General features: G+C 72.5%; 46 protein-coding genes. 24 read left to right on the plus strand and 22 right to left on the minus strand.

Annotation, left to right across the window (positions count from 1 at the left end):
* From BM430_RS34520 to BM430_RS03545, 3 genes are all read left to right on the plus strand, one after another.
* On the plus strand, nucleotides 1-751 hold a 751-nt coding region (locus tag BM430_RS34520), incomplete at its 5' end, for an MBG-2 domain-containing protein (RefSeq protein ID WP_177302920.1).
* A 70-nt stretch (nucleotides 752-821) separates the two neighbouring features.
* Nucleotides 822-1,589: a SapC family protein gene (locus BM430_RS03540; RefSeq protein ID WP_093565487.1), complete on the plus strand. Its 768-nt coding sequence runs from the start codon at nucleotides 822-824 to the stop codon at nucleotides 1,587-1,589.
* Nucleotides 1,589-2,203 (plus strand): invasion associated locus B family protein, encoded by a 615-nt coding sequence (locus BM430_RS03545; RefSeq protein ID WP_244539301.1) that lies wholly within the window; start codon nucleotides 1,589-1,591, stop codon nucleotides 2,201-2,203. Before BM430_RS03540 ends, BM430_RS03545 begins: the two co-directional genes overlap by 1 nt.
* A 173-nt stretch (nucleotides 2,204-2,376) precedes the next feature.
* Here the strand turns inward: BM430_RS03545 and BM430_RS03550 are convergent, their stop codons facing one another.
* On the minus strand, nucleotides 2,377-3,177 hold the full coding sequence (locus tag BM430_RS03550) for an IclR family transcriptional regulator domain-containing protein (RefSeq protein WP_093565489.1): 801 nt from the start codon (nucleotides 3,175-3,177) through the stop codon (nucleotides 2,377-2,379).
* 263 nt (nucleotides 3,178-3,440) lie between these two features.
* Here BM430_RS03550 and BM430_RS03555 point away from each other — a divergent pair, with 263 nt between their 5' ends.
* From BM430_RS03555 to BM430_RS03590, 8 genes are all read left to right on the plus strand, one after another.
* On the plus strand, nucleotides 3,441-4,823 hold the full coding sequence (locus BM430_RS03555) for an aromatic ring-hydroxylating dioxygenase subunit alpha (RefSeq protein ID WP_093565493.1): 1,383 nt from the start codon (nucleotides 3,441-3,443) through the stop codon (nucleotides 4,821-4,823).
* 43 nt (nucleotides 4,824-4,866) lie between these two features.
* Nucleotides 4,867-6,303, plus strand: coding sequence for a glutamine synthetase family protein (locus BM430_RS03560; RefSeq protein ID WP_093565496.1), 1,437 nt, complete (start codon nucleotides 4,867-4,869; stop codon nucleotides 6,301-6,303).
* 27 nt (nucleotides 6,304-6,330) lie between these two features.
* Nucleotides 6,331-7,542 carry an ABC transporter substrate-binding protein gene (locus BM430_RS03565; RefSeq protein ID WP_093565499.1) on the plus strand — a complete coding sequence of 404 codons (1,212 nt, stop codon included), beginning with the start codon at nucleotides 6,331-6,333 and terminating at the stop codon, nucleotides 7,540-7,542.
* A 382-nt stretch (nucleotides 7,543-7,924) separates the two neighbouring features.
* Complete coding sequence (locus BM430_RS03570) at nucleotides 7,925-8,860, plus strand: acetamidase/formamidase family protein (protein WP_093565501.1); 936 nt, start codon at nucleotides 7,925-7,927, stop codon at nucleotides 8,858-8,860.
* Nucleotides 8,861-9,416: 556 nt separating this feature from the next.
* A complete protein-coding gene (locus BM430_RS03575; RefSeq protein ID WP_143131949.1) occupies nucleotides 9,417-10,256 on the plus strand; it encodes an HTD2 family dehydratase in 840 nt (279 codons plus the stop codon).
* Complete coding sequence (locus BM430_RS03580; protein ID WP_093565504.1) at nucleotides 10,253-11,476, plus strand: CaiB/BaiF CoA transferase family protein; 1,224 nt, start codon at nucleotides 10,253-10,255, stop codon at nucleotides 11,474-11,476. Before BM430_RS03575 ends, BM430_RS03580 begins: the two co-directional genes overlap by 4 nt.
* Before the next feature lie 62 nt (nucleotides 11,477-11,538).
* Nucleotides 11,539-12,774, plus strand: a complete 1,236-nt coding sequence (locus tag BM430_RS03585; protein ID WP_093565506.1) for an ABC transporter substrate-binding protein — start codon at nucleotides 11,539-11,541, stop codon at nucleotides 12,772-12,774.
* On the plus strand, nucleotides 12,771-13,826 hold the full coding sequence (locus BM430_RS03590) for an alcohol dehydrogenase (RefSeq protein WP_093565509.1): 1,056 nt from the start codon (nucleotides 12,771-12,773) through the stop codon (nucleotides 13,824-13,826). Before BM430_RS03585 ends, BM430_RS03590 begins: the two co-directional genes overlap by 4 nt.
* Nucleotides 13,827-14,137: 311 nt before the next feature.
* Here the strand turns inward: BM430_RS03590 and BM430_RS03595 are convergent, their stop codons facing one another.
* The 3 genes from BM430_RS03595 to BM430_RS03605 are packed head-to-tail and all read right to left on the minus strand — an operon-like array spanning nucleotide 14,138 to nucleotide 17,397.
* Nucleotides 14,138-14,488, minus strand: coding sequence for a cupin domain-containing protein (locus tag BM430_RS03595; protein ID WP_093565512.1), 351 nt, complete (start codon nucleotides 14,486-14,488; stop codon nucleotides 14,138-14,140).
* Nucleotides 14,489-14,497: 9 nt separating this feature from the next.
* On the minus strand, nucleotides 14,498-16,375 hold the full coding sequence (locus BM430_RS03600; protein WP_093565515.1) for a TRAP transporter large permease: 1,878 nt from the start codon (nucleotides 16,373-16,375) through the stop codon (nucleotides 14,498-14,500).
* A gap of 11 nt (nucleotides 16,376-16,386) precedes the next feature.
* Nucleotides 16,387-17,397, minus strand: a complete 1,011-nt coding sequence (locus BM430_RS03605) for a TRAP transporter substrate-binding protein (protein ID WP_093565518.1) — start codon at nucleotides 17,395-17,397, stop codon at nucleotides 16,387-16,389.
* Nucleotides 17,398-17,486: 89 nt separating this feature from the next.
* Between BM430_RS03605 and BM430_RS03610 the strand changes: the two genes are divergently transcribed.
* A complete protein-coding gene (locus BM430_RS03610) occupies nucleotides 17,487-18,155 on the plus strand; it encodes a GntR family transcriptional regulator (RefSeq protein WP_093565520.1) in 669 nt (222 codons plus the stop codon).
* Here BM430_RS03610 and BM430_RS03615 read toward each other — a convergent pair.
* The 8 genes from BM430_RS03615 to BM430_RS03650 all read right to left on the minus strand — a co-directional run bounded on the left by BM430_RS03615 (nucleotide 18,134) and on the right by BM430_RS03650 (nucleotide 24,535).
* Nucleotides 18,134-18,400, minus strand: coding sequence for a hypothetical protein (locus BM430_RS03615; RefSeq protein WP_093565524.1), 267 nt, complete (start codon nucleotides 18,398-18,400; stop codon nucleotides 18,134-18,136). The genes BM430_RS03610 and BM430_RS03615 overlap by 22 nt on opposite strands.
* A 116-nt stretch (nucleotides 18,401-18,516) precedes the next feature.
* Nucleotides 18,517-19,521, minus strand: a complete 1,005-nt coding sequence (locus tag BM430_RS03620; RefSeq protein WP_093565526.1) for an inorganic phosphate transporter — start codon at nucleotides 19,519-19,521, stop codon at nucleotides 18,517-18,519.
* 11 nt (nucleotides 19,522-19,532) lie between these two features.
* Nucleotides 19,533-20,177, minus strand: a complete 645-nt coding sequence (locus tag BM430_RS03625; RefSeq protein ID WP_093565528.1) for a DUF47 domain-containing protein — start codon at nucleotides 20,175-20,177, stop codon at nucleotides 19,533-19,535.
* Nucleotides 20,178-20,329: 152 nt separating this feature from the next.
* Nucleotides 20,330-20,878 carry a cytochrome b gene (locus BM430_RS03630; RefSeq protein WP_093565531.1) on the minus strand — a complete coding sequence of 183 codons (549 nt, stop codon included), beginning with the start codon at nucleotides 20,876-20,878 and terminating at the stop codon, nucleotides 20,330-20,332.
* Nucleotides 20,875-21,987 (minus strand): catalase family peroxidase, encoded by a 1,113-nt coding sequence (locus BM430_RS03635; protein WP_093565533.1) that lies wholly within the window; start codon nucleotides 21,985-21,987, stop codon nucleotides 20,875-20,877. The genes BM430_RS03630 and BM430_RS03635 overlap by 4 nt, the downstream gene beginning before the upstream one ends.
* Nucleotides 21,988-21,994: 7 nt before the next feature.
* Nucleotides 21,995-22,798 (minus strand): anti-sigma factor family protein, encoded by an 804-nt coding sequence (locus tag BM430_RS03640; RefSeq protein ID WP_093565534.1) that lies wholly within the window; start codon nucleotides 22,796-22,798, stop codon nucleotides 21,995-21,997.
* Nucleotides 22,795-23,325 carry an RNA polymerase sigma factor gene (locus BM430_RS03645; protein ID WP_093565537.1) on the minus strand — a complete coding sequence of 177 codons (531 nt, stop codon included), beginning with the start codon at nucleotides 23,323-23,325 and terminating at the stop codon, nucleotides 22,795-22,797. Before BM430_RS03645 ends, BM430_RS03640 begins: the two co-directional genes overlap by 4 nt.
* 199 nt (nucleotides 23,326-23,524) lie before the next feature.
* A complete protein-coding gene (locus BM430_RS03650) occupies nucleotides 23,525-24,535 on the minus strand; it encodes an NAD(P)H-binding protein (RefSeq protein ID WP_093565540.1) in 1,011 nt (336 codons plus the stop codon).
* Between the two features lie 334 nt (nucleotides 24,536-24,869).
* Here BM430_RS03650 and BM430_RS03655 point away from each other — a divergent pair, with 334 nt between their 5' ends.
* Nucleotides 24,870-25,070, plus strand: a complete 201-nt coding sequence (locus BM430_RS03655) for a hypothetical protein (protein WP_244539302.1) — start codon at nucleotides 24,870-24,872, stop codon at nucleotides 25,068-25,070.
* A gap of 278 nt (nucleotides 25,071-25,348) precedes the next feature.
* Here the strand turns inward: BM430_RS03655 and BM430_RS33780 are convergent, their stop codons facing one another.
* Nucleotides 25,349-26,062 (minus strand): cupin domain-containing protein, encoded by a 714-nt coding sequence (locus BM430_RS33780; RefSeq protein ID WP_177302921.1) that lies wholly within the window; start codon nucleotides 26,060-26,062, stop codon nucleotides 25,349-25,351.
* Nucleotides 26,063-26,103: 41 nt separating this feature from the next.
* Here BM430_RS33780 and BM430_RS03665 point away from each other — a divergent pair, with 41 nt between their 5' ends.
* Nucleotides 26,104-26,913, plus strand: coding sequence for an alpha/beta fold hydrolase (locus tag BM430_RS03665; RefSeq protein WP_093565544.1), 810 nt, complete (start codon nucleotides 26,104-26,106; stop codon nucleotides 26,911-26,913).
* Nucleotides 26,914-27,307: 394 nt separating this feature from the next.
* Here BM430_RS03665 and BM430_RS03670 read toward each other — a convergent pair whose 3' ends face one another.
* Genes BM430_RS03670 through BM430_RS03685 form a run of 4 tightly spaced genes read right to left on the minus strand, consistent with a single transcriptional unit; the run spans nucleotide 27,308 to nucleotide 38,170 of the window.
* Nucleotides 27,308-28,537 (minus strand): hypothetical protein, encoded by a 1,230-nt coding sequence (locus BM430_RS03670; protein WP_093565546.1) that lies wholly within the window; start codon nucleotides 28,535-28,537, stop codon nucleotides 27,308-27,310.
* Entirely contained in the window at nucleotides 28,534-29,124 is a 591-nt protein-coding gene (locus BM430_RS03675) for an SCO family protein (RefSeq protein ID WP_093565548.1), read from the minus strand. The genes BM430_RS03670 and BM430_RS03675 overlap by 4 nt, the downstream gene beginning before the upstream one ends.
* Nucleotides 29,121-30,959, minus strand: coding sequence for a hypothetical protein (locus BM430_RS03680; RefSeq protein WP_143131951.1), 1,839 nt, complete (start codon nucleotides 30,957-30,959; stop codon nucleotides 29,121-29,123). Before BM430_RS03680 ends, BM430_RS03675 begins: the two co-directional genes overlap by 4 nt.
* Nucleotides 30,956-38,170: a cupredoxin domain-containing protein gene (locus tag BM430_RS03685; protein WP_093565552.1), complete on the minus strand. Its 7,215-nt coding sequence runs from the start codon at nucleotides 38,168-38,170 to the stop codon at nucleotides 30,956-30,958. The genes BM430_RS03680 and BM430_RS03685 overlap by 4 nt, the downstream gene beginning before the upstream one ends.
* A 1,005-nt stretch (nucleotides 38,171-39,175) precedes the next feature.
* Between BM430_RS03685 and BM430_RS03690 the strand changes: the two genes are divergently transcribed.
* The 9 genes from BM430_RS03690 (at nucleotide 39,176) to BM430_RS03730 (ending at nucleotide 51,479) form a co-directional block, all read left to right on the plus strand.
* Nucleotides 39,176-40,663: an amidohydrolase family protein gene (locus BM430_RS03690; protein WP_093565554.1), complete on the plus strand. Its 1,488-nt coding sequence runs from the start codon at nucleotides 39,176-39,178 to the stop codon at nucleotides 40,661-40,663.
* Nucleotides 40,660-41,619, plus strand: a complete 960-nt coding sequence (locus tag BM430_RS03695) for a CobW family GTP-binding protein (protein ID WP_093565556.1) — start codon at nucleotides 40,660-40,662, stop codon at nucleotides 41,617-41,619. Before BM430_RS03690 ends, BM430_RS03695 begins: the two co-directional genes overlap by 4 nt.
* A 473-nt stretch (nucleotides 41,620-42,092) precedes the next feature.
* Nucleotides 42,093-44,243: a helicase-related protein gene (locus BM430_RS03700; RefSeq protein WP_093565557.1), complete on the plus strand. Its 2,151-nt coding sequence runs from the start codon at nucleotides 42,093-42,095 to the stop codon at nucleotides 44,241-44,243.
* Between the two features lie 227 nt (nucleotides 44,244-44,470).
* Nucleotides 44,471-45,376, plus strand: a complete 906-nt coding sequence (locus tag BM430_RS03705) for a dihydrodipicolinate synthase family protein (RefSeq protein ID WP_093565559.1) — start codon at nucleotides 44,471-44,473, stop codon at nucleotides 45,374-45,376.
* 160 nt (nucleotides 45,377-45,536) lie between these two features.
* Nucleotides 45,537-46,562, plus strand: a complete 1,026-nt coding sequence (locus tag BM430_RS03710) for a BMP family protein (protein ID WP_244539303.1) — start codon at nucleotides 45,537-45,539, stop codon at nucleotides 46,560-46,562.
* Between the two features lies 1 nt (nucleotide 46,563).
* A complete protein-coding gene (locus BM430_RS03715; protein WP_244539304.1) occupies nucleotides 46,564-48,159 on the plus strand; it encodes an ABC transporter ATP-binding protein in 1,596 nt (531 codons plus the stop codon).
* A complete protein-coding gene (locus tag BM430_RS03720; RefSeq protein WP_093565563.1) occupies nucleotides 48,156-49,229 on the plus strand; it encodes an ABC transporter permease in 1,074 nt (357 codons plus the stop codon). The genes BM430_RS03715 and BM430_RS03720 overlap by 4 nt, the downstream gene beginning before the upstream one ends.
* A gap of 4 nt (nucleotides 49,230-49,233) precedes the next feature.
* Complete coding sequence (locus BM430_RS03725; protein WP_093565565.1) at nucleotides 49,234-50,178, plus strand: ABC transporter permease; 945 nt, start codon at nucleotides 49,234-49,236, stop codon at nucleotides 50,176-50,178.
* A 14-nt stretch (nucleotides 50,179-50,192) separates the two neighbouring features.
* Nucleotides 50,193-51,479, plus strand: a complete 1,287-nt coding sequence (locus BM430_RS03730; protein WP_093565567.1) for an amidohydrolase family protein — start codon at nucleotides 50,193-50,195, stop codon at nucleotides 51,477-51,479.
* Between the two features lie 19 nt (nucleotides 51,480-51,498).
* Here BM430_RS03730 and BM430_RS03735 read toward each other — a convergent pair whose 3' ends face one another.
* The 5 genes from BM430_RS03735 to BM430_RS03755 all read right to left on the minus strand — a co-directional run bounded on the left by BM430_RS03735 (nucleotide 51,499) and on the right by BM430_RS03755 (nucleotide 56,554).
* The gene (locus BM430_RS03735) at nucleotides 51,499-52,416 is read right to left on the minus strand and encodes a polysaccharide deacetylase family protein (RefSeq protein ID WP_093565977.1); all 918 of its coding nucleotides are present in this window, start codon (nucleotides 52,414-52,416) and stop codon (nucleotides 51,499-51,501) included.
* A 274-nt stretch (nucleotides 52,417-52,690) separates the two neighbouring features.
* Nucleotides 52,691-53,491, minus strand: coding sequence for an ABC transporter permease (locus BM430_RS03740; RefSeq protein WP_093565569.1), 801 nt, complete (start codon nucleotides 53,489-53,491; stop codon nucleotides 52,691-52,693).
* Nucleotides 53,488-54,384, minus strand: a complete 897-nt coding sequence (locus BM430_RS03745) for an ABC transporter permease (RefSeq protein ID WP_210188402.1) — start codon at nucleotides 54,382-54,384, stop codon at nucleotides 53,488-53,490. The genes BM430_RS03740 and BM430_RS03745 overlap by 4 nt, the downstream gene beginning before the upstream one ends.
* Nucleotides 54,381-55,487, minus strand: coding sequence for an ABC transporter ATP-binding protein (locus BM430_RS03750; RefSeq protein WP_348273070.1), 1,107 nt, complete (start codon nucleotides 55,485-55,487; stop codon nucleotides 54,381-54,383). Before BM430_RS03750 ends, BM430_RS03745 begins: the two co-directional genes overlap by 4 nt.
* A 23-nt stretch (nucleotides 55,488-55,510) precedes the next feature.
* The gene (locus BM430_RS03755; RefSeq protein WP_093565572.1) at nucleotides 55,511-56,554 is read right to left on the minus strand and encodes an extracellular solute-binding protein; all 1,044 of its coding nucleotides are present in this window, start codon (nucleotides 56,552-56,554) and stop codon (nucleotides 55,511-55,513) included.
* Between the two features lie 184 nt (nucleotides 56,555-56,738).
* Here BM430_RS03755 and BM430_RS03760 point away from each other — a divergent pair, with 184 nt between their 5' ends.
* Entirely contained in the window at nucleotides 56,739-57,605 is an 867-nt protein-coding gene (locus tag BM430_RS03760) for a GntR family transcriptional regulator (RefSeq protein WP_093565573.1), read from the plus strand.
* The last annotated feature ends 66 nt before the right edge of the window (nucleotides 57,606-57,671 follow it).

The following is a 57,671-nucleotide window of genomic DNA, read 5'->3' on the forward strand; positions in this document are numbered from 1 at the left end:
CCTCACGGCCGACGCGCAGTCCCGCGTCTACGGCGACGCCAACCCGGCCCTGACCTATCAGATCGGTGGGCGCGGGCTGGCCAATGGCGATGTGCTGACCGGTGGGCTCGCCACCGCCGCCGACACGCGCAGCTCGGTTGGCGCCTACGGCATCGGCCAGGGCAGCTTGGCGGCTAGCCGCAACTATGCGGTGAGCTACGTCGGGTCGGATCTGGCAGTCACAGCCCGGCCGCTGACCCTCACGGCCGACGCCCAGTCCCGCGTCCACGGCGAGGCCAACCCGACCCTGACCTACCAGGTCGGCGGGCGCGGGCTCGTCAACGGCGACAGCCTCACCGGTGCGCTCGCCACGACGGCCGCGACGGGCAGCAGCGCCGGCACCTACACCATCAACCAGGGTTCGCTGACGGTCACGCCCAACTACACGCTCACGTATATTCCGGCCGACCTGACGGTCACGCCCGCCCCCGCGGCGGCGCAGCCCTCGACCGCCGCCATCACCCCGACCGTCGCCAGCACCGTCGAGCGGTCGGCCTTCACACCCGACGGATCCTCAACCGCGATGGCCCGGATCGTCGGCACTCCCATCCAGTCCGGAACGGCTTCCGTCGCCGATCCCCGGTTCGACAAGACCGTTGTCTGCCTGACGGGCGCGGGCGGCTGCTTCGTCGTCGCGCCGGCCGGCCTCCTCACCCAGCCGCCCGGCGCGACCAACGGCCCTCGCGCCGAAGCCGCCCTGCCCACCCCCTGATAGGAACACGGACCCGGCGAGCCATCCCGCCGGCGCCCGTCCATGACGTGATCGAAATGAGTCCCAGTGCATGACGTCCCTGCCGCTGTTCTACCGCTCGGTCGTCCCCCTCGACCGTGACGCCCACCGCGCCTGGCACCTCGCCCAGCCGCAGCGTTTCGCCTTCGCCCGGGCGAGCCACCTCGTCCCGGCGCTGGCCGAGGAGATCGGCGCCGCCTGCCGGCACCTGCCCGTGGTCTTCCTGCCCGAGAGCCTCGGCCCGGTGCCCGTCTTCCTCGTCGGGGCCGCGCCGGGACAAGGCGCGCTGATCGACGATGCCGGCACCTGGACCGGCCGGTACCTGCCCGCCTACCTGCGCCGCTACCCCTTCATCATGGGCGAGAGCGCGGGCAACGAACCGCTGGTCTGCATCGACGCCGAGGCCGACCTCCTCCGTCGCGACGCCGCCGAGCCGGCGGAGTCGAGCCTTCCGCTGTTCACCAAGGACGGCCGGGAGACGCCGCTGCTGCAGGAACGGATCCGCCTCGTCGCCGACTACGCCGAATCCGCCCGGCGCACCGCCGCGTTCGGGCGCCTGCTGCAGGATCTCAAGCTGCTGCGGGCTCTCACCATCCAGGTGCATCATCCGGTGACCGGCGAGAGCCACGTCCTGCACGGCGCGCTCGGCGTCGACGAGGCCGCCCTCGCCGCGCTGCCGGAGGAGGCCTTCGCCCGGCTGCGCCGCGAGGGCTGGCTGGCGACAATCTACGCGCACCTGATCAGCCTCCAGGCCGTCGCCGATTTCCTCGTGCCTGCCACGCCCGCCTCGGCGCCTGCCGCTCCCGTGGATGCCGCCTGATGTCCCTGTCCCTCCTGCCCTCCTCGTGTGACATGCGCCTCGTTCTCCGCTCCGCCCTCGTCGCCTCCAGCGTGCTCGCCGCCTCCGCGTCGATGCCGGCGCACGCCCAGTCGCCGCGCCCCAAGCCGGCCGCCGAGGCCGCGCCGACGGTCCCGGCCGAGCCCGGGCTGACGACCGCCACCTACGGCGACTGGGTCCTGCGCTGCCAGCGGCTCGCCGGCGACAATGCAGGCCGCATCTGCGAGGTGTCGCAGACGATCCAGGCGCAGGGCCAGCCGGCGCCGGTGGCGCAGATCGCGATCGGCCGCCTGCCGGGGCAGGACGGCCTGCGCATGACGGTGCTGCTGCCCGCCAATGTCAGCTTCCCCTCGAGCGTGCGGGTGGCGGAGGTGAAGGACGCGAAGAACGGCCTCGACCTAGCCTGGCGGCGGTGCAACCCCGGCGCGTGCGTGGCGGACGGGGCGGCGACGGAGGCGGTGCTGGGCGGCTGGCGCAAGACCGAGGATGCGGCCCGGATCGCGTTCAAGGATGCGGACGGGCGCGAGGTGGCCGTGTCGCTGTCCCTGCGCGGGCTCGGCCCGGCGCTGGACGCGCTCGCCAAGGAGAAGATCTGACACGATCTCCGGAAGCTTCCTTCCGGAGATCGTATCGAAAGGCCGCGCGGTGGAGCCTACGGCTCCACACACCTGAGCGAAGCCGATCTCCGCATCGCGAAAGCGATCCGGTCGGAGATCGTACGAGGCGCGCTCACGGCCCGGGTCCGGACGCAGAGTGCCCGGACCTCGCCTCACACCATCTGCGGCGCGAGGGTCGCCGCGACGTCGCGCAGGACGGGCAGGAAGGTCTCCAGCATCCGCTCCACCGCGACCCGGTCGACATTCGCCCCGGCATTCAGGGCGCAGACGATCCGCCCGTCGTAGCGCCGCACGGGCACCGCGAGCGAGCGGTATCCCACCTCGGCCTCCTGATCGACGAGCGAGTAGCCCTGCGCCCGGTCGCGGTGGATGGCGGTGCGCAAAGCCGCGCGGTCGACGAGGGTCTGGGGCGTCAGCGGCTCGGGCCGGATGCGCTCCAGGAACGCGGCGAGGTCGCCGTCGTCGAGACCGCCGAGGAGGACCCGCCCCATCGAGCTGCAATAGGCAGGGATCCGGTAGCCGACATCGACGCCGACGCCGAGCAGGCGGGTCGGCCCGGCGCGGGCGATGAACACGATGTCGTCCCCGTCGAGGATCGCCGCCGAGCAGGCCTCGTTGAGCCGGCCCGCCACCCGCTCGACCGCCTGCTGCAGCGTCGCCGACAGGCTGTTGGACGAGAGATAGGCCGTCGCGAGGGACAGGACCTTGGGCGTGAGCTGAAAAAGCCGCCCGTCCGACCGCACGTAGCCAAGGCGGTCGAGGGTGTGGAGCGCCCGCCGCACCGTGGCCCGCGGGAGGTCCACCTCCCGGGCGACGTCGGCCAGCGTCATCAGGGGCCGCTCCGCACCGAAGGCCGAGATCACGCGCAGGCCCCGCGCCAGGGCCTCGGAAAAGTCCGGGCCATGCTCGTCGACGAGTCGCTGGTCGGCCTCGGAACGTCTGACGCGCGGCATGGGACGGTCTCTGGAACGGTCTCTGGTGCGGCACCCGGAGCGATGAGCCCGGCCCGATGAGCCCGGCCACCTGTGCGTGGCCCGGCGCGGCCTGGCAAGAGCCACGACCGCAGGCGCCCGCCGCCGCCGCATCGGGCGCGACCTGCCCATCGTTCGTGCTTGCAACAGCTCCAGACTGGCTTAGAATTCGAACATATGTTCGTTCAACGAACACATCGAGAGACCCAGCCATTCTGGGCAGACGCTCGCCGGAGGCCGCCGCCATGATGAGCCGTGAGCAGAACGACCACATCACCCGCAGCGGACCGGGGACGCCGCTCGGCACGCTGATGCGCCGCTACTGGCAGCCGGCCGCCCTGGTGGACGAGCTGCAGGGCGAGCGCCCCGTGGTGCCGGTCCGGCTGCTGGGCGAGAACTTCGTGCTGTTTCGCGACGAGGCCGGGCGCTACGGGCTCCTCGACCGCGACTGCCCGCATCGCGGGGCCGACCTCGCCTATGGCCGGCTCGAGCACGGGGGCCTGCGCTGCGCCTTCCACGGCTGGCTGTTCGACGTGGAGGGGCGCTGCCTCGAGACGCCGGCCGAGCCGGCGGGCAGCAAGCTCTGCCAGAATATCAAGCAGCGCGCCTATCCGGTGATCGCGCGCAGCGGGATCCTGTACGCCTACCTGGGCGAGGGCGAGCCGCCGGCTTTCCCCGAGCTCGACTGCTTCCTCGCGCCCGACGCCTACACCTTCGCGTTCAAGGGGCTGTTCGAGTGCAACTGGCTGCAGGCGCTCGAGGTCGGGATCGACCCGGCGCATGCCTCGTTCCTGCACCGGTTCTTCGAGGACGAGGACACCGCCGCCTCCTACGGCAAGCAGTTCCGCGCCGCCTCGGCCGACAGCGAGCTGCCGATGACGAAGATCCTGCGCGAGTACGACCGGCCGATCATCAACGTCGAGCGCACCGAGTACGGCATGCGGCTGATCGCGCTCCGCGAGATCGACGAGCAGCGCACCCACGTCCGCGTCACGAACCAGGTCTTCCCGCACGCCTTCGTCATCCCGATGTCGGCGGACATGACGATCACCCAGTGGCACGTCCCGGTCGACGACGAGCATTGCTACTGGTACGCGATCTTCACGAGCTACGGCGCACCAGTCGACAAGCAGCGGATGCGCGACCAGCGCCTGGAACTCTACGAACTGCCCGAGTACCGTTCGCGCAAGAACAAGACCAACGCCTACGGGTTCGACCCGCACGAGCAGGCCCACTCGACCTATACGGGGATGGGGCTCGACATCAACGTCCACGACCAATGGGCCGTCGAGTCGATGGGGCCGATCCAGGACCGGACGCGCGAGCATCTCGGGCAGTCGGACAAGGCCATCATCCTCTACCGCCGGATCCTGCGCGAGCAGATCGACAAGGCCGCCTCGGGCGACGCCCCGCTGATGGTGCTCGACGCGCGGCACGCCAGAAGCATCCAGGGTCCCGCGACGATGGACGGGATCGGCCCGTCGAAGGGATGGGAGACCTACTGGATGGAGGTGGACGTGCGCCGCCGCCGCGGAGCCCCGTGGATGCCCGCCCTCCCCTCCGAGGCGGCCCCGGACGTCGCCCCGCCGGTCGCGCCCGCCCCGCCGCGCCGGGACGCAGCCGAGTAGCGCGCGCGACCTCGATTGCCGCCCGAGCCGGAGGAGGACGGCCGTGACATTCGTACAGGACCATGGATTGTGGAATACCGCGCAGGCCGACGCGGCCCGCGAGGTGCGCGAGCTTTGCGATCCGGAGCGGATCGACACCGTGCGCCTGTCCTTCCCGGACCAGCACGGAATCCTGCGGGGCAAGACGCTCGTCGCCGCCGAGGCCGTCAAGGCGCTCGAGGCCGGATGCACGATCACCACGACGATGCTCGCCAAGGACACCTCGCACCGTACCGTCTTTCCGGTCTTCAGCGCCGGCGGCGGCTTCGGGATGCGGGAGATGGAGGGCGCGGCGGACGTCATCATGGTGCCCGACCCCACGACGTTCCGGACGCTGCCCTGGGCGCCGCGGACCGGGTGGCTGCTCTGCGACCTCTATTTCCGCGACGGCCGCCCCGTCCCCTTCGCCACCCGCGGCCTCTACCGCTCCGTCCTCGACACGCTGTCCGGGCGGTCGCTCGACTACGTCGCGGGGCTCGAGGTCGAGTTCCACGTCTTCAAGCTCGACGATCCCCGCATGGCGCCGAACGATGCCGGGCAGCCCGGGACGCCGCCGGAGGTCAGCCTGATCTCGCACGGCTACCAGTACCTGACCGAGCAGCGCTACGACCAGATCGAGCCGGTCCTGGAGATCCTGCGCCGGGACATCGTCGCCCTCGGCCTGCCGCTGCGCTCGATCGAGGTCGAGTACGGGCCGAGCCAATGCGAGTTCACCTTCCAGCCCACGACCGGCGCGGCGCCCGCCGACCTGATGGTGCTGTTCCGCAGCGCGGTGAAGCAGATCTGCCGCCGGCACGGCTACCACGCCACCTTCATGTGCCGGCCCCGCATCCCGAACGTGGTCTCGTCGGGCTGGCACCTGCACCAGTCGCTGCGCGACGTGCGGACGGGGGCGAACGTCTTCGCGCCAACCGAGGGCCCCGGGCCGCTCTCGGCCTTCGGCATAGGATTCCTGGGCGGGCTCTTGACGCATGCGCGCGCCTCGAGCGTGTTCACGACCCCGACCATCAACGGCTACAAGCGCTACCGCTCCTACTCGCTCGCGCCCGACCGCGCCGTCTGGGGCTGCGACAACCGCGGGGTGATGATCCGCGTCCTCGGCGGCCCGGGCGACCCGGCGACGCGGCTGGAGAACCGGGTCGGCGAGCCGGCGGCGAACCCCTACCTCTACATGGCGTCGCAGATCCTCGCCGGGCTCGACGGCGCCGACCGGGGCCTCGATCCCGGGCCGAGCGCCGATACGCCCTACGAGACCGCGGCGCCGCTGCTGCCGAAATCGCTGCGGGAGGCGGTCTACGCCTTGCATGAGGATCCGTTCTTTCGCGGCGCCCTCGGCGACTCGTTCGTCGACTACTACACGCACATCAAGACCGCGGAGATCGACCGCTTCCAGGCGGAGGTCACCGAGTGGGAGCAGCGCGAGTACTTCGAGATCTTCTGAAAAGAGCTTGGCGGGGAATCACGAGAGATGAAGCCTGGTCGCATTTTCCGGTTCGCCGTTGCCCTCGCCCTGGCCTGCATCGGCCTGCCCGATTGGGCCCGAGCGCTCGACCAGCCGGTCCGCCTCGGGGTCCTGAGCGACATGAGCGGGCCGTTCTCGGACCAGGTCGGCGCCGGCTCCGTCGCCGCCGCCCGTCTGGCGCTCGAGGATTTCGCGCGCGAGAGCGGCGGCCTCACGGTCGAGCTCCTCTCCGCCGACCATCAGAACAAGCCCGATATCGGCCTCGGCATCGCCCGGCGCTGGCTAGACCAGGAAAAAGTCTCGGCGATCGTCGACCTGCCGAATTCCGGCGTCGCCCTCGCGGTCGCCAACCTGATGCGCGAGCGCAACCGCGTCGCGCTCGCCTCGAGCGCGATGACCTCCGACCTGACGGGGAAGTTCTGCGCGCCCACGACCGTGCAATGGGTGTCGGACACCTGGGCGCAGGGCTCGGCGACGGCGCGGGCGCTGGCCGAGCGCGGCGCGAAGAGCTGGTACTTCCTCACCGTCGACTACGCCCTCGGCCACGCGCTCGAGCGCGACGCCACGCGGGCGCTCGTCGAGGCGGGCGGCCGGTCGTCCGGCGGGTCGCGACTTCCCCTCGGCACCGGCGACTTCTCCTCGGCGCTGCTCACCGCGCAAGGCGCGGGCGCGCAGGTCCTGGCGCTGGCCAATACCGGGGCCGACATGATCAACGCGATCAAGCAGGCCGGCGAGTTCGGGCTGACGCCGAAGATGAAGGTCGCGGCGCTCTTCATCCAGCTCTCCGACACCCATTCCCTCGGCCTCGCGACCGCGCAGGGCCTGCAGCTCGTCTCCGCCTTCTACTGGGACCGCGACGAGCGCACCCGCGCCTTCGGCGAGCGCTTCGGCGCCCTCATGAACGGCCGTCGCCCGACCGAGGACCATGCGGGGGTCTATTCCGCGACGCTCGCCTATCTCCGGGCGGTGCGCGATGCCGGCACGGTCGAGGGCGACAAGGTCGTGGCGACGATGCGCAAGGCCCCGATCGAGGACCCGCTCTTCGGCACGGTGACGATCCGCCCGGACGGACGCGCCGTGCACGACATGTACCTCTACGAGGTGAAGGCTCCTTCCGAGAGCAAGCGGCCCTACGACTACTACACGCTCGTGACCACCATCGCCGGCGACCAGGCGTTCCGCCCCTTGAAGGACGGCGGGTGTCCGATGAAGGACTAAGCAGATTTCGCAAAAGTGGCCGCCGGTTTTGCGGCGAAAATCTGCGATAAGATAAGACTCTAAGAGCCTATTTGAGCGGTTACGCCGATCGATCTGCTTACAGGCCGACATCTCTCGACGTCATCCCGGGGCTCGTCGAAGACGAGAACCCGGGATCCATAACCGCTGAAGCAGCCTGAAAGGGCGGGCAGCGTTCCGTTTCATCCTGCACCGTCAGCGGTTATGGATCCCGGGTTCCGCTCCGCGGCCCCGGGATGACATTGAGGGGTTCAATGCGGTCGGCCAACTCAAACAGGCTCTAAGCGGACGAAGCGTTGGCCTGCCAACGCAAGTCTGCTCAGAGCGTCTTGCCCTCCCGACTGCCGCTCCCGGATCCCGCCGCATGACGCACCGCCTGACCGCATCTCCCGAAACCTGCCGCTGGGGTTACCTCGACGCGGGCGTCCCGCCGGCCCTCACGATCCGCAGCGGCGAGCGGGTCACGATCGAGACCGTCTCCGGCGGACCCGACGCCCTGCCGCCGGAGGGCTTCCACGTGCCGCCGGAGTTGCTGGCGATCCACGCCGCCGAGACCGGCATCCCCCAGGGCCACATCCTGACCGGCCCGGTGGCGATCGAGGGCGCGCGGCCCGGCGACGTGCTGGAGGTGCGGATCCTCGACGTGTCCCTGCGCCAGGACTGGGGCTACAACCGCCACCGGCCGCTCGCCGGCACCCTGCCGGACGACTTCCCGGTCCTTCACCAGATGAACATCCCGCTCGACCGCGAGCGCCTGACCGCCCGGATGCCCTGGGGGCTCGACATCCCGCTGTCGCCGTTCTTCGGCGTGATGGCGGTCGCCCCGCCGCCGGCCTGGGGCCGCTGCACCTCGATCATCCCGCGCGCCTTCGGCGGCAACCTCGACAACCAGGAGCTCATCGCCGGCACCACGCTCTTCCTGCCGGTCTTCACCGAGGGCGCGCTGTTCTCCTGCGGCGACGGCCACGGCGCGCAGGGCGACGGCGAGGTCAACGTCACGGCGATCGAGACGGCTTTGTCCGGCACCTTCGAGTTCGTCCTGCGCCGGGACCTGCGGCTCACCTACCCGCAGGCCGAGACGCCGACCCACGTGATCACGATGGGCCTCGATCCCGACCTCGACCGCTGCGCCGAGCGGGCGTTGCGCGAGATGATCGACCTCGTGGTCGCCCGCGCCGGCATCACCCGCGACGAGGCCTACGCCCTGTGCAGCATCGCGGCCGACTTGCGGGTGACGCAGACGGTCAACCAGCACAAGGGCGTGCATTGCATGCTGCGCAAGGACTACCTGGTGCGGTGAGGTCGTATCAGCGCCGCCCGGGTCGAACCGACCCGTCCCGCCTCGGCGGGGCGGACGAGCCCGAGGCGTAACGGTCGCGGCGGAACAGCCCGCGCTCCCGCGGCAGTCGCGTGCGCCCCGCGACGAAAATCGGATCTGCGCCCGCGTCCTGACCGTGCAGGATGGCAGCTTACCCGATCATGCCCGCACGACGGACTTCGCGGTCCGGAAGTGAGCGGCCCCGGCGGAACGCGACGCGGGGCGACGGAACGACGACGCGTCGTCGGATCGTGAAATCGTACGCATCCGGGTCGGCGCGGCGTCCGTCAGCCTGCCTGCGAGGTGGGCCCGCGGACGAGCCTCACCCTTATCCGGGCCGACGCGACGGCCGACCGCGCAGGCTACCGGAGAATCGGCGCTTCCATTTCGCCCGCTGAACGATATTCTCGACTGTGAACGTCCTGGAGCACACGGGACGGGTTCGGGCGGGGAAATGCGGAAAGCGGGCGGCATGATCCAGGCGGGTGGGCGGTCGGGAGCGATGGAGGTCGGCCGTGATGAGGCCACGACGCGGGCCGTGGCGGTACCGGATCGCCCGACGAGCCCGACGGCGGCGACCTGGACGGATGACGTCGCCACGCCGGGGCTCCTGCGCCGGATGGCGGCCCTGCTCGACCGCGACGGATGTGAGGCCGCGCAGCGGACCGTTCTTCCCCGCGGCTGGCATGTCGGCCTCTTCCCCACCGGCCTGGCGCAATCGGCCCTGCGGCCGGACGGCTATGCCGGGCCGGGCGTGGCGCTGCCGGATCTCGGCCTGCCCCGGGTGATGCTGGGCGGGAGGCGGGCCGCTTACGCCGGCGACATCCCCCTCGGGGCGACCGTCGGGCGCCGGACCACGATCGAGAGCGTCGCGGAGAAGACCGGCCGCAGCGGCCGGATCGCCGTGGTGACGGTCCTCAACGCCCTCGACGTCGGCGGGCGCGAGGTCGTCGCGGAGCGCGAGGATTACGTCCTGCGGGAAGCCGCCCCGCGCGGGTCCGAGCCCGCCGCCCCGCGAGAGGTCCGGGCGCCGCGGCCCTGCGACGTCGCGCGCAGGCTCGTGCCCGACGAGACGCTGCTGTTCCGCTTCTGCGCCGTCACCTTCAACGCCCACCGCATCCACTACGATGCGCCCTACGCCACCGGCCGCGAGGGCTATCCGGCCCTCGTGGTCAACGGCGCCCTCACGGCGCTCCTGGCCCTGGAACTCGTCCGGGAGGCCGCCGGGCGCGAGCCCGCCGCCTTCGACTATCGCATCCTCGCGCCGCTCTATGCCGGGCGTCCGATGCACCTGAAGGCACGGCGGGAGGCGGACGCATGGCGGATCTGGGCCGAGGACGAATCCGGGACGGTCGCCCTCGAGGCCACCTTCCGATGAGCGCGCCCTCCCCCGCCGCCCGGCCGCTCTCCGGCATCCGGGTCGTCGACCTCACGAGCGTCGTGGTCGGCCCGGCCTGCACGCTGCGGCTCGCCGATTTCGGCGCCGAGGTCATCAAGATCGAGCCGTCCGGCGGCGACATGCTGCGCTGCCTCGGCGGTCCCTCCCCGGGCGGGCGCCATGCCGGCTCGTACCTCCACCTGAACCGCGGCAAGCGGGCGCTGGGCCTCGACCTCAAGGCCCCGGCCGCCCGCGCGCTGCTGGAGCACCTGATCGGGAACAGCGACGTCCTCGTCGCCAACATGCGCCCGGAGGCGCTGGCCCGGCTCGGCCTCGACGCGGAACGCCTGCGGGAGCGGTTCCCGCGGCTCGTCCACTGCACGATCACCGGCTTCGGTCCCGGCGGGCCCTATCGCGGTCGCCCGGCCTATGACAGCGTGGTGCAGGGCGTCTCGGGCATCGCCGGCCTCGCCGAGCGGCGCGACGGCCGCCCGCTCTACGTACCGCTGCTCCTCGCCGACCACGTCACCGGCGAGATCGCCGCCGCGGCGATCCTCGCCGCCCTCGTCGGCCGGGAGCGGACCGGGGACGGCGCCACCCTCGAAGTGCCGATGCACGAGACCATGGCGGCTTTCGTGCTGCAGGAGCATCTCGGGCCGCGAAGCTTCGACCCGCCGATCGGCCCGGCCGGCGACGCCCGCGTGCTCAATCCGGAGAACCGGCCGCTCGCCACGGCCGACGGCTGGATCAGCCTGACGGCCAATTCCGACGCGCAGGTCCACGCCTTCCTGCGCGCGGTCGGGCGCCCGGAGCTGATCGACGACCCGCGGCTCGCCACCGTCGCCGACCGGTTCCGCCACGTCGACCTGTGGTTCCGCATCCGGGCCGAGGCCCTGGCGGCGCGCACGACCGCCGAGTGGCTCGCGGTCTTCGCCGCGGCCGACGTGCCGGCCATGCCCTGCCACAGCCTCGAGTCGCTCGAGCACGATCCCCACCTCGCCGCGGTCGGGCTGATCGGCACGGCGACGCACCCGACCGAGGGCCGCGTCCGCACCATCCGGCCGACGATCCTGCACGATGGAGCGCCCGCCCCCGCCGGCCGCCCGGCGCCGCCGCCGGGCTTCGACACCCGCGCGGTCTTGCGCGAGCTCGGCCTGAGCGAGGCGGAGACGGACGCCCTGATCGCCGCCGGGGCCGCCTTCGAGACAGGGACCGGCTGACCACGCCACGGCCCGACGGCGAACACGCCGCGGGCGTCGACACACAGGGAGGAGACGCCACGATGACAGGGTTACGATGGAAGGGCCTTTCGATAGGGCTCGCGGCTTCATGCCTCGCCGCCGGCCTCGCCCTCCCGGCGCGTGCCGCCGATCAGGGCCCGGTGAAGATCGGGGTCCTCGTCGATCTGGAGGGTACCTACGCCGATATCGGGGGCTTGGGCGCCGTCGAGGCGGTGCGGATGGCGGTCGAGGATGTCGGCGGCAGCGTCCTCGGGCAGCCGATCGAGGTCGTCTCGGCCGGCGGGCAGAACAAGGCGGACGTCGCCGCCTCGATCGCCCGGCAATGGTACGATTCCGGCGTCGACGTCATCACCGACCTGCCCTCCTCGGCGATGGCGCTCGCGGTGATGAACCTCGCCAACGAGAAGAAGAAGATCGCCCTCGTCACCAGTGCCGGCTCCTCCGACATCACCGGCAGGTTCTGCTCGCCCTACACGGCGCACTGGACCTGGGACACCTACGCGATGGCGAAGGGCACCGGCTCGGGCGTGGTCGCCCAGGGCGGGACCGACTGGTACTTCCTCACCGCCGACTACGTGTTCGGCCAGGCGCTGGAGCGCGACACCGCCGCGGTGGTGAAGGCGAGCGGCGGGCGCGTCCTCGGCGCGGTGCGCGCGCCCCTCAACACGCAGGACTTCTCCTCCTTCCTGCTCCAGGCTCAAGCCTCGAAGGCGAAGATCCTGGGCCTCGCCAATGGCGGAACCGACACGACGAACGCGATCAAGCAGGCGCGGGAATTCGGCCTCACCGACTCGATGCAGCTCGTCGCGCTGATCGCCTTCCTGAGCGACGTCCACTCGCTCGGCCTCAAGGTGGCGCAGGGCCTGCTCCTGACGGAGGCCTTCTACTGGGACCAGGACGAGGCGACGCGGGCGTGGTCGCGCCGCTTCTTCGCCCGGATGAAGCGCATGCCGAGCATGACACAGGCCGGCGCCTACAGCGGCGCCCTGCACTACCTCAAGGCGGTGAAGGCGGCCGGCAGCAAGGACCCGGACGCCGTGATGGCGCAGATGCGCCGCACGCCGATCGAGGATTTCATGACCCATGGCGGCACTTTGCGCGCCGACGGGCGGGTGATCCGCGACATGTACCTGTTCCAGGCCAAGACCCCGGCGGAATCGACGGGGGAGTGGGACCTCTACAAGCTCGTGCGCCGCATCCCCGGCGACGAGGCGTTCCGTCCGCTCAATGAGGGCGGCTGCCCGCTGGTGCGCACCGAGAAGGAGACCCGCCCGTGAAGCGCTTCGCCGTCACCGCATTCGGCCGCCCGCTCTGCGCCCTGGTCGAGGACGATCCGGTCCCACGCGGCAGCGAGGTCCTGCTCGACCTCGAGCGCTGCGGCGTCTGCCACACCGACCTGCACCTGCGGGAGGGCCATTACGACCTCGGCGGCGGGCGGCGCCTCAGCCTCGCCGACCGCGGGGTGACGCCGCCGGTGACCCTCGGCCACGAGATCCTCGGCCGCATCGCCGCCGCGGGACCCGAGGCGGGCGAGGTCGGGATCGGCCGGCGCGTCCTCGTCTTCCCGTGGATCGGCTGCGGCACCTGCCACCGCTGCCTTGCCGGCGAGGAGAACCTGTGCGCCGCCGGGCGCTGCCTCGGCGTGCACCGGCCGGGCGGCTTCGCCGAGAAGGTCGTGGTTCCCCATCCCCGCTACCTGATCGACGTCGAGGGTCTCGACCCCTCCGCCGCCGCGACCCTCGCCTGTTCGGGCCTGACCGCCTACTCGGCTCTGCGCAAGGTCGGGGGCGATCCGGCCCGGGACTGGCTGCTGCTGATCGGCGCCGGCGGGCTCGGGCAGAGCGCGCTCCGTCTCGCGCGGGCGCTCGGTCATACCCGTATCGCGGTTGCCGACACGGCGCCGGACAAGCGCGCCCGGGCGCTGGCGCTCGGCGCCGACCTCGTCCTCGACCCGGCCGATCCGGGCGCGCGCACGGCTTTGCTCGGCCTTGAGACCGGGCTCGCGGCGGCGATCGACTTCGTCGGCAATGCCGAGACCACGCGCTTTGCCATCGATACATTGCGGCGCGGCGGCCGTTCGATCACCGTCGGCATGTTCGGCGGCGAGATCTCGCTGTCGCTGCCGCTCCTGCCGCTGCGCGCCCTGACGCTGACGGGCTCCTACGTGGGCAATCTCGGCGAGTTGCGCGACCTCGTCGCTCTCGTGAAGACGCACGGCCTGACCCTCGTCGAGACCGAGACGCTCCCCCTCGCCCAGGCCGAGGAGGCGATGCGGCGGCTCGAGGCCGGGGCGGTGGCCGGCCGTCTGGTCCTGTCGAACCGGAGCTGACGCGATGCGCCGGTCCCGGGCGGTGTCGCCTCCGCCCGGGAGTCAGATGTTAAGCATCGGACTCTGCCGCATCATACGGTTTCCGCTCGATTCACTCAGGTATAGATCGAACGCGCCTTCCCTCTCCCGTATGGGAGAGGGGCCGGGGGTGAGGGTGCTACGGTTCCGTGTGAAGCACTCAGCGTAGAGCTGCCAGCACCACGCTGAGCGTTCTACACTGAAGCGTGTCACCCTCACCCCTACCCCTCTCCCACACTGGAGAGGGGATCCCGCGCTATACTTGGTCGGGAACAGATCAGGCGGAAACGGTATCAGCCGTTCTCCCCGACGAACTCCTGCCGCATCGGCGTGAACACGTCGGTCAGCGCCCCGGCCTCGACCGCGACGGCGGAGTGGACCGCGCCGGAGGGAACGAGGAAACTGTCGCCGGCGACGAGGCGGGCGGTCTCGCCCGCGATGGTGATGTCGAACACGCCCCGCTCCACCAGCGTGCATTGCACGTGGGGATGCGTGTGCGCCGGGCCGACCGCGCCGGCCTCGAAGGCGACCCGCACCAGCATCACGCCGTCGTCGTAGGCGAGCACCTGTCGGCGCACCCCCTCCCCCGCCGGCTCCCAAGGAACCTCCGCCCCCCGGGTGAAGACCTGTCCGCGCCGTCCCATTCGGTTCTCCTATTTCACGAAACCCATGCTGCGGGGCAGCCACAGGGTGATCTCCGGCACGAAGGCGATCAGCACCAGGCAGACGAGGAGCAGGAGCAGGTACTTGCCGATCGGCCGCACCGTCTCCTCGAGCGAGACGCCGCCCACCGCGCAGGCGGTGTAGAGGCCGAGGCCCAAAGGCGGCGCGAACAGGCCGAGCCCCATCGCGATGATGAGCACGATGCCGTAATGCAGCGGCGCGATGCCGAAGCCCTGCGCCACCGGCAGGAGCAGCGGCCCGAAGATGATCAGCGCCGGCGCCCCTTCGAGCGCCGCCCCCATCACGACGAGCAGCGCGATCGAGACGAGCAGGAAGATCCAGGCGCCGCCGCCGTGGCTGAGCGCGATCATCGCGTCGGCGAGCGCGTGCGGGACCTGGTTGATGGTGAGCGAGAACGCGATGGTCTGCGAAGCCGCGACGACGAACAGGATCATGCCGGCGAGCGTCGCCGAGCGCACGAACAGGTCGGCGAGCGCCCGAAACGAGAGCTCGCGGAAGCACAGGATCCCGGCCGCGATCGCGTAGACCACCGCGAAGGCGCCGATCTCGGTGGCGGTGGCGAAGCCCGAGCGGTAGCCGCCGAAGATGATGACGATCACCCCGAGGCTGACCGCGCTCGACCACAGGAGGTGGCGCAGGCTGTGATGCGAGCGCTCGACCGGGGCCGGGCGCATGCGCGCCGAGAACACCACCACGCCGGCGATGAGGGCGGCGGCCATCAGCAGGGCCGGCAGGATGCCGGCGGCAAACAGCCCGCCGATCGAGATGTTCGCGACGTAGCCGAGGATGATGAGGTTGATGCAGGGCGGGATCGTCTCCGCCATGATGGCGCTGGCCGCGAGAAGCGCCACGCCCTCGCGCGGATCCTGGCCGGAGCGGCGCATCGCCGGCACCGTCACGGTGCCGACCGCGGTCACGTCGGCGAGCTTCGAGCCGGAGATGCCGGAGAACAGCACCATGGCGAGGATCGTCACGATGCCGAGCCCGCCCCTGCGCTCGCCGATGCCCCGGCGCAGAAGCTCGATCAGCCGCACCGACATCCCGTTCACCTCCATGGCGAGGCCGGTCAGCACGAAGAACGGGATCGCCAGGAGCACGAAGTTGTCGATGCCGCTCGAGGCCTGCTGGGCGAAGACCGCCGGGTCGATGCCGCCGTCGGAAGCGAGGAACGCGAGCGCGCCGACCGAGAGCGAGAAGGCGATCGGGATGCCCGATCCCAGCGCCAGGGCGAAGCCGAGGAGCAGGAGCGCCAGCGGGCTTGGGGACGCATCGGGGAGGAGGATCGTCCAGGCGGCGACGAAGCCGACGATCCCGGCAAGCGCCAGGACGGCGAGGCCGACGTCGCGCCCACGCAAGGCAGAGAGCCGCGCGGCGATGAACACCGCCATGCAGGCCCCGCCGACCACCATCGGGTAGATGAACAGGTTCTGCGGCAGGCCGAACGGCGTGACCTGGGTCGCCGCGGTCGCCGCGTAGGACAGGGCGCAGGCCGCGAGCGCCAGCGCGACGCCGAGTTCGACCAGGAGGCCGGCGGCCTCCATCACGGCGCCGACCGCCGGCGGCACCGCGTCGCGCACGATGCGGATGCCGACATGGCGCCCATGCGCCACCGCCGCAGCACCCCCGAGGAAGGCCACGACGATCAGCAGCATGCGGGCGACCTCGTCGGCCCATTCGAGCGAATCGCCGTGGACGAAGCGCCACAGGACGGCGGCGGCCACCACCAGGAGGTCGGCAAGCAGCGCGAGGGCCGCCAGCGCCTGCACGGCGCGCAAGAGGCTCGCGACGATCGCGGCCGGCAGGGGGGCGCGGGCCGCAACGGTGGCCGGGCCGGTCTCGACGAGCATGGGGCGGCTCCTCAGGCCTGGGTGATGGCGGCGAGGATCGGCTTCGTCGCCGGGTAGGACTTGGCGAACTCGTCCCAGAGCGGCGTCACCAGGGTGCGGAAGGCGGCGCGGTCGCACTCGTGGATGCCGACGCCGTTGCCCTTCAGGGTCGCGAGCGCCTTGGCCTCGATCGCGGCGGCCTGGCCGCGCTGGAACGCCGTCGCCTCCGCGGCCGAGGCCAGGAAGGCGTCGCGGTGCTCGGCCGGCACCTTGTTGAAGGCGCGGTTGCCGATGACGATGGTCTGCGGGTTGCAGATGTGCCGGGTCAGCGTGACGTGCTTGGCCACCTCGTAGGCCTTGATGGCGAGGATCGTCGGCGCGTCGTGCTCCATCCCGTCGATCACACCGGTCTGGAGCGCGGTATAGACCTCGCCGAGCGACATCGGGGTCGGCGAGGCGCCCATGGCGCGCAAGGTCGCGACGAAGTTCGCGACCGGCAGGACGCGGATCTTCTTGCCCTTCATGGCGGCCGGAGTCTCGGCGGCCTCCCGCGCCGTCACGTTGCGGCCGCCCAAGCTGTAGCCCCAGCTCAGCACCTTCACGCCGATCCGGTCGGAGAAGATCCGGTCGAGCTGCTGGCCCGCCGGCCCGTCGAGGATCGGCCCTGCGCTCTCCATAGTGGGGAACAGGTAGCCGAGGTCGAGGACGCCGATCTCGGGCGCCAGCGTCGACCAGATCGAGGAGCCGGAGATCATCATGTCGACGACGCCGAGCTTCACCGAGCCGACGACGTCCGATTCCTTGCCGAGCTGGTTGTCGGGAAAGTAGCGCACCTGCACGGCGTCGCCGGTCTTGGCCTTCAGGCTCGCGGCGAAGCGGTCGTACCAGAGCCAGTGGGCCGAGTTCGGATCGGCCGGCAGCGAGGAGGAGAGGCGTAAGCTGACCGGCGCGGCGCGCGCGGGGCCCGCGCGCAGGAGCGCGGCGGCGGGCAGCACACCGAGGCCGAGCGCGACGGCGCGGCGGGTAGGGCGACCTTGGGTCATGTTTTCCTCCGCAGAAACCGGCGCCCTTCTGGTGGGGCGTCCGACTTGTATGGTAGTGTATGCATATCGTACGGAGGCTGTGAAGCGGAATGATCGAGGTGACGACAGGCTCGGCGGCGGAGCGGGTGGAGGCGTCGCTCAGGCGCTCGATCATCGCGCTCGACGTGCTGCCGGGCACGCGGCTGTCGGAGCAGGAGATCGCCGTCCGCCACGGCGTGTCGCGCCAGCCGGTGCGCGAGGCCTTCATCGGGCTCTCCCGCACCCGCCTCGTGGAGGTGCGTCCGCAGCGCGGGACGGTGGTGACCAAGATCTCGGTCCCGCGGCTGATGCAGGCGCGCTTCGTGCGCGAGGCGATCGAGACCGCCGTGGTGCGGCGAGCCTGCGAGACGTTCGATCCCGCGAGCCGGCGGCGGATCGACGACGTCGTGGCGCTGCAGGCGGAGCGGGCGGCTTTGGGCGACCATGCGGGCTTCCAGCGCGCCGACACGCTGTTCCACGCGGCCCTGGCGGAGGGGGCGGGCTGCGCGCTGGCCTGGGAATCGGTCCGGGACGTGAAGGCGCATCTCGACCGCGCCTGCCAGCTCACCCTGGCCGATCCCGCCACAATGCTGCCCCTGGTGGAGCAGCACCGGGCGATCCTCGCCGGCCTCGACGCCCGCGATCCGGACGCCGCCGCGGAGGCGATGCGCCATCACCTGTGGGAGATCGTGCGCGCCCTGCCACGGGCCGAGGCGCGCTACCCGGACCTGTTCGAGTAGGCGCCGCCCCCTCTCCGCGGCCGGTCGAGCGCCGCCTCGGTGCCGAGCATTGCCGTGAGCTCGCGGGCGCTCTTCGCGGCGGCCGCGGCGCAGCGCATCGCGCAGCGATAGCCCGCGAGGTCGTTCTCGGTCAGCCGCTCGGCGGCGGCGGCGAAGAACGTGGCCGCGAGTTCCATGCATTCGGCCGCGCAATGCCGGATCATCTCCGGGGTCCCGTGCGCGGGGCCGGCCGCTGCCTCGTCCATCACTCTCCCATCCCAGACGGTCACGGCTCGGGACCGCGTGACCGTCCCCCGTCCACCTCCTGGAGCGTCGCCGCTCCCCGCGCAACGGCGGCGTCGCGCCGCGCCGCGGGGCTCGCTCAGGCGACGAGCGTCGTCAGGGCGTAGGCCCCCGCCCCGATCAGGGCCGCGGCCGGCAGGGTCAGCACCCAGGCCACCACGATGTCGCTCGCCACGCCCCAGCGCACCGCCGAGGTGCGCCGCGCCGCGCCGACCCCGACGATCGCCCCGGTGATGGTGTGGGTGGTCGAGACCGGCACGCCGAGCCAGGTCGCCCCGAACAGGGTCAGCGCCCCGCCGGTCTCGGCGCAGAAGCCCTGCATCGGCGTGAGCCGGGTGATGCGCGAGCCCATCGTGTGCACGATCCGCCAGCCGCCGAGCAGCGTGCCGGCGGCCATCGCGGCCTGGCACGACAGCACCACCCAGAGCGGCACGTGGAACTCGGATCCGAGATGGCCCTGGCTGAACAGCAGCACCGCGATGATGCCCATCGTCTTCTGGGCATCGTTGCCGCCGTGGCCGAGGGAGTAGAGCGAGGCGGAGACGAATTGCAGCATCCGGAACCGGCGGTCGACCGTGAACGGCGTCGAGCGCACGCAGAGCCACGACACGACGAGGACGAGCAGCAGCGCGAGGGCGAAGCCGAGCAGCGGCGAGAGCACGATGGCGGCAGCCGTCTTAGCCAGCCCGCCCCAGACCACCGCCTGCCAGCCGGCCTTGGCGAGCCCCGCCCCGACGAGGCCGCCGACCAGCGCGTGCGAGCTGCTCGACGGGATGCCGAGCACCCAGGTCAGCACGTTCCACACGATGGCGCCGGCGAGCGCGCCGAAGATCACCCGGGCATCGACCAGGCTGGCATCGACGATGCCGGTGCCGAGGGTCTGGGCGACATGCAGCCCGAAGAACAGGAAGGCGATGAAGTTGAAGAACGCGGCCCACATCACCGCGTATTGCGGCCGCAGCACCCGCGTCGAGACGATGGTGGCGATCGAGTTGGCGGCGTCGTGCAGGCCGTTGAGGAAGTCGAACAGCAGCGCGATGGCGATCAGGCCGGCGAGCACCGGCAGCGAGAGAGCGGCCTCCATGGTCGGCGCTCCTAGACGTTCTCGATGACGATGGCGCTGATCTCGTTGGCGACGTCCTCGAACCGGTCGACCACGTCCTCGAGATGGCCGAGGATCTCGCTGCCGACGATGTAGGCCATCGGATCATTGCGCCCGCTCGCGTGGTAGAGCGCCTTGAGCCCCTGCTCGTGCAGGGCGTCGGAGCGGCCCTCGACCTCGATCACCCGCTCGGTGAGGGAGGAGAGCTGCGTCGAATGCTTGCCGAGGGACGCGAGCAGCGGCACCGCCTCGGCGGTGAGCCGGGCCGCCTCCAGCACCGTGCCGCCCATCTCGCGCATGACCGGGTCGAAGGTCCTCACCTCGAACAGCGTGATGGTCTTGGCGGTGCGGTTCATCTGGTCGATGGCGTCGTCCATTGACTGGATCAGGTCCTTGATGTCGCCGCGGTCGAACGGCGTGATGAAGCTGCGGCGCACCGCCTCCAGCACCTCGCGGGCGATCCCGTCGGCCTCCTGCTCGCGCTCGGCGATGACACGGCAGAAGTGCGGCACGTCCTCGCCGCCCTTCAGCAGACCCTCCAGCGCCTCGGCGCCGGCGACCAGCGTGCGGGCATGCCGCTCGAACAGGTCGAAGAAGCGATCCTCCCTGGGCATCAGCGCCCGGAACCAGCCCAGCATATCCCGCGCGCTCCGCCGTCGGTCGAACCTCCGGGATGATCTGGAAGCCGGCTAAGGTCCCGCAAGGGGGTGGTGGCGCGGTTCTCGTCCGACGCGATGGGCCGCCGCCCCGGGTGCGACAGGGCCCGATGGGAAGATCGAGCGAGCTCGTGTCACGCGGCCGGGCGGCGCCGGCGCCAGGGGGCCATGCTGGCGAACACGCCGTCCTGGCGGATCAGGGCATGGACGAGGGCCGCGCCGAGATGGGCCAGGACGACGCCGAACAGCGCGTAGGCCATGACGCCGTGGAGCGCGCGCAGCCAGGCGTAGGCGGTCGGGCTATGCGGCAGGATCGGCGGCAGCACGAGCGGCCCGGCGAGGGCCACGGGGTAGCGGGCGGCCGACAGCATCGCCCAGCCGACGAGCGGCATCGCCAGCATGAGCCCGTAGAGCGCGACGTGCGAGGCATGGGCGGCCCGCCGCTGCCACGCCGGCAGGTCCGCCGGCAGGGGCGGCGGCGGATGGCGCCAGCGATTCGCGAGCCGCACGGCGAGGAGGAGCAGGATCAGGAGGCCAAGCGGACGATGCACCGCGACCAGCACGTGGTAATCGGCCAGCGAGGCCACCATCGCCACGCCGATCAGCAGCATGGCGAGGATCGCAGCCGCCATGCTCCAGTGGAGCAGGCGTGCGAGCAGGTTGAAGCGTGGCAGGTCGCTCACAGGCCGGCTCCTCGGGCAGGTGTCGCCGCGACGGCGCTCGGGCTCTTCGCCTCGCCGGCGCGCCGCGTGAAGGAACGGGAATAGGCGGCCGAGCGGGCGCTCAGCAGCGGATCGTCGGAGGGCGCGATCCCGTCGGGCAGGACGAGCGGGTCGAAATTGACGTCCCGGCAATTGCCCGCCGCCTCGGGCTCTGCACCCGTGAGGGTGAGCGTGCCGAGATCGACGCGCTCGCGGTCCGGAGGCCAGGGCCGGGTCGCGTCCGCGATCGGATCGTCCGCCCGCCCGAGCGTCGCGACGAGGTGCCAGCGCAACGGTCCCTGCCGGAGCTGCGCGGCGAGATCGTCGAACAGGAAGTTCTTGTCCGTCAGGGCGGCCCGCGCGGCGGTCTCGGGCGCTGGCCCCCGCTCGGGTTCGACGACCCAGCGCACCGGCGTCGCACGCCCGTCGGCGGCCACGAACCGGAAGGCGTTGAGGCTCCAGTAGGTGCTGTCGGCAAAGCCCGAGGTGATCGTGCGCGCCTTGATCAGCGCGACGGCCTTCGCGCTCTCCGGATGCGCCGCGAAGAAGGCCTTCAGGCGCTCCGGGTCGGGCTTGCCGGTCGCCGGATCGGGCTTGGCGGCGAGGAGCTGCTCATAGAAGGCGTCCGGCGTGCGCACCGGGAAGACCGGGATGTCGTTCATGCCGGTGCGCCACTCCTCGCCGCCTCGCAGCCGGAAGCGCAGGGCGAGGCTGCGCACCGTGGCCTCCGCATCCGCCGCGTAGGGCTGCCCGCCCGCCAGCGCGACCCGCCCCTCGACGGGCGTCACCCGCCCGGCCGCGAACAGGCTCGCCTTCGAGAGCTTGGCGCCCGCGCCGCTCGCGGCAAAACTGCCCGCCACGCACAGGCCCTTGGCGTGATTGCGCCGGAAGCCGGGATGAGGGCCGTTCACCGCCTCGAGGCGATCGACGACGCGGGCGGGCGTCAGCGCGCCCGGCGACAGCCAGCCGCCGGCATAGGCGAAGGTGCCGGCACTGGCGGCCAGCACCGCCCCGATGGCGGAAAGCCGCAACAGCAGGGCGCGTGGAGGCGTGCCGGCGGGTGCCCCGGTCAGGTCGTGCAGCAGAGTCATGGCGGCCTCAGGTGTTCGTCGCGGTCGTGCGGCGGATCTCGTTGGCGAGGGGATGCAGGCCGGCCAGGTCGGCCGGGCCCACGAGGCTGTAGCCGAGCCCGTCCTTGGCCCAGGCGTAGCCGGCGGCCGAGCCGGTCGTGTGCTCGCGCATCGGCGCGTCGCCCGGCTCGGCCATCGGACGGATCAGCATGACGAGGCGCGTGCCGCGGGAATCGTCGTACATCAGCAGGCCCGCGGGACCCTGGGCCGTCGCGACGAGGCGCCCGCCCATCAGGCGATAGCCGGCGGCGCTCAGGTCCGGCACGCCGACCCGGCGCGCGAGCCGGGCGGAGAACCAGCGGGCGATCTCGTCCCTGTCGGCGCCGGCGAGTTCGACCGGCCGGATCCGGTCCGGGGCATAGACCGCGAAGCTCGCGCTCGCCTCCTGCGCCAGGGCCTCGATGCCGGCCGGGCTCGGCGCGAGCGCGCCGTGCAGGGCCCAGCCGCCGAGGCCGCCGAGCGCGAGGAGCACGGAAGCGGCCGCGGCGTACTGGGCCGGCACCCATCGGGCCGGCACCCATTTGGTAGGCCCCCTTGGGCTTCGCCGCGCCGCAGCGATGTGCGCCAGATTGAGCCGGGCCGGGACCGGCTCGACCGCTACGGGGGCGAAGGCGGCGCGCAGGTCGCCGCCGAGGCGTCGCAGGCGCTCGACGCGGGCGCGCGCGTCGGGGTTGCCGGCGAGATAGGCCTCGACCTCGGGCCGGCGGGCCGGGTCGAGGCGGTCGTCGACGAGGGCCTGCAGGTCGTCCTCGTGGATCGGGCGCGCGGTCACTTCACCCTCCTGAGCAGCGGGCGTCTGGTCGCAACGGCGTCGGTCTCGCCGTCCATGAGCCGGATCACCCGGTCGCGGGCACGCGACAGGCGCGACATCACGGTGCCGGTCGGGATGGCGAGCACCTGGGCGGTCTCGGCGTAGGACAGCCCCTCCACGGTGACGAGCAGCAGCACGCTGCGCTGCTCCTCGGGCAGGGCGTCGAGGGCCGCCATCAGGTCGCGGTGGCGCAAGGACTCGTCCTGGCTCGGGGCGACCGACAGGCTCGCCTCCGGCGCGTCCTCGACGGGCAGGTGCGCGCCGCGCCGGGCGCGCCGGCGCATCTGGCTGACCGCGAGGTTGTGCAGGATCGCGTAGAGCCAGGTGCGGGCGTCGCCGTCGGATCGCCGCTGGTGCCACTGGCTCACCGCGCGCTCCAGACAATCCTGGACGAGGTCGTCGGCGTCGGCAGGGTCGCGCAGGAGCGCCCGGGCGTAGCGGCGCAGGGCCGGGATCAGCGGCTCGACGAGTCGCATCATGTCGCTCACGGCCAGCCTCCCGACACGCACGCACTCCCGTCCGTCACGGGCCGTCCTGCAGCAGGGAGGAGGCCCGACCCGGACAGAGACGCCGCCCGGCGCGGATTATTCCATCGGGGCGCGGAATTTTTTCGCAGTGCGGCCGGGGCCGCAACGGCCGGCACGCGCCGCCACCGCGGGCGGCCGCGCCGCAGGCTCGGGAGGGCGATCAGAATACGGCGTGGTCGCCGCGCTCGGCCTCGGCGTCGCCCCGGAGCAGGCGCGCGTAGTAGTCGAACAGCGTCTCGGATCCGGTGCCGGGCGTCGCTAGCGCGTCGTACCGGCCCGAGGCGGGGTCCAGGACGAGCATCGATTCCGTGGCGTAGTAGCGCCCGATCCGCGCGAGCTCGGCCTTGTCGGCCAGAGCGGGGACCACGCGGCCGGACGCGGACAGCCCCCGGACGATGACGTCCAGCAGCCCCACCGGCACGTGCCGGAAGCGCGGGGGGCGGCCGAGCAGCGCGAACAGGGCCTCGCCCTGCGCCCTCGGCGTGATCGCAGCGCCCGGTCCGCCGATCGGGAGCACGCGGTTGCGCCGCTCGGGCTCCTCGACGCAGGCGGCGAGGTAGCGGGCGAGGTCGTCGTCGCTGATCGGCTTGCAGGCGGTGAGCGTGCCGTCGCCGAACAGGAGCCACGGCCTGCCCCGCCGGACACGCTCGACTTGGCCCGAGAGCGACTTGAAGAAGGCCGTGGGCCGGACGATCGTGTAGTCGAGCCCCGAGGCGATCAGGGCGCGCTCGAAGGCCAGCTTCGCCTCCTGGAACGCGAGCAGCGGCTTCTGCACGCAGATGGCCGAGAGCAGGACCATGTGGCCGATGCCGGAGGCCCGGGCCGCGTCCAGCAGCGCCAGATGGGCGTCGTGGTCGATCGCCCAGGCGTCGCGCGGGCGCCCGGTGCGCGAGGCGAGGCACGAGACGAGGGTGTCGAAGTGCTCGCTGCGCAGGCCGTCCCGCATCAGCGAGGCGGGATCGGTCACGGTGCCGAACCGGAGGACGACACCTTCAGGCAACCCGAGGGACGCGGCGTCCGACGTGGGCGCTCCGTCACGCCGGGGCCTGACGAAGCAGACCACGTCGTGGCCGCGCGCCACCAGGGCCCGCGCGGTCGCGCGGCCGATCGTGCCCGTCGCGCCGACGAGGAAGACCCGCTGCCCGCGACAATCGGAGGATGCTGGCGCCATGGTTCTTCCCGAGATTCGCCCGCACGAGCATAGCGCCATCCGGCCCCGCCCACCCAGGCTCGGGCGGCGCGCATCGGGAGCGTGCCCGAGGCGCCGTTCCGGAGGCCGAGCGATCCGCCTCGGACCTTTCCCGACACGATCCCTCTTTAGGGTATGACATCGTCGCGTAAGGCCCCATGATGAGACCGGCCGACCGCCTTTTTGCCAGATTATCCCGAAGTAAATGTCCTTAACATAACTTTCCAGAGGCGGGTCTCTGCGCTATGTCTGCGCGATGGCTCGCCGCGTAACATATCAGATCTTTGACATGCCGGATGGACGATTTTCCGTCACGGTGACCATCGAGCCGGACAAGACGATGGTCCGCACAGGCTTCGCGAGCCAGGCCGAAGCCGATGCATGGGTCGAGGACTTGCGGGTCATCATGGCGGCCCTCGGCGCGCCGGTCGCCCTCGCCTTCCCCGACTATCCCGGATCGCTGCCCCTGAACGAGGTTCTGGCCTTCATCCGTAAAGCGCCCACCGACGCCGAATGACCGCCGGCCCGTGGCGAGCATTGCCTGCCCGCGCCGCTCCTCGGACTCTCGCCGCAGGAGGTCGGGCACCGGATCGCCTTCGCCTGGTCGGGCGGAAGGGAGAGGGTCCTGTCACCCCGCGCCACCCTGCCGACACGGAACGAATCGCCGCCGCCGGTTGCCGGCGCCGAGAGCGTCGCTCTCGGCGAAGTGGCGGAGTGGTGGAGGTCGAGGCGATCGCCGTCGCGGACGCCGCGACCTGATCGCCGGCGACGCCGGTCCTCCGCCGATTTTCCGGATTACGGGGGAGTGTAGCGTCGGGACAGCTCGCTGCGGGCATCGTAGCTCGCCTCGAAGATCGCCGCCGCCAGCGTCGCCCGAACCTTGAGGATGCCGGTGCCGATATTCCTGAAGCCGTGGCGCATGCCGGCCGGGATCACGACGGACTGGTCCGCCGTGACCACGCGGCTCTCGTCGCCGAGGGTGATCTCGGCCTCCCCCTCCATCACCTCCAGCACTTCCTCGACGGCGTGGATGTGGATCGGAGCACCGAGGCCCGGCGCACAGAACTGTTCGAAGATGCAGAGCTGATGGGCGTTCGTGAGCGCGGACACCCGCATGCGGGTGTCGACGCCCTCCCGCCAGGCCTCCACGTCCTGGCGCGCGTGGTCGAGTACGTTCATCGACGGATCGTCCTTCCTTGCGATAAGGCGGCCTGCAGACCGACGGCCGTCTTGATCTTGGCGAACCATGGGCGCCATCGGGACATCCTTGCGCAAGGCCTCGTGGACGACCGCAGCCGTCGCACGGAAGCGCGCCTGATCCGGGTCGAAGATCGGGAGCCGGCTCTTGCGCATGGTCTGCGGGCTCGCCTCGTGATCCTTCCGGTGTTGTGCGTTCGCGGCCGCCTGGGCCGACGCCTCCTTCAGGATCGTCCGGTGCTCGGGCGGCAGGGCGTCGTAGCGCGCCGTCGACATCACGATCAAGGCCTGCATGTACAGGACCTTGGCCATGACGTACGTCCTGGACTCCGCCTGGTAGCGAGAGGCGCTCGATGACATCAGGCCCGACACCGGTCGACACCCCCGACGGCGCCCGGCTCGCCGTCTTCGAGGACGGGCAGGGGCCGGACCTCCTGCTGGTCTCCGGCCTCGGCGGAACGGCCGGGTTCTGGGCCGCTGCGGTGCCGGCGCTCGCCCGTGCCCACCGCGTCACCCGCTTCGACCAGCGCGGCATCGGGGCGAGCCGCCGCGGGACCGCGCCCTGCGACATCGACCGGCTCGCGCGCGACTGCCTCGCCGTCATGGACGCCCGGGGCATCGCGACGACCGTCCTCGTCGGTCATTCGACCGGCGGCGCGATCGGGCAGGCGCTGGCCCGCCTCGCCCCCGACCGCCTGCGCGGCCTCGTGCTCAGCGCGACGTGGCTGAAGCCCTCCCGCTACATGACGGCCCTGTTCGGCACGCGCCGCCGCCTCCTCGACCTCGATCCGGTCGCCTACGCGGCCACGGGCACCATGATGGGCTACGCACCCGCGTGGCTCGACGCCCACTGGGCCGCCTTCGAGGCCGCGACCGCGCACGCCCCGACCTCGGAGGAGGCGCGCCGGGTCGTGCGGGAGCGCATCGACGCCCTGCTCGGCTTCGACGGCGCGGCCTCCGTCGCGGCGGTCCGGTGCCCGGTCCTGGTGCTGGGTGCGCGGGACGACCTCATCGTGCCGGCGTTCCTGCAGGAGGAACTTGCCGCCGCGCTCCCGCCCGGCCGGCGGGTCGTGACGTACGAGGATGGCGGCCACTTCTTCCCGGTCACCCGCACGCCCGACTTCACCCGCGACCTTCTCGATTTCGTCGGGTCGCTCACCTGATGGGCCGCGTCGCCATCATCGGCGACGGCGCTTTGGACCGAACGCCGGCGCTCACCATGTGGCCAAAGGTCATGCCCCGAAGCGGCCACCGCTTCAGCGACAAAAATGGCGCAAAACAATAAATTAAAAATATCCATCACCCTTAAATCATAGTCCACGATATCCTAATATATTATAATATTTGATAGCTCCAGAATGACCAGACGCCAAGATCCGCCACGGAGATATTCCGTTTCCTCTTTCCCTAATCTCCTGCCACTTCGTTGCAGTAGTCCGGAAGAGGGGAGGAAGTGGAAACCGTATCGCTGACTGACGAAGCTCGTCGGCTCTGTATCTTCACTCCAGGCCAATGTCGTGTACCGTGCTTGCAACCCTTCTTGGGTCGTCTCCGGCCTCACTCCAGGGTGACGAGGACGGCGCTTCTCCGGCCGGTCCGGGGATGGCGGGCGTAGTCGAGGCCCGGCCAGTCCGGCCCGTCGAGGCGGAGCGTGTCGAAGGCGCGCAGGAGCGCGCCGCGGGTAAGGTCGCGCCCGGCGGCGGCGAGCGCGGCGCGCAGGAGCGAGGCGGCGGCCCGGCCCAGCCGCTCGGCCGGAGCCTGTGCGGCGTCGAGGCCGGGTCCCGCGCTCGGATCCGTGACGACGAGCCGGACGCCTCCCCGCGCGAGGGCGGGCATCCTGTCGCCGATCTCCGGCCCGATCGCGTGGACGCGCATGCCGCGCCGGAGCATCCCGAGGAGGCCGGGCCAGCGGTCCCGCGCGATGAGAACGATCATCTCGTCGGGGAGCGCCGTCGCGAGGCGGTCGATGTCGAGGAGGGGGCGCCGCAGCGATCCGGGCAGCAGGGCACGCCCGTCCCCGTCGGCGAGAACCGGCACCCCGGGCGCCGCGGCGGCGAGGAGGAGGTCGGCCTGGTCGCGGCGCGAGGGCATCGCGCTCCGGGCCTCGTCGGGCCGCACCTCCTCGCCGAGCGGGGCGAGCGGGAAGAGCAGCGGCATTCCTCCGTCACGGCGGCGCAACGAGAGGTCGGTCGCGAAGACGAGGGCGAGCAGGCGCCCCGTCTCGACCTCGCCGGCCCGGACGGGCACGATCTCGACGCGTCGCCCGTGGAGGCGCAGATCGCCGGTCCCCTCCGCCAGCCCCGCCCGCAACGCCGCGAGCAGCCCCGGACCGGCCGCGGCGTCGACGCCGAGCCGGAGGCGATCGGGCTCGACGCCGCTTCGCTCGCTCGCCTCGAGCCGCCCGAGGTGGTCCCACAGAGCCGTCGCGGCCTCGGGGCCGGCGGGGTAGCGCGGCATCAGCCCCTGGAGACGGCGCCCGCCCGCTCCGATGCCGTCGCGCAGGGCGGCGGCGAAGGCCGCCCCATCGTAGGCCGGCCGCGCGAGCGTGGCGCGGATTAGAGCGGAGCGGGTGATCGGCGGCGCGGTGGTGCCGCCCTCCCGGCCCCCGGCCCCATCCCGGCCGTGGCAGTCGCGGCAGCCGGGCAGGACGATCGGCCGCCCACCCGGGACCGAGGCCGGCGCCCGCATCCCGTCGCGGAACGTCGCTTCCGCGTCGGTCTGCCCGGCCGCGACGCCCGGCCCGAGGATCAGGGCCGCGAGGAGGCCGGCGAGGGCCGCGCGCCTCACCGGCCCGGGATCGCGACGAGCGCCGCGGCCAGCCGCTCCGCCGTCGCCTCGAGCCCCTCGATCCGGCCGACGAAGCGGCCCTCGCGGTCGAACAGCAGGAAGAAGAAATCGTGGTCGGTCATCGAGCCGAAGGATAGCCCGAGCCCGTCGAGCAGGGGGATCAGCTCGCCGAAGGATCCCGTGAGGAAGCGGCGCGCGGGCCCGGGTGCGAAGGCGTCGGCGTGCCGCCGCAGGTCCTCGGGCTGGTTGTTGGGATCGATGGTCAGGGTGACGAGGCGGATGTCGCCGCGGCCCCGCGCGGCGAGCGCGTCCTCGACCTCGGTGACCCGCTGGTCGGAGATCGGGCACTGGACCCGGCAGCCGATGAAGGTGAACGACACGAGGGTGACGCCCCGGCCGAGCACGTCGCGCCGGAAGCGGACCGCGCGTCCGTCGGTTCCGAGCAGCTCCGCATCGATCACCACCGGATCGGCCGCGCGGGCCCGGCCCTCGATCGGCGCCGACCGCGACGGCGTCGAGAGGGCAGTGAGACCGGCCAGAGCAAGGATGGCCGCCCGGGCGAGGCCCGTTCTCGACGATCGATTCATCGCGGCACCTCCCGAGCGTCCGGCCGCAGGTCGACGATCGCGGGGTCGGGCCGCAGCGGCGACCCATCCGCGAGGCTGACCGCATAGAGTCCGGGTGCGGCCGGGAACGGGGCGGTCAGAAAATTCCCGCCGTGGGGATCGGCGGCGAGGTCGCGCACGTCGCTGCCGTCCAGGGCGGTCAGCCGGACCCGGAGCCCGCCGCCGGGTCGCCGCGGCGGGCCGCCATGCAACCGGATCGTGAGGGTCACCGATCCGGCCGTGCGCGCGCCGATCTCGGCGTCGAGCCGCGGCGGCGGCGGTGGTTCGGGCGCGGCCTGGACCGGGATCGGCAGGCAGGCCGTCGTCCCGCCGATTCCCGTCGTCGTGACGAGCTCCCAGCGGCCGCCGCGCGGCAGCCGGGCCGTGGCCTCGAAGCGCCCCTCCCCGCTCGAGACGAGCGAGCGCGGATAGGCGGCGAGCGCGACCGGCGGATCACCCTTGAGATCGATCACCTGGGCGGGGGCCGAGGACAGGCCGCCCCCCGCGAGCACGGTGTGCAGCGTGCGGCCGCCCGGCCGCATCACCGCCACGGCCGCGAGCGGCGTGAGCGGCGCCATCATCGGGCCGCGGCGCGGCACCGGGTTTAAGGGGCCGCCGAGGCGCACCTCGCGGATCGCCGCGTCCCCGTTTCGCAGCGCCGCGAGGTCGACGACCGTGACGACAGGCCGGGTCGGCCAGGTGAGGAAGAGGGCGGCGCCGAGAAGCACGGCCTCGTCGAAGGGTTCGGGCGTCTCAAAACCGTGGACGCGCCGCCCGAGGACCAGATCGACGAGGCTCAAGCCGAGCGAACCCGCCGCATCGCGCGACAGCACCGCCGCCCAGCGGCCCGCCTCGTCGGTGCGGATCGCCAGCGGTATGCCCGGAACGGCGAGGTCGTCGGGCCGGTCGGGCGAATCGGCGTAGTAGCGGACGAGCCGGTCCTCCCGGATCGTGAGCACGGCGTCGGGCGTCGCCGCCGCGACCGGCCCGATCCGGCCGGGCGGAAACCGCGCCACCGCCTCGCCCGTCCCGCGGTCCAGCAGCAGCCCGGATCCGTCCCGTCCCGCCGCGAGCACCCGCCCGGGGCCGGCCTCGTGCAGGGCGACCGGCCCCGGCAGGGGGAGGTGGCGCACGGTCGCGCCGGTGCGGTCGAGGAGCCGGGCGTGGTGGTCCTCGGCCACCCAGACCCGCCCCGCCGGCGCCGGCAGGAGCGCATGCGGCCCGGCGAGGCCCGCGGCAAGGACGGACGGACGGCCCCAGGGCAGCGGCACCGTCACCACCTCGCCCCGGTCGGGCCGGCCATAGATCAGCTCGCCGCGCCCCGGATGGACAGCGAAGCCCCCCGGTGGGCCGCCCATCGGGACGATCCCGGCCACGATCCGCGACGCGGCCGGACGATGCGGATCGACGATCGCCACGCGGTTCCCGGCGTCGAGCGTGACGAGCGAGAGGCCCGCCAGGGGCACGTCATCGCCGGAGAGGCGCCCGGTCACCCGGACGGCCCGGGCGCTGTCCTGGCAGCTCGAGGCGGTCGCGCCGAGGGGCCGCAGCCAGGCGACCGGGTTCGTGACGCCGCGCGCCTCGCCGCCCGGGTCGCGGAAGGCGAGGCGGATCCGGAACGGGACCTCGGCCGGCGCCTCGACGAGGGGCGCCCCGTCGAGGTCGGTGATCTCCGCCGACACCGCGAGCCCGGCGCTGCCGAAGGCGAGGGCCGGCTCCGGGGCGGGTCCTTCCGCCCGGCCTGGCCCGGCAGCGGCGCAGGCCAGGATGGCGGAGAGGAGCCGTCCCCCCGTCATCCGCGCCGACGAACCTCTCATGGCCGGCACGCCGGCGCGTCCGGGGTTGCGGGCGCCACCGCGACGTGCCCCCAGGCGCCGGCGGCGAAGATCGCCTGCGGCCCGTCGCGGTAGAGGTAGGTCCCCGGCTGCCGCGGGGCACAGAACGAGGCCGTGGAGGCCTTGCCCGGCGCGAGGTGGCCGGAATGCCCGGAGCCGAAGCCCGGCAGCAGGTCGTCATAGGCGCCGCCGAGGGTCACGAAGGCGCGGTGGCGGGCGCGGCCGGCCGGATGGGCGAGGCGGATCATCATCTCCTCCCCGGCCCGCGCGTCGAGCGTCGGGGTCGCGACCGGGGCGAAGGCCGGCGAGAAGAACGTGCCGGGGAACACCGCCGCGTTGAGGTTCGTGCGGTCGTCCGGATAGGTCCGCAGCCCGAGCGCGCCGCCGAGGCGCCGCCCGAACGGCGCCGTCCGGTAGCTCACGCCCTTCTCGCCGAGATCGTAGGAATCGTCGCAGACGGGGCAGTTCGGCAGCGGATGCCCGCGATAGCCCTCGTACTCGACCCGCTCGGGCGCGGCGTTCTCGCCCGCCCAGCGGCGGCTCCACAGGTTCAGGCCGTCCTGCACGACGAGGGCGTGCTCGCGGATCGTCGCCGCCGGGATGCGGACCGGGCAGGTCGCGCCGTCGGGATCCGCCGCGTCGGCCGGGCAGAGCCGGACCGGGCCGAGGCGGACCGCTTCGCCGCCTCGGGCCTGGGGCAGCGAGACGACGTGGAGCGGTTCGCCCTTGGTCGGGCGGCCCGGATAGGCGGCGCCCTTGGGCTCCACGATCAGCATCCCCGACAGCCCGTGCGCAGCATGGCCGATCAGGTCGCCCGCCACGCGGATCGGCAGCGCGCCGGCCGCGTAGGGTACCGCCGACAGGTAGCTGTCTTGGCGGTCGCCGAGGTAGCGGGCGAGCTGGCGCGCGACCTCGTCGGCGTTGTCGGCGGCGGCGCCTCCGGCCGTCGCCGAGAAGTCGAGCGGCGTGTCGCCGTTGGCGGCGCAGAGCAGGACCGTCAGGAAGGCGAACTCGACCCGGCCCGGCCCGCAGCCGGAGCCGGGACGGTTCTCGATCTCGACCGTCGAGAGCCGACTGTCGGCGGGAAGCTGCCAGGGAAACAGCAGGCGCAGGGCCCGGGCGTTCACGTTCAGCGCGCCGGCGTAGAAGGTCAGGGTCGTCCAGGACCGGTCCGGCAGGCAGCGTCCCTCGCCGAGGCCGCATTCCGCGGGATCGGCGGGATCGAGCGCCCGCGCCTCCGCCTCGGTCAGGAGCGGCGGCACCTGGTTGATCCCGAACGGGAACGGCACGCCGTTGCGCGGCGAGGTCAGGCTGGCCGGCAGGGTGAAGGTGACCCGCGTCGAGGACCAGAGCTTCCCGCCGTCGCCCCCGAGCTGGAGCGGGTCGGTGTTGAGCGGCACGATCCGCGGCAGCGGCGCGTCGCCCGGGATGTTGCGCACCCCGCCCCCGGCGTGGTCACCGCCCGGCCGCAGCGCGTTGATCATCGCCACGCTGACGCAATCGCCGGCATTGACGCGCAGGACGTAGGGCTCCGGCCGCTCGATCCCGGCATAGCGCCGCTTGATGAGGGCGAGGATGTCGTCGCGCCGCGGCAGCGCCCGCGCCTGGAGCACGTCGTAGAAGGTGCGGACCTCGCGGGGGCGCCCGGTCGAGGGATCGGGCGGCACGCTCCCGCGCAGGTCGTCGAGCGGGAGCGAAACGATCATCAGCCCGTCCGGATCGTAGAGCCCGGCCCGAACGTCGTAGGGCAGCCCGGGCGTCGGGATGCGGTCCGGGATGTCGAGGATCTCGCCGGCGCGGACGGCCACCATGATCGTCTCGACGGATTGCGCACCGGCCGGGCAGACGAGGGGCTGCGCGGTCGCCGCCCGGGGCGGGGCCTCCCCCTCCTCGGGCTCGGCGGGTTGGCGCGCGGCCAGATTCGCTTCCTGCCCCGCCGCCGCCGCGCCCCGGCCCGCGGACGGGCTGGCCGCGACCCTGTCGGTCAGGACGGGCCGGAACCGCGCGCGGGCGGTCGGTTGCGTTCCGGTCAGGCAGTCCCGCGCCTCCGGGTCGCGCAGGCAGGTCGCGAGGTCGAAGGCGCCCGGGCGGTCGTAGATGCGGATGAGGCCCCAGGCGCCGTTCCAGATCGCGTCGGCGGAGCCGAAATTGTACATGTAGTCGAGGGCTTGGCGCAGGTCGCGGTCGTCCTGGACGACGAGCTGCTTGCGGAACGTGTCGAGGGTCAGGCCAGGGCCGGTCGCCGACTGGTTGCGCAGCAGGTCGCTGGCATAGGCCGGGCCCGCCGCGGCGCTCGGCAAGTTCCGTCGCGGTGCGCGCAGCCGCCCGGAGCTGCCGGCGTAGGAGGCGGTGGCGGCAAATCCCCCGCCCGGCAGGTCGGCGTAGCCCGGGGCGGTCGCGCTGAGGCGCCCGCCGATCTCGATGTGCTCCGAGAGCCCGATCTCCTGGGCCGAGGTCATGCCGAGGAGGTTGTCGCAGCCGCCGATCAGGCGCTCGTAGGTCGCCCAGAAACCGGCGGCCGGCCCGGTCCGGTCGATGAGGCCGGCGAGATCGCGCGGGCGCCCGTCGCGGGCGTCGCGGTCGTCGTGGCAGCGCTCGTTGCGCGGCCGGGGCGCGCCGGCGAGGCGGCCGAGATGGGCCCGCGCCGTCGGGTAGGCCTGGTCGACGTTGCGCCGGAAGGCGATGCCCTCGATGTGGAAGGTGTGCTGCACCTCCTGGGCGCCCTGGACCATGCGGAGCAGCAGGCGCTCGCGGGCATAGGCCTCGATGACCGGCGTGCACGGATCGCCGTGCCCCGCCGTCGCGCCCTCGTGCTCCCAGGCGCTCCGGAAGGCGTTGGCGAGGTCGCCCTTCTCGTCCTTGCGCTGATAGCGGATGTCGCGGTGGTTCTGCCGGTTCGGGCGGTCCGCCTCGTCGGCCCCCGCCGGGCCGGCGCCGCCGGGGAGCGCGCACGGGTTACCCGCGAAGGCGAAGCCCTGCGTCCCGTCGCGGTCCTGCGCGCCGACCCGGAGCGGGACCGGCTCGTTGCGGTAATTCACCAGGTAGGGGTCGTGGTGCTTCTGGCTGAACGCCTCCGGGCGCGGCGGCGGCGCGACCGGGCGGCCATGGGCCTCGCGCCAGGCGCCCGCATGCTCGGCGAGCGCGCTCACCTGTCCCGCATGGGCCGGCTTCGGCGAGGCGGCCTCCGCGGCGCTCGCCGGCGCGTCGACGGGCACCTGGCCGGCGCCGTTGACACACAATCCGGCGCGCCGGGCCGGGATGCTCTCGCCCGGCTCGACATCGGCGTCCTGCCGCGCGGCCTCGGTGACGTCCTTCACCTGGCACCGGGCTTCGGCGACGAGCCGGGCCATGCCCTTCGGGGTGGGCTGCGCGGGGTCGGTGTCGGCCGCGAAGTCCTGCGCCGGCTGCTTGGCGCCGTCGTAGAGCAGCGCGAAATCCGCGATCGCGAGGGCGAATTCACGGGTATTGGGATGGATCGGATCGGTCTTGCCCGGCCCGGCCCGGTCGGTGATCGCCTCGACGACCGCGCGGGCGCCGACGAGACCCCGGTCGCCCTGGGCGAGTCGCGGCGTCACCGGCTCGCCGGGTTCCGGCCAGAGCGGCGGCACGACCCGCCCGGGCATGTCGGCGCGGGCCTGATCGGGACCGGCCTGGCGCTCGACGCCGTGGGTGTTGGGCTCGATCAGGAGGGCCGCGTAGTAGCCGTGCTGCTGGATGTTGCTCGGCCCGAAATGGTCGTGGGTGAAAACGGTCCGCAGCGTCCGGTCGGCTGCCTTGCCGTCGCCGGTATTGGACAGGATCGGGTCGGCGAACCAGCGCTGCACCGTGGTCTGGAAGTAGGTCCGGCGGTTCTCCGGCCCCTTGCGCCACCAGAGCTGCGCCTCGCGCAGCCGCTTGCGCGCCTCGGCCATCGCGTCGCGATCGTCCCGCGCCACCGCATCCTCGAACGCGGCCTTGGCGGCGGCCAGCGCCTCGCATTCCGGCCCGCGGGCGGCCACGGCCTGGCCGGGGCCCTCGCCGGTGACGCTGCCGCCGGGTTTGCGGCCGGCGCAGATCCGGGCCAGGATCTCGTCGGGCGCGAAGGTGCCGTCCTCGTAGTTGAAGCCGTTGCCGGAGCCGTCGGCGGAGGTGACGTCGAACTTCACCAGGTGGATGTGCTGGCCGATCGTGTCGGTCGGCACCCGGAGCTGGAAGTCGTCGAGCTCGAGGTCCTTGGGCAGCTCGTTGGTGTGGCGCAGCTCGATGCACTCGCCGGAGAAGCCGCGGAAGAAGAACGGCTCGGCCCGGGCGCTGCGCGCCTCCTTCCAGGCATCGGCCTCGCCGGTCAGGACGGCGATGCGGGCCTGGGGATCGTGCCAGCCGGCGCGGTTGACCGTCATGTCGAACTGGACCGCCGAGACGGCGTAGCGGCGGAAGCCCAAGAGGCCGGGATCGGGCACGAAGTCGAGGGTGCCGCGCAGCGCCCGGAGCGCGTCGTCGCCGGCCAAAGCCGGATCGGGCTTCTCCGTCAGGACCGCGCCCTCGAACAGGTCGCGCTCGGGCGAGCCGGGCCGGTGCCCGACGAAGCGCCGGAACGGGGTGCCCGCCAGGGTCGAGGCGGCCCCGCACGGATCGGCGTAGGGCGCGCCGGGAACCGGGGGCGCCCCGTTCACCGCGAAGCCGGCCGGGTCGAGCCGCGTGGCCCCGCCGAGCGGCGGCAGGCGCACGGACGGGTAGCTGCCGAGGGCCTGCGGCCCGACCGGATCACCGACCGCGTTGTGCAAGGGGAGCGTGCCGCCGCCCGGCCGCCGCCCGTCGTGGTGGAAGCCCATCGCGTTCTGCTCGAGCCGGGTCCCGGCATGGGGCAGGACCTTGAGGTCGAGGCGCTCGTAATCCGAGGTCGCGTCGCCGAGGGCCAGCATTCGCGGCACCAGGGTCGGGGCGAGCGTGGCGAGCGTCGCGGGATCGGAGCGGGCCGCCTGCCGCTCGTCGGCGGTCAGCACCGCCGGCAGGGACAGGCCGCCGGTGACGACGTGGCGCGGCAGGCCGCCGTCGAGGAGGCCGCCACCACCCCGGGCCAGATCCCGCGCCATATCGAGGGGCGGTTGCGGCGCACGGTGGCCCGGCTCGCCGGCGACGAAGAAGGGATAGCCGGGCAGCCCGTCGGCGGCGGCGACCTCCGTTCCGGGTGCCGTGTAGGCCGGCAGGAGCGGCGCCGCCTCGCCCGGGATCGGCACCACGCCGGGAATCGGCGTGCCCTGGTCCTTGCCGGTGCCGCGCCAGGCGCCGCTCTGCAGCGCGACCGAACCCTCCCGGCGCTCGCGCGGCGCCGGGTTGCGGCCGACCGACAGGCCGGGCTGCTTCTGCCCGTCGGGCAGCACGCGGCTGCCGTCCTCCATGACGTCGTGGACGCGCCACAAAGCCCACATCCCTTGCGCGAAATGCGGGTAGAGGTGGCAGTGGAAGATGGCGTCGCCGACCGTCCGGTTGCGGTTGCCGGAGCCCTTGGCCGCCTCCCACCAGCCCCGGGCGCCGGCCGGCGCGAGGTCGCTGTGATGGCGGTCATGGCCGCCGTGGTAGATGCGGTAGGTGAAGCCCTGCTGCGGCCCGATCGTCTGGCTGTCGAGATAGGCGCCGCGATTCTCGTCGTTGCCCGCGAACCACTGGTGGGTGTGCAGGTGGAAGACGTGGGTCTCCTTGCCGATGTGGAAATTCCGGAAGACGACCTTGTCGTTCAGGTAGCTGTGATGGACGTTCGAGGGATCGTCCGGGTAATTCTCGAGCAGGGCCGGATCGCCGTTGGCCCAGCTCTCGAGGAAGAACTCCTCGTAGAGGCATTCCGGGCAGTTGGCGGCGGGGCCGATGCCCTTGCGGTTGGCGAGCACCATCGCGCCCGCGCCCGAGGCGCCGTAATTGATGGCGAAGCCGTCGCGGGCGGCGGAGAGCTGCCCGAACTGCGACAGCTCGCGCTGCGGATCGGCGTAGTAGGTCTTCAGCTCGTCGTGGAAGACGACCGTGAACTCGCGGAACGGCGCGCGGGCCTCCTGGTCGAGGCGGATCGCGGTGCGCCGGTCCTCGCCGCTCAGGGCCTGGTCGATCGGCGGCAGGGCGCGACCGGGATCCGGCACGATGACGGCGTTGAGGTCGCCGTGCACGAGCTCGGCCCTTGCATAGGCCACGCCCTCGACGGTCTCGCTGCCCGGGCAGGCCCGGATCATGCCGAGCACCGGGACCGGCGCGTCGCCGCAGGGATGGGCGCCGGGCCGCGCGTCGCGCGCGCGGGGCTCCCGGGAGGCGGCGGCGTAGTCCGGCAGGCCGGAGCGGGCGTGCCGGACGGCTCCCGCGGCCTTCGCCGGCCAGACGGCGTCGAAACCCGCCTGCGGCACCTGGCTGCGCAGGGCGGTCGCCCCCGGCGACTCGACGATCAGCGCGCCGAACAGGCCGTGGGTGGCCGAGCCGGCATCGCCCTCGCCGCCCGCCGGCGCCGCGAGGCTCGAGAACAGGTGGGTGCCTTCGCGTTCGAGGCGGAACCGGCAGACGAAGGAGTCGCCCGGCTTCACGGCGGCGAGGCCCAGGCACTCGTCGGCCACCTTGCCGCCGATCGGGAGCGGTTCGAGGCCGGGAATCGCGAGCGACAGGCCGCGGGTCGCCGGCCAGTCGCCGCGGCGCTCCTCGGCGGCGGCGGCGCGCTCCCCGGCCTCGCCCTGGTGCTCGATCCGCTCCGCCTCGCGGCATTGCTGCTCGAAGGCCGTGCGCTCGTCCCGGCGCGTCGGCCGGGTCCCGTCGTCGCCCTGGCGCTCGCCGCACCAGGATCGCGAGATGTCGGGTTGCTGCGGTGGCGGCCGGAGCAGGTTGGTCAGCTTGATCTCGAGGATGTCGCCGACATTCGCCCGCAGCGTCAGCGGCCGCGCGCGCTTGCAATCCTTCAGACGGACCGCCCCCGGGGTCAGCGACCCCTCGCCGGCCTCGGTGCCGTCCCGCGTCCGGCACTGGTCGGCATCGGTCGCCGCGCCGACGCCGAGGGCCGAGACGTCACGGCGCAGCGCGAACACCATCCCGTAGGGATTGAACGATCCGAAGCGGTTGTAGACGATCAGCTGGTCGAGGGCGACGACCTCGGCGTGGACGATCCGCCGTGGCGTGCCCTGGGCCGCCGGCGGCGGGGCCTCCTCGGCCGCCGAACCGGCGAGGCCGCCGAGCAGGAGCGCGATCACGGCGCTGCACCGCGTCAAGACGGATGAAAGCCCGCCCGCCCCTGCGACCGAGCGATGCCGCCGAACTCTCGCAGAATCCTGGGAACATGGAGAAAACATCGAGTTCCTCCCGGCGGCTCTCGGACCATCCGAGGAGATCATTGACGATATTTTCAATTTCCACAAGTTGCAATTTCGGAGATCTGTGCTATCTGTGCTCTAACAGATGCTGAAAATTTTGCTGACGATCGATTATCCGATTATTATTGGTCATTATTGAGAAAAATACGATCTAACAATTGTGATATAAGAAAGAAAATAGTCATCATAAGATATTTATAAAATATATATAATTAATAAAACTCGTGCATGATTACCTGATGATTTGATAAATTTATCAAATCTACAATCTCATCATGCCGAAGCACCGATTGGAGGCCGCCAAGCTGAAATGCGGACTCCGACATAAAGCAGTGGTCTCCAGAGGCTCGTTTCGCTCACCCTCAGGATGAGGTTTCGGGTAAGATAGAAAATTGCTCGCAGTGATATCCTCTCGAGCCGAACGAGCGCTCATGGCACGCGCCAAGGAGTATCCTCGATCGCCGGCCCTCATCGCAGATCAGGTTCGTTGACGTCTCGTCTCGGCGGCGGACCGCCGACACGCTTCAGAAGAGACTTCGGAGCGATCCCCCGACGTCACTTCTTCTGGCAAACAATGTCGGCGCGAAAAACCATCATATGAAGGATGAACACAGCGCCAAGTCCGATTTTTTGCCCCGTCGCAGGGACGATCACGTCGACCCCAAGGGTCTCGGCTACGGTCGCTCAGCTTACCGGCCTCTCCGCGCAGGCCCGGGATTAAGACGTAGCCCGTTCGGGAGAGGGGAGACGCCCCACTTCTTTTCCCCGGACAGCCCCGCCCAACCGAGGAGCGGCGCGGGGGCCCGCGGGTGACGACAGACGCGGGCGGCGATACACACTCCGCGTCGGATCCTCGGGGGATCGCCGTCGCGGGGCGTTGAGCGCATGCATGACCTTGTCCTGAGCGGCGGCCGGGTGGTCGATCCGGAGAGCGGGTTCGACGGGATCGCCGACGTCGCGGTCGAAGGCGGCCGGATCGCCGGGATCGGGCGCGACCTCGGCCCGGCGCGCCGGACGCTCGCGGTCGACGGGCTCGTGGTGGCGCCCGGCTTCATCGATCTCCACGCCCACGGCCAGTGCGTGCCGGCCGACCGGATGCAGGCCTTCGACGGCGTGACGACCGCGCTCGAACTCGAGCTCGGGGTGTGGCCGGTGGCGCGCTGGTACGACGAGCAGGCCCATGCCGGCCGCGTGCTGAATTACGGCGCCTCGACCGGCTGGGTCTTCGCCCGCATCGCCGCGATGACGGCGCAGCAGACCGAATCGAGCATCGCCGGCATGGGCCGCGCCATGCAGGACCGGCGCTGGGCCGACGCGGTCGCGAGCCCGGCCGAGACCGCCGACATCGTCGCGCGCGTCCGGGCCGGCCTCGACCAGGGCGCCATCGGCATCGGCTTTCCCAACGCCTACGCGCCGGGCACCGGGGTGAAGGAGCTCTCGGAGCTGTGCAGCCTGGCGGCCGCCGCCGGCACGCCGACCTTCACCCACGTCGCCTACATGGCGAACATCGATCCCCTGAGCTCGGTCGAGGCCTATACCCGGCTGATCGGGCTTGCCGGCTCGACCGGCGCCCACATGCATATCTGCCACTTCAACTCGACGAGCCTGCAGGACGTCGAGCGCTCGGCTGAACTCGTGCGCACCGCGCAACGGCAGGGGCTCAAGGTCACGGTCGAGGCCTATCCCTACGGCACCGGCTCGACGGTGATCGGCGCGGTGTTCTTCGCCGACCCGGCCTTCCCCGAGCGCACCGGCAGCGGCTACGACTCCGTCGAGACCCTGGCCTCGGGCCGCCGCTTCACCGGCCGCGCCGAGGTGCTGGCCGCGCAAGCCGAGGATCCGGGCGCGCTGGTGCTGTGGCACTTCCTCGACGTCGCGGGCGACGAGCGCCACCGGGCGCTCCTCGACGTCTCGGTGCTGTTTCCCGGCGGCGCCATCGCCTCCGACGCCGTGCCGTGGCTGATGCCCGACGGCGCGACCTACGAGGGCGAGGCCTGGCCGCTGCCGGACGACGCGGTCTCGCATCCGCGCTCCAGCGGCACCTTCACCCGCTTCCTTCGCGAATGGGTGCGCGAGCGGGGCACGCTGCCGCTGAGCGAGGGGCTGGCCAAGTGCGCGCTGATCCCGGCCCAGATCCTGGAGGCGAGCACGCCGATGATGCGGGCCAAGGGCCGGCTGCGGGCCGGCTGCGACGCCGACATCGTCTGCTTCGATCTCGACGCGCTCACCGACCGGGCCGATTTCCGCCACCCCAACCGCCCGTCCGAGGGCGTGCGCCACCTGCTCGTCGGCGGCGAGACGGTGATCGCCGACGGGCAGCTGGTCCGCGCGGCGCGGCCGGGCCGGCCGGTCCGGCGGCCGGTCGCCGCGTGAGCGTCCCGGTCGTCCTGGTCGCGGGCTTCCTCGGGGCCGGCAAGACCACCCTGGTCAACGGCCTCCTGCGCGAGCCCGGCGGCCGGCGCATCGCCGCCCTCGTCAACGATTTCGGCGCGATCGACGTCGACGCCGACCTGCTCGGCCTCGCCACCGACGGCGTCGTCAGCCTGCGCAACGGCTGCATCTGCTGCAGCCTGCAGGGCGACCTGATGCGCTCGCTGGCGACCCTGCTGCGGCGGAACCCGGCGCCGGACGCGATCGTGATCGAGACCAGCGGCGCGGCGGACCCGGCCGAGATCGTGCGCGCGCTCCTCGACCCGGCGGTCTTCGCCGCGACCCCGCTCGACACCGTCGTCACCGTGGTCGATGCCCGCCACCTCGCCGACCGGCCAAGCCTCCTCGACGATTCCCTGTGGCGCGCACAGGTCGCGGCGGCCGACCTCTGCGTCGTCGCGAAGACCGACCTCGTGGAGGAGACCGACCTCGCGGGCGTCCGCGCCGGCCTCGCCCGCCACAAGCCGGCCCGCCTCACCTTCGCGGCGGGCACGGTCCCGGCGGCGAACCTCCTGTTCTCCGGCGAGGATCGCCCCTCCCGTCGGGAAAGCGCCTCGGCGGAGGCCCGCGGGACCGCCCGCCTCGTGGCGGCGGAGTGCTTCGACACGTTGAGCTGGACGGCGCGCCATCCGCTCGCCCTCGCGCGGTTCCAGGCCGCCATCGGCCGGCTCGCGCCGCACCTCGTGCGCGCGAAGGGCTTCGTGAGCTTCGCCCACCAGCCCGACCGGCCGATGCTGTTCCAGCTCGTCGGCACCCGTGCGACGGTCGTGCCGACCGCCGTGCCGGCTCGCGACGGCGTCGCGGCCCGCCTGGTGCTGATCGCCCGGTCCGGCGATCTCGACCGCGACCGGGCGACGGCGCTGCTCGACGCGGCGGTCGAGCCCGGCGGTCCGGGGTGAGCGGCGGACCAGTCATTTGCCACAGTTCCCTTTCCCGGACGACTAGAGCGTCAGCGGAAGGAGATCCGGGATCCAGCGCGAAAAGTCGCGAAGCGTCCGTGTGGCTGCCACGGTGCAGCATTCGGAGCCGCTTCGCGGCAAGTCTCTGCTGGATCCCGGATCTCCTTCCGCTGACGCTCCAGTCGTCCGGGAAAGGGGTGAGTATGATGTCGTCGGGGAGATCGGTGTCGTGCCGGGATGGCACGAGCGGGAGGTCTACGCGGGCCCCGGCTCCATGCCCCTCGTGTACCGTCGCGTCGCAGGCTCGAACATCGTGGCCCGCCTCTCCCGCTGACGAATCGCGGTGCAGCGCCCCGCCTGCGGCGCGGTCCCGCCCTGTTCGTCCCGGGCGCACCCGCTAAGATATCGGGGAGAATGCCGTCGGCGCGGCGGTGGCCCCTGCCCTTCGGGCGGGACCGGAAGGAGCGAGAACCGTGGCACGCAGGCGCGTCCGACCCACGACCGAGATCCTGAGCGAGATCGTGGCGCAACTCGGCCTGCCGCCGCGCTCGGTCGACCTCGAGGCCCTGCAGGGCCGGCTCGGCTTGCCCGAGTTCAACGGCGAGGCCGACGAGGCCCGGGTCGCGCGCGCGTTGCGCGCGATGAAGGCCGAGCGCGCCTTCGCCGAGACCGGGATCGAGGCGCTGAAGCGGACGGTGCCGGCGCTCCGGGCGGCCGTCTCGGGCGGAGGCGCCGTCACCTGGAGCGTGCGCGCCACGATCCCGCTCCTCGACGACGACCGCCTCGCCGTGCGGGTCGACGCGCCGCCGGACGCCGAGACCGCCGGCATCCTCCGGGGCATGGCGCACCGCAACGACCCGCGCTGGCGGCTCGACGACCTGCGCGCCGCGGTGGCGCAGGTCGCAGGCCAAGCGGCCGACGAGCTGCGCCGGCCGGTCGAGCGCCTGCGCGAGCAGGTCCGCCTCGACCTGCGCGAGGTCGGGGCCGACGCCTCGGCCTATCTCGCCCAGCTCGACCGCTCGCTCCGCTCCCGCCCCTTCCCGCTGACCGACGAGCTCGCCCGCTCGCTGTTCCAGACCCTCACGCCGGTGCGCAAGCGCGCTCGCGTCGTGGCGCACCAGGATTCCCGGCTCCGGCGCCTTCGCGACCGGGTCGGGTTCGGCGCCTACATCGAAAAATTCGCGGCGGCGCGACGGCTCGGCCGGCGCATCGTGTTCCACATGGGCCCGACCAATTCGGGCAAGACCTACGCCGCCCTGAAGGTCCTGACCGAGGCGGCGACCGGAACCTACCTCGCCCCCCTGCGCCTCCTGGCGCTGGAGAACTACGAGGCGCTCCTGGAGCGGGGCCTGCGCGCCGGCATGGTCACCGGCGAGGAGGTGCTCGGCGAGGCGGGCCCGACCCACACCGCGCGCACCATCGAGACGGCGGACCTCATGCGCCCGGTCGAGGTCGCGGTGATCGACGAGATCCAGATGCTCGCCGATCCCGACCGCGGCTGGGCCTGGACCAACGCGCTGTTCGGCGTGCCGGCCAAGACCGTGATCGTCTGCGGCTCGGACGACGCCCTCGCCTACGTTCGCCGGGCGGCCGAGGCGGCGGGCGAGTCGCTCGAGGTCGTCCCCTTCGAGCGCAAGACGCCGCTTGTCTTAGCGGAGCAGCCGGTGCCGCTCGAACATGTCGAGCCGGGCGACGCGGTCGTCGCCTTCTCGCGCCGGGCCGTGCACGAGAACCGCGAGATCCTGGTGGCGGCCGGCCACCGCGTCGCGACGATCTACGGCGCGCTCTCGCCGGAGGTGCGCCGGGCCGAGGCCGCGCGCTTCCGCACCGGCGAGGCCGACGTGCTCGTCACCACCGACGCGATCGGCATGGGCCTGAATCTCGGGCCGCTCAAGCGCGTGGTGTTCTCGGCGGTGCGCAAGTACGACGGCACCGGCGAGCGGGCGCTGACCAATTCCGAGATCCGGCAGATTGCCGGCCGGGCCGGCCGCTTCGGCCACCAGGAGGTCGGCTATGTCGCGGCCTGCGAGGAGGACGGCGTCGCGCCGTTGCGGACCGCCTTGTCCGGCGCGCCGACGGCGCCGGCCGCCGACACCCGCTTCTTCGTCCGGCCCGACCTTCAGGCGATCACTTCGGTCGCCGAGGAGATGCAGACGGACAGCCTGCGCGAGGTCCTGGCGCATTTCGCCCGCGCCACCTTCTACGACGGCTCGCCATTCCAGCCCTCGGCCCTGGAGGAGATCCTGGAGGTCGCCCGGCTGGTCGACCGGGCGCGGCTGCCGATCCGGGAGAAGTTCGTCTTCTCCGTCTGCCCGGTCGACCGGCGCGACGACGTCGCGATGGCGGTGCTGGAGCGCTGGACCCAGGCCCGCGCCGCGGGCGCCGGGGTGCCGGCCCTGCGGGCGAATCTCCACGGGGAGCTCGACTACCAGGAGCGCACGGTCAAGCTCGCCAGCGCCTATCTGTGGCTGTCGCGCCGCTTCCCCGAGACCTTCGACGACGTCGAGGCGATCCGGGCGATGCGCGGCCAAGCCAACGCCGCCATCGAGGCGCATCTGCGCGAGACCGCGACGCGCCGCGTCGAGCGCCGCTCGCGCCGGGTCGCCGCGAAGGCGCCGCGCTGAGGCCCGGCGCGGCAGGCCGCGGGTCGGAATTCAGCCAGCCTGTCTCGGGGGCACGGCCGTTTCGCCGGGCGGCGTCCCCGGCCTCTACGCCGTCGGCGACGGCGCGGGCCTGCGCGGCGCGGCGATGGCCGCGCTCGCCGGCGAGCTCGCCGGCCTCGCCGCCGCGATGGATGCCGGGCGCCTCGCCCCCGACGCCTTCGCGCGGGAGCGCGCGCCTGCGGCGGGCGATGGCCCGCGGAAAACCCTTCTCCGACCGGATGGCCGCGACGATGCGGTTGCGGCCGGCGCAGGTGCGCGCGGTTCCCCCCGAGACGGTGGTCTGCCTCTGCGAGGACGTGACCCGGGCCGAGATCGACGCGGCCTGCCAGGCCGGCGCCCGCGACGTCAACCAGATGAAGCAATTCACCCGCTGCGGCATGGGCCCGTGCCAGGGGCGCCTGTGCGGCGACGTCGCCGCCGAGATCCTGGCGGCGCAGGTCGGGACGCGGGAGGCCGCGGCCTTCGAGGCGGCCGGGGCCGACGGGCTGCTCGTCTTCCCGCCGAACAGCTGGGCGCTCGGCCACGACCCGGAATGCGTGGTGCTGCACCACCGCACCGTCGCGGACGCCACGGGCCTGCCGTTGATGCTCTACGGCGCGCCGGTGGGGGCCGGCGCCATGGCGTACGACGCGGCGACGCTGCGCCGCCTCGCCGGCCTCGAGCAGGTGGTGGCGATCAAGGAGGGAAGCTGGGAGGTGGCGCAGTACGAGGCGAACCTGCGCCTCCTCACGTCCTTGCGCGCCGACTTCAAGGTCCTGGGTTCGGGGGACGAGCACCTTCTGACGAGCTACATCATCGGCAGCACCGGCAGCCAGGTCTCCCTGGCGGCCGTCGTCCCGGACCTCGTCGTCGCCCTGTGGAACGCCGCCGACGCGGGCGACTGGGGCGCAGCCCGACAATGCCACGAGGCTCTGTACCCGCTCGCGGTCGCGATCTACCGCGACGCGCCGGGCGGCCGGGCCACCGCGCGGATCAAGCACGCACTGCACCACCTCGGGGCGATCCCGGATCCGCGCCTGCGGCCGCCGCAGCCGCCGCTCGACGCCGGCGAGCGGAAGCGGGTCGAGGAGGCTCTGCGGCGCGCGACGGCCTGAGGCGGGACCCGGACGGTCGCGTGCGGATCTCGTGTCCCGCGGCTGCCGATTTCGGGAACAGGCTTGCTCAAAGATGTGCCTTGTCGAGCCCGGACGGCCATGCTCATCTTTCAGGCAACGACAGGGTGCCACGGATCGTGGTCGTGGGGTGGGGCGAGTGATGGCGGGGCGTGCGATGGAGGGCGGCCGGTTGGGCGCGAGCCGCAGGACCATGCTGGCGGGGATCGGCGCCGCCGGATTCGTCGGCCTGCTGGGCGGTCCGGCCCGGGCCGCGAAGGCGCGGCCCGTCTCCGTCGCCCTCGTCGCCTCGGTGCCGATCGAGCAGCAATGGGTCAGCCGGATCCACCTCGCCCTGAAGGCGGCGGCCGCGCGCGGCGACATCGCCTACGTCTATTCCGAGAACGTCGCCAATACCGACGCCGAGCGGGTGATCCGCGAATACGCCGAGGCGAAGAAGGACCTCGTCATCGGCGAGGCCTTCGGCCTGGAGCGGCCGGTGCGCAAGATCGCCGGCGACTACAAGGGCACGGCCTTCCTGATGGGCTCGTCCTTCCCGGCGCAGGGACCGAACCTCTCGGTCTTCGACAACTACATCCAGGACGCCTCCTACCTCACCGGCATCGTCGCCGGGAAGGCGACGAAGTCGAACGTGATCGGCATGGTCGGCGGCTACGCGATCCCGGAGGTCAACCGGCTGATGAACGCCTTCATGGCCGGGGCGCGGTCGGTCAATCCGGATGTCAAGTTCCTGGTCTCGTTCATCAATTCCTGGTACGACCCGCCCAAGGCCAAGGAGACGGCCTTCGCGATGATCGAGCGCAAGGCCGACGTGCTCTACGCCGAGCGCTTCGGCGTCGCCGACGCCGCCAAGGAGCGCGGCGTCAAGGCGGTCGGCAACGTCATCGACACCTCGTCCCAGTATCCCGGCACGGTGATCGCCTCGGCGCTCTGGCACATGGAGCCGACCATCGACCGGGCGGTCGCCAAGGTGATCGACGGAAGCTGGAGCGCGGAGGATTACGGGCCGTGGAGCGGCATGGCGAAGGGCGGCTGCTCGCTCGCCCCGCTCGACCCCGCCCTGGTGCCGGCGCCGGTGATCGATCAGGTCAAGGCGCGGGAGGCGGAGATCCGCTCGGGCGCGTTCAAGGTCGCGATCGACGATTCCGAACCGAAGCCGACCGCCTGACGTGGCGGGGATCGCGGCCCCCGACGGGAGCGGGACAACCCGCCCCGTCGCCCTCGAATTGCGCGGCATCACCAAGCGCTTCGGCCCGCTTTTGGCGAATGACGGCATCGACCTCACCCTGCACCGGGGCGAGATCCTGGCGATGCTCGGCGAGAACGGTGCCGGCAAGACAACCCTGATGAACATCCTGTTCGGCCACTACACCGCCGATGCCGGCACGGTGCGGGTGGCCGACGGGACCGGGCGGCTGGTGCCGCTGCCGCCGGGGCGGCCGCGGGCGGCGCTCGCCGCCGGCATCGGCATGGTGCACCAGCACTTCACCCTGGCCGAGGCCTTGAGCGGGCTCGACAACATCACGCTCGGCACCGAGCCGCTCTGGCGCCTGCGCCGCCGGACCGACGAGGCCCGCGACCGGCTCGCCGCCCTGATGGCGCGGGCGGGGCTGACCGTCGACCTCGCGGCGCCGGTCGGCAGCCTCACGGTCGGCGAGCGCCAGCGGATCGAGATCCTGAAGGCGCTCTACCGCGACGCGCGGGTTCTCATCCTCGACGAGCCGACTGCCGTGCTGACCCCGGCCGAGAGCGAGGGGCTGTTCTCCGTGCTGCGGGCGCTGGCCGCGCAGGGGCTGGCGATCGCCTTCATCTCGCACAAGCTCGGCGAGGTCGTGGCGGGCAGCGACCGGGTCGCCGTGCTGCGGGCCGGCCGCAAGGTCGCCGAGCGCGCCACCGCCGGCGCCGACCGGGCCGACCTCGCCGCGCTCATGGTCGGCCGCGCGGTCGCCCCGGTGCGCCGCACCGCCAGGGCCCCGGGACCGGAGGTGCTGGCGCTGGAGGGCGTGGCGGTGGCGGGGCCCGACCTGCGCAACCGGCTCGACCGGGCCGACCTCGTGGTGCGGGCGGGCGAGATCGTCGGCATCGCGGGCGTCGCCGGCAACGGGCAGGCGGCGCTGGCGCGCCTGCTCTTCGGCCTCGCCCGGCCGAATGCCGGTTCGGTGCGGCTCCTGGGCCGGCCCGTGACCCGGTTCGACCCGCGCGCGGCGATCCGGGCCGGCATCGGCCGCATCCCGGAGGACCGCCACCACGAGGGCGCGGTCCCGGCGATGAGCGTGGCCGAGAACGCGGCGATCGAGGAGATCCGCGGGCGCTTCCAGTGGTTCGGGATCCTGCGCCGCCGCCGCATGGCCGCGCGGGCGCGAGACGCGATCGAGGCCTACGGCATCCGCTGCCCCGGCCCGGACGCGCCGATCCGGCTTCTGTCGGGGGGCAACATGCAGAAGGTCATCCTCGCCCGGGCGCTCGACGGTGCACCCGCTCTGATCGTCGCCGCGCAGCCGACCCGCGGGCTCGACGTCGGGGCCGTGGCCGAGATCCACCGCCGGCTCCTCGACGCGAGCGGGCGAGGTGCGGCCATCGTGCTGATCTCGGAGGATCTCGACGAGGTGTTCGCGCTCTCCGACCGCATCGCCGTGATGGCCCGCGCCCGCCTCTCCGCGGCCCTGCCGGCCGAGGGGCTCGACCGCACCCGCCTCGGCCTGATGATGGCCGGCCAGGACGTGGACCACACGCCGGCGCCCGAGCGCGCGCGAGAGTCCGCATGATCCGCCTGGAGCCCCGCGGCGTCCCCTCCCGGAGCCTCGCGCTCGCGGTCCCGGTCCTCGCGGCCCTCGCGGCTTTGGGCCTCGCAGCCGTTCCGCTGCTCCTCGCCGGCGCCCCGCTGGGAAGGGCCTACGCGGCGATGGCGCAAGGAGCGCTCGGCTCGCGCTTCGCCCTCACCGAGGTGCTGACCCGGGCGACCCCCCTGATCCTCACCGGGCTCGCCGCGGCGGTCGCGTTCCGGGCGCGGCTCTACAATATCGGCGCCGAGGGGCAGCTCTATGTCGGGGCGCTCGCCGCCGTCGCGGTCGGCGCGGGCGCCATCGACCTGCCGGCGCCCCTCCTCCTGCCCGTCGTACTGGGCGCGGGCGCGCTGGCGGGTGCCGCCCTGATGGTCGGGCCGGCGCTCGCCCGCGTGGCGCTCGGCGCCGACGAGGTGGTGACGACCCTGCTCCTCAACTTCGTGGTGCTGCTCCTCGTGCAGATGATGATCGAGGGGCCGATGAAGGACCCGATGAGCATGGGCTGGCCGCAATCCGAGCCGCTCATCGAGGCCGCCACCCTGCCCCGCCTCGTCGAGACGACGCGGCTCCATGCCGGCCTCCTCGTGGCGCTCAGCGCCGCCCTCCTGCTGCACGGCCTGATGGCCCGCACGGTGGCGGGCTTCGCCATCCGGGCGGTCGGCGAGGCGCCGCCCGCCGCGCGCTTCGCCGGGCTGCCGGTCGGCGTCACGCTGGTCGCCGTCGGCGCCCTGTCGGGGGCGCTCGCGGGGCTCGCCGGGGCCGGGGAGGTGGCGGGGGTGAAGGGCTTCCTCGCCGCCGACCTGTCGCCGGGCTACGGCTATGCGGGCATCGTCGTGGCGATGCTGGCCGGCCTGTCGCCGCTCGGCACGGTCGCCGCGGCCCTGTTCGTCGCCGCGGTCTTCGTCGGCGCGGATTCGATGAGCCGGGTCGTCAACGTGCCGAGCTACATCGCCAACCTGATCGTCGCCCTGTCGCTGATCGCCGTGCTGGTCGCCGGCCTTCTGACCCGCTACCGGCTGCGATTCACCCCCAAACCCGCGGCCGGAGCCTGACGCGATGCAGGCGAGCCTCGACCTCCTGCTCACCGTCGCCTTCTGGGCCGCGGCGCTCCGGATCGCCACGCCGCTGATCTTCGGGGTCGCCGGCGCGGTCCTGTGCGAGCGCGCCGGCGTGCTCAATCTCGGCATCGAGGGCATCATGACCGCGGGCGCCATGACCGGCTGGCTCGCGGTGCATCTCGGCGCCGGGCTGTGGGCCGGCGTCCTCGTGGCCATGCTCACCGGCGCGGGCCTCGGGCTGCTGCTCGCCATCCTCACCGTGAAGCTCGGCCTGTCGCAGCACGTGAGCGGGCTCGCCGTGACCTTGCTCGCCACCAGCGCGAGCTATTTCGGCTACCGCCTCGCCCTGCCCGGTACTGCCAGCCCGCCGCGGATCGAGCCGTTCCGGCCCCTCGACCTGCCGGTCCTGTCCGACCTGCCGGTGATCGGGCCGATCCTGTTCCAGCAGACGGCGCTGACGCTGCTCGCCATCGCGACGATCCTGGCGCTCGGCCTGTTCCTCGCCCGCACGCCGCTCGGCCTCGCCGTGCGGGCGGTCGGCGAGAACCCGGCCGCCGTCGAGGCGCAGGGCATCGACGTCCACGCGCTGCGCCTCGGCGCCGTGGTGGCGGGCTCGGCCCTGATGGCGCTCGGCGGCGCCTTCCTGACCCTGTCGGCGTTCAACGCCTTCTTCTTCGAGATGGTGGCCGGGCGCGGCTGGATCTGCATCGCGCTCACCGCCTTCGCCGGCTGGCGCCCGATGAAGGCGCTGCTCGGGGCGGTGTTGTTCGGCGCCTTCGACGCCTTCCAGGTCCGCCTCCAGCAGGCCTCGGGCGGGGTCGTGCCGGGGCAGGTCTTCCTGATGCTGCCCTACCTCCTGTCGATCGCCGCCCTGCTGGTGGGCGCGCGCCGCGCCAGCGCCCCGAAGGCCCTGATGCGGCCCTATATCCGCGGCGAGCGATAAGCGAGGTTTGACGCGTGACACCCGATCTCATCGTCCGCAACGCCACCCTGCCCGACGGCCGCAGCGGCCTCGACATTGCGGTCGCGGACGGGCGCATCACGGCGATCGAACCGGCGATCCCGGCGCGAGGCGCCGAGGAGATCGACGCGGCCGGCCTCCTCGTGAGCCCGCCCTTCGTCGATTGCCACTTCCACATGGACGCGACGCTCTCGCTCGGCCTGCCGCGGCTCAACCGCTCCGGCACGCTGCTCGAGGGCATCGCGCTGTGGAACGAGCTGAAGCCGCTCCTGACGCCGGAGGCGGTGATCGAGCGGGCCCTGCGCTACTGCGACCTCGCGGTTTCGCAGGGGCTGCTGGCCGTGCGCAGCCACGTCGACATCTGCGACGACCGGCTGCTCGCCGTCGACGCGCTGCTCGCCGTGAAGCGGCAGGTCGCGCCCTATCTCGACCTCCAGCTCGTGGCCTTCCCGCAGGACGGCTACCTGCGTGCACCCAACGCCGCCGAGAACCTGGTCCGTGCGCTCGACCGCGGCGTCGAGGTGGTCGGCGGGATCCCGCATTTCGAGCGCACGATGGAGGACGGCGCGGAGTCCCTGCGGCACCTCTGCCGGATCGCCGCCGAGCGGGGCCTGCGGGTCGACATCCATTGCGACGAGACCGACGACCCGCTCTCGCGCCACGTCGAGACGCTGACCGCCGAGACGGTGCGGCACGGGCTCCAGGGGCGCGTCGCCGGCTCGCACCTGACCTCGATGCATTCGATGGACAATTACTACGTCTCGAAGCTCCTCGCCCTGATGGCCGAGGCGCGGCTGCAGGTGGTCGCCAATCCCCTCATCAACATCGTGCTGCAGGGCCGGCACGACACCTACCCGAAGCGGCGCGGCCTGACCCGGGTGCCCGAGCAGCGAGCCATGGGCCTCACCGTCGCCTTCGGCCAGGATTGCTGCATGGATCCCTGGTACAGCTTGGGAAGCGCCGACATGCTCGACGTCGCCCATATGGGCCTGCACGTGGCGCAGATGACGAGCCGGGAGGCGATGCAGGCCTGTTTCGCGGCGGTGACGACGGAGGCCGCCGCCGTGATGGGGCTCGACGGGTACGGGCTGCATGTCGGCGCCTTCGGAGACCTCGTGGTGCTCCAGGCCCGCGATCCGATCGAGGCGATCCGCCTGCGCCCGCCCCGGCTGCACGTGGTCCGCCGCGGCCGCGTGATCGCGCGCACGCCCGCGCGGGTCTCAGGCCTCGCCCTGCCGGGCCGGCCGGATTCCGTGGATCCGGCGCGGAGCGCGAGGCCTTGAGAGCGGAAGCACCCTCCGGTCAGGTCGCGCCCAGTTGCTCGACGCCCGCGGTCTCCCGCAGCCAATGCGTCGCGATGGCGTCGCGGCGGGCGAACCACGTGCCCTCGCGGGCGGCCGCGTGGGCGAGGAAGCGCTCGAGCCCGCCAATGCGCCCCGGCCGGCCGATGATGCGCAGGTGCAGGCCCACCGACAGCATCCGCGGCGCGTCGGCCCCTTCCGCGTAGAGCCGGTCGAAGGCGTCGATGCAGTAGCGGGCGAAGTCGTCGCCGAACACGAAGCCGCCGCCGCGCTGGAAGCGCATGTCGTTGGTGTCGAAGGCGTAGGGCAGGACGACGTGCGGCCGCCCTGCGCGCCCCGGGACGAGGTAGGGCAGGTCGTCGTTGTAGGCGTTCGAATCGTAGAGGAAGCCGCCCTGCTCCAGGAGCAGCCTACGGGTGTTGACCGAGGTCGCCGAGCGGGTGTGCCAGCCGACGGGGGCCCGCCCGGTCGCGTCGCGGATCGCCGCGACGGCCTGCGCGATCGCCGCCCGCTCCTCGGCCTCGCCCATGCCCGCGTGGCGCTCCCAGCGCCAGCCATGAGCCGCGACCTCGTGCCCGTCGGCGATTGCCTCCTGCGCCAGCCACGGCGAGAGCGCGACGGCGCGCCCGTTGGCGTTGAGGGTGGCCGGGACGCCGTAGGCCGAGAGCAGCGCCCGGATGCGCGGCCAGCCGGCCCGGGTGCCGTACTCGAAATGTGATTCCATGCAGAGGTCGCGAGAGCCGACGACCTCCTCCACCACCTCGTAGACGGATTCGTTGCGCTCGTCGCCCATGCCGAGGGAGAGCTCCGCCCCCTCCTCGACGTTGACGACGACCGAGACGGCGAGGCGGGCGCCGCAGGGCCAGGCGACGGAAGGGGGACGGCCGCCATAGCCGCGGAAATCACGATCGTGCGCCATCGGGTCGGACATCGGTGTCGGCCAAACTCACTATTGGTCAGAGGCTGCTTCGCTCTCTCGACGATCCCGAAACCCTCCTCGTCATTCCGGGGCCGCGACAGCGGAGCCCGGAATCCAGAACCGCGGACGGTGCAGGATCGAGCGGAGTGCTCTCCGCCTCATTCTGACCGACCTGAGGTTCTGGATTCCGGGCTCTGCTGCGCAGCCCCGGAATGACGAGAAGGGTGTCGTTACCGTGGAGCAGGACGAACCGGGTCTCGGACGCCATGATCGGTCAGACCTGAGCCAGGCGGCGCAGGCCGACGAGGCGGTCGCCGAGGATCAGCACCGCGACGGCGAGCAGGATCAGCAGCGTCGAGACCGCCGCGACGGTGGGATCGGGCCGCTCCTCGACGAGCTGCAGCATCTGGATCGGCAGGGTCTTGGTCCAGGCGTCGGTGAAGAAGATCGAGATCGGGTAGTTGTCCATCGAGGCGAGGAAGGCGAACAGGCCGGAGGTCAGGAAGGCCGGCGCCAGGCCCGGCACCAGCACCCGCAGGATCGCGGACGGGTAGGACAGCCCGAGCGTCCGGGCGGCGTCGATCAGGGTGAAGTCGAACAGCGAGAGCGCCGCCACCACGGTGCGCACAACGTAAGGCAGCGTGATCACCCCGTGGGCGACGAAGAGGCTCAACCCCACATCGCGCAGGCCCACCGCACGAAACCCCTGCAGCATGGCGATGCCGACGACGAGGCCGGGCAGCATCAAGGGCGAGACCAGGAAGTTCACGAGGGCCTCGCGTCCGGGAAAGCGGCCGCGCACCACCGCGATGGCGCAGAGCGTGCCGAGGACGAGCGCCAGGGCGGTCGCCAGCACGGCGACCCGCAGCGAGGTCCAGACCGCCGGCCAGAGATCGCGCGAGGCCCAGAGCCGCTCGTACCAGCGCGTCGACCACGCGGGCGGCGGCAGGGTGAAGACCGCGCTCGACCCGAACGAGACCGCAACCGTGACGACGAGCGGCGCCATCAGGAAGATCGCCGCGGCCCCGGCGAGCGCCCAGACCAGGGCGAGGGCGACGCGCTCGGTCGCGGTCATGCGTGTCCTCCTCCGAGGCGGCGGGCGAGCGCCGTCGAGCCGACCACGACCGCGACGGCGACCGCGAGCAGGATCACCGCCGTGGTCGAGCCGAGCTGCTCGTCGCGCAGGAACAGGAAGGCGCGGCCGGTGAGGGTCGCGAGGGTCTGGAAGCGGTCGCCGATGACGAGGCTCGGCACGACGTACATCGACACCGCGAGCGAGAACACGAAGGCGATGCCGGAGACGATCCCCGGCAGGGTCAGCGGCAGCGTCACGCCGAGGAAGCGGCGCAGGGGGCTCGCACCGAGAGTCGCGGCGGCTTCGCCGAGGCGCGGGTCGATCTGGCGGAGGACCGAGTAGATCGGCAGGATCATGAACGGCAGGAAGACGTTGGCGGCGCCGACGACGAGGCCGGTCTCGGTGAACAGGAGCCGCTGCGGCGCGTCCCAGATCCCGAGCCCGACGAGGGCCTGCGACACCACCCCGTCCCGGCGCAGCACGATCTGCCAGGCATAGGCCTTGACCACGACCCCGACCGAGAGCGGCAGGATGACCGACAGGAGCAGGAGCGCCTGCACCGCGCCGCGGGCCCGCGCGAGCGCGACCGCCGCCGGATAGCCGGCGACGAGGCAGACGAGGGTGACGAGGAGGGCGGTGCGCAAAGTGTTGCCGATGACGCGCCAGCTGAACGGGTCGGACAGGAAGTTTGCCAGCGGCGCGAGGCTGATTCCGTCCGGGCCCGAGAGGCTGCGGCCCAGCAGCACGAGGAGCGGCCAGCCATAGGCGGCGGCGAGGTAGGCGAAGGCCGGGAGCGCGAGCAGAGCCACGGGGTCCGGCCGATTGATGCGCGGCCGGCGCGCCGGCGCGGAGCCGGCGACGGGAGCGGCAGACGGGGTAGCCTGGGCGCTCACGCGGCGGCCTTCCGGGCGGGCTCTGCGGGAAAGACCAGCGTGTCCTCGACCGCCCAGGACAGGCGCAGGCGGGCGCCGGGCGCCGCACCCGCCGGGATCTCGGGCGCCTCCGCCAGCAGGGTCCGCTCGCCGTCCGGCCCGGCGAAGAACAGGTGGGCGCGCGCGCCCTGGAACGCGACCTCGACGAGGGTGGCCTCGATGGTGTTCGGACCGCCCTCCCCGACCCGGATCCGCTCCGGCCGCACCCCCAGAAGCACCGGGCTGCCCGGCCGGAAGCGGCCCGGTGCCCGCAGCGGCCCGAACGCGGTCTCGACGACGAGCCGCCCGTCGCCCTCCTCCCGCACGGTGCCGGGAAGCCGGCTCGACAGGCCGACGAAGTGGAGCGCGAAGGCGGTGGCGGGCCGGCGGTAGAGCGTCACCGGGTCGGCGAGCTGCTCGATCGCGCCGCCATTCATCACGGCGATCCGGTCGGACATGGTCAGCGCCTCGTCCTGGTCGTGGGTGACGAACAGGGCGGTGATGCCGAGCTCGCGCAGCAGGCGCTTGAGGTCGATCTGCATCGCCTCCCGCAGCTTGCGGTCGAGGGCCGAGAACGGCTCGTCGAGGAGGAGGAGTTTCGGCCTGACGGCCAGCGCCCTCGCCACCGCCACCCGCTGCTGCTGCCCGCCCGAGAGCGCCTGGGCCCGGCGGTCGGCGAAGGGCGTCATCTGGACGAGGTCGAGGAAGCGCGCCACCGCGGCCGGGATCTCCGCCCGCGGGTGGCCCTTGGCCTTGAGCCCGAAGGCGACGTTCTCGGCCACCGTGAGGTGGGGAAACAGGGCGTAGTTCTGAAACACCACGCCGACGTCGCGCCGGTGCGGCGGGGTGCGGGTGATGTCGCGGCCGTCGAGCACGACCCGGCCGCGATCCGGCGCGACGAGGCCGGCGACGATGCGCAGCAGCGTGGTCTTCCCGCAGCCGGAGGGGCCGAGCAGCGAGACGAACTCGCCGCGGGCGACCGCGAGGTCGACGCCGCCGAGCACCGCGCTCGCGCCGAAGCGCTTTTCGGCGCCCGCGATCGTCACGAAGCCGGGATCGGGATTCGTCATGGCAGGATTGGTCACGGCGGGGCTCGTCACGGCGCGCCTCAGATCGCCATCTCGCGGTCCCAGCGCTTGATCCAGCCGTCGCGCTCGCGGGCGACGGTGGTCCAGTCGATCTGGTGCACCACGAGGTCGGCGGGCAGGCCCGCGGGCCGCGGCACCGTGCGGTTGGTGGGCAGCGAGAAGGTCGGGCCGACGAGGTCCCGCTGCAGGTCGGCCGAGAGCAGCATGTCGACATAGGCGAAGGCGAGGTCCGGTTGCGGGCAGCCCTTCACCACGGCGATGCCCGACGGCATCGCGAACACGCCTTCCTTCGGCGCCGCGAGGGCGATCGGGGCGCCGGCGGCCTTGCGTTCGAGGGCGTAGGACGACATCGCCGAGGAGATCATCCAGGCTTCGCCCTGCTCGAGCAGATTATAGGCCTGGGGCTGCTGCGTGTAGACCGTGAGCAGGTTCGGCTTGAGCGCCGCGAGCTTGCGGAAGCCCGGCTCGACGTCTCCTTGCGCCGCCTCGAAGGATTTCCCGCTCGCCAGCGCCGCCGCCGCGAAGATGTTGGGCAGCCCTTCGGTGTTCTGCAGCGAGGGGACGATCACCCGGCCCTTGTAGCGCGGGTCGTAGGGGTCGGCCCAGGAGGTCGGGGCCGTGCGCATCGTCTCGGTGTTGTAGGCGATGCCGAGCCAGGGCTGCAGGTAGTTCGCCCACATGCCGTCCCCGTGCACGGTGCCGGGGACCAGGGCGGCGAGGTTCGGCACGCGGGCCGGGGTCAGCGGGTCGAGGAGCCCCTCCTTGACCGCCAGGATCATCACGGGATCGTCCATCTGGACCACCGACAGGTAGGGCCGGTCCCGGTTCTTCTGCATCTTCTCGAGGTTCACGAGCGAGCGCGTGCCCTCGAAGATCACCTTGGCGCCGTGCTTCTTCTCGAAGGCCGGGACGACGACGTCCTCGACCCAGCCCTTGTGGCCGGCGGCCCCGCCGACGACGAGCTCGCGGGTCTGCGCCCTGAGGATGCCGGGCGCCGCCACCAGGCCACCGAGCGCCGCGACCCCGCGCAGCACCGAACGACGATCGGGAGAGACGAGCGGCATGGTGGGAAACCCTCCGGACGGAGCGGACGACCCCTGAAAGGTACGGTCGGCGACCGTCGAACCGAAGCACAAACTCCGCGCAATTGTGCACAATCTTGGAGCGATCTTCGCCCCGAACGGGCTTGGGCGGCGGGCGCATCGGGCTTATCTCGGGAGCGGGCCGGTGCGGGCCCGGAGGGGCTCGATGGATCAGGACGCGGCAGACGCGCTCTCGACGGAGGATAGCGCGTCGCGCGCCGGGACGGACGAGACGGCCGTCCGCGCCGGCATGCTCGCTGAGACGGCGGTCCACGCCGGCATTCTCGACGAGACGGCGGTCCACGCGGTTTTGGCGCGGGTGCTGCTCGACGGGCGGGTTCCGGCCGGGACGAAGCTCGGCGAGCACTTCCTCGCCGAGATCTTCGGGGTGAGCCGCGAGCGCGTGCGCAAGGTGCTGCACCGGCTCGGCCACGAGCGGCTGATCACCGTCGAGAAGAACCGCGGCGCCTTCGCGATCGCCCCCGATCTCGGCGAGGCGCGCACGATCTACGAGGCGCGGCGCATCGTCGAGGGCGGCATCGTCGGGCACCTCGCCACGTCCCTCGACGCGGCCGGCGAGGCGCGGCTCGCCGCCCACCTGGCGGCCGAGGAGGCCGCGATGGCGGCGGGCGACCGCTTCACCTCGATCCGCCTCTCGGCGGAGTTCCACACCATCCTGGCCGACCTCACCGGCAACGTGCTGATCCAGCGCCAGATGCAGGAACTCGTCGCCCGCACGATGATGCTGGTGGCGTTCTTCGAGCCCGACGCGTCGGTGGCCTGCCAATGCGCCGAGCACCGGGCGGTGTTCCGGGCGCTCGCCGCGCGCGCCCGGGCGCCGGCCCTGCGGGCGATGACGACCCACCTGTCGCTGGTCGAGACGCGGCTGCGCCCGCGGGTCTGCGACGCCGTTCCCCCTCCCCTCGACGAGGTGCTGCGCGACGCCCTCGCGACCTGGCGGGCAGCGCAGGGATCGTGCGGGCCGACGACGCGGCGGGGCCGCGGCCCGGACAGGAGCTCCGAAGCCCTGTGAACAATGCGGGTCCGCGCCGCCCTCGCCTCTTTCCTCCGGTCCGACGACGGGCTTTCCGATAGGATC

Source organism: Methylobacterium sp. 174MFSha1.1, assembly GCF_900116815.1.
In the GTDB taxonomy this organism is placed as follows: Bacteria; Pseudomonadota; Alphaproteobacteria; order Rhizobiales; family Beijerinckiaceae; genus Methylobacterium.

Bases quoted from the DNA above. Each gene is read 5' to 3' on its own strand.
- BM430_RS03540 (WP_093565487.1), top strand. From the start codon at position 822: ATGACGTCCCTGCCGCTGTTCTACCGCTCGGTCGTCCCCCTCGACCGT.
- BM430_RS03545 (WP_244539301.1), top strand. From the start codon at position 1,589: ATGTCCCTGTCCCTCCTGCCCTCCTCGTGTGACATGCGCCTCGTTCTC.
- BM430_RS03550 (WP_093565489.1), bottom strand. From the start codon at position 3,177: ATGCCGCGCGTCAGACGTTCCGAGGCCGACCAGCGACTCGTCGACGAG.
- BM430_RS03555 (WP_093565493.1), top strand. From the start codon at position 3,441: ATGATGAGCCGTGAGCAGAACGACCACATCACCCGCAGCGGACCGGGG.
- BM430_RS03565 (WP_093565499.1), top strand. From the start codon at position 6,331: ATGAAGCCTGGTCGCATTTTCCGGTTCGCCGTTGCCCTCGCCCTGGCC.
- BM430_RS03570 (WP_093565501.1), top strand. From the start codon at position 7,925: ATGACGCACCGCCTGACCGCATCTCCCGAAACCTGCCGCTGGGGTTAC.
- BM430_RS03580 (WP_093565504.1), top strand. From the start codon at position 10,253: ATGAGCGCGCCCTCCCCCGCCGCCCGGCCGCTCTCCGGCATCCGGGTC.
- BM430_RS03585 (WP_093565506.1), top strand. From the start codon at position 11,539: ATGACAGGGTTACGATGGAAGGGCCTTTCGATAGGGCTCGCGGCTTCA.
- BM430_RS03595 (WP_093565512.1), bottom strand. From the start codon at position 14,488: ATGGGACGGCGCGGACAGGTCTTCACCCGGGGGGCGGAGGTTCCTTGG.
- BM430_RS03600 (WP_093565515.1), bottom strand. From the start codon at position 16,375: ATGCTCGTCGAGACCGGCCCGGCCACCGTTGCGGCCCGCGCCCCCCTG.
- BM430_RS03605 (WP_093565518.1), bottom strand. From the start codon at position 17,397: ATGACCCAAGGTCGCCCTACCCGCCGCGCCGTCGCGCTCGGCCTCGGT.
- BM430_RS03610 (WP_093565520.1), top strand. From the start codon at position 17,487: ATGATCGAGGTGACGACAGGCTCGGCGGCGGAGCGGGTGGAGGCGTCG.
- BM430_RS03615 (WP_093565524.1), bottom strand. From the start codon at position 18,400: ATGGACGAGGCAGCGGCCGGCCCCGCGCACGGGACCCCGGAGATGATC.
- BM430_RS03620 (WP_093565526.1), bottom strand. From the start codon at position 19,521: ATGGAGGCCGCTCTCTCGCTGCCGGTGCTCGCCGGCCTGATCGCCATC.
- BM430_RS03625 (WP_093565528.1), bottom strand. From the start codon at position 20,177: ATGCTGGGCTGGTTCCGGGCGCTGATGCCCAGGGAGGATCGCTTCTTC.
- BM430_RS03635 (WP_093565533.1), bottom strand. From the start codon at position 21,987: ATGACTCTGCTGCACGACCTGACCGGGGCACCCGCCGGCACGCCTCCA.
- BM430_RS03650 (WP_093565540.1), bottom strand. From the start codon at position 24,535: ATGGCGCCAGCATCCTCCGATTGTCGCGGGCAGCGGGTCTTCCTCGTC.
- BM430_RS33780 (WP_177302921.1), bottom strand. From the start codon at position 26,062: ATGGCCAAGGTCCTGTACATGCAGGCCTTGATCGTGATGTCGACGGCG.
- BM430_RS03665 (WP_093565544.1), top strand. From the start codon at position 26,104: ATGACATCAGGCCCGACACCGGTCGACACCCCCGACGGCGCCCGGCTC.
- BM430_RS03675 (WP_093565548.1), bottom strand. From the start codon at position 29,124: ATGAATCGATCGTCGAGAACGGGCCTCGCCCGGGCGGCCATCCTTGCT.
- BM430_RS03680 (WP_143131951.1), bottom strand. From the start codon at position 30,959: ATGAGAGGTTCGTCGGCGCGGATGACGGGGGGACGGCTCCTCTCCGCC.
- BM430_RS03690 (WP_093565554.1), top strand. From the start codon at position 39,176: ATGCATGACCTTGTCCTGAGCGGCGGCCGGGTGGTCGATCCGGAGAGC.
- BM430_RS03705 (WP_093565559.1), top strand. From the start codon at position 44,471: ATGGCCCGCGGAAAACCCTTCTCCGACCGGATGGCCGCGACGATGCGG.
- BM430_RS03710 (WP_244539303.1), top strand. From the start codon at position 45,537: ATGGCGGGGCGTGCGATGGAGGGCGGCCGGTTGGGCGCGAGCCGCAGG.
- BM430_RS03720 (WP_093565563.1), top strand. From the start codon at position 48,156: ATGATCCGCCTGGAGCCCCGCGGCGTCCCCTCCCGGAGCCTCGCGCTC.
- BM430_RS03725 (WP_093565565.1), top strand. From the start codon at position 49,234: ATGCAGGCGAGCCTCGACCTCCTGCTCACCGTCGCCTTCTGGGCCGCG.
- BM430_RS03735 (WP_093565977.1), bottom strand. From the start codon at position 52,416: ATGGCGCACGATCGTGATTTCCGCGGCTATGGCGGCCGTCCCCCTTCC.
- BM430_RS03740 (WP_093565569.1), bottom strand. From the start codon at position 53,491: ATGACCGCGACCGAGCGCGTCGCCCTCGCCCTGGTCTGGGCGCTCGCC.
- BM430_RS03755 (WP_093565572.1), bottom strand. From the start codon at position 56,554: ATGCCGCTCGTCTCTCCCGATCGTCGTTCGGTGCTGCGCGGGGTCGCG.
- BM430_RS03760 (WP_093565573.1), top strand. From the start codon at position 56,739: ATGGATCAGGACGCGGCAGACGCGCTCTCGACGGAGGATAGCGCGTCG.